At 73.0% G+C, this 57,047-nt stretch carries 45 protein-coding genes (2 of these 45 cut by a window edge); 20 read left to right on the top strand and 25 right to left on the bottom strand.

Translation table 11 applies throughout. The annotated features are described in order from the left end of the window. Window positions 1-188, top strand: the 3' portion of a protein-coding gene (gene catC, locus ACYVLJ_RS35445) for a muconolactone Delta-isomerase (RefSeq protein WP_451976741.1). 94 nt of this gene lie to the left of the window's left edge; the window shows 188 of its 282 coding nt (coding positions 95-282); its start codon lies off the left edge, out of view; it ends in the stop codon at window positions 186-188. Between the two features lie 8 nt (window positions 189-196). Here the strand turns inward: catC and ACYVLJ_RS35440 are convergent, their stop codons facing one another. The 6 genes from ACYVLJ_RS35440 to ACYVLJ_RS35415 form a co-directional block, all read right to left on the bottom strand. Next, window positions 197-1,267, bottom strand: a complete 1,071-nt coding sequence (locus ACYVLJ_RS35440; protein WP_460441965.1) for a hypothetical protein — start codon at window positions 1,265-1,267, stop codon at window positions 197-199. Between the two features lie 4 nt (window positions 1,268-1,271). Next, window positions 1,272-1,598 carry a hypothetical protein gene (locus tag ACYVLJ_RS35435; RefSeq protein ID WP_460441964.1) on the bottom strand — a complete coding sequence of 109 codons (327 nt, stop codon included), beginning with the start codon at window positions 1,596-1,598 and terminating at the stop codon, window positions 1,272-1,274. Between the two features lie 146 nt (window positions 1,599-1,744). Next, window positions 1,745-3,247 carry a long-chain-fatty-acid--CoA ligase gene (locus ACYVLJ_RS35430; protein WP_460441963.1) on the bottom strand — a complete coding sequence of 501 codons (1,503 nt, stop codon included), beginning with the start codon at window positions 3,245-3,247 and terminating at the stop codon, window positions 1,745-1,747. A gap of 14 nt (window positions 3,248-3,261) precedes the next feature. After that, on the bottom strand, window positions 3,262-4,056 hold the full coding sequence (locus ACYVLJ_RS35425) for an alpha/beta fold hydrolase (RefSeq protein ID WP_460441962.1): 795 nt from the start codon (window positions 4,054-4,056) through the stop codon (window positions 3,262-3,264). Further along, on the bottom strand, window positions 4,053-5,714 hold the full coding sequence (locus tag ACYVLJ_RS35420) for an alpha/beta fold hydrolase (RefSeq protein ID WP_460441961.1): 1,662 nt from the start codon (window positions 5,712-5,714) through the stop codon (window positions 4,053-4,055). The genes ACYVLJ_RS35425 and ACYVLJ_RS35420 overlap by 4 nt, the downstream gene beginning before the upstream one ends. Before the next feature lie 9 nt (window positions 5,715-5,723). Next, entirely contained in the window at window positions 5,724-6,890 is a 1,167-nt protein-coding gene (locus ACYVLJ_RS35415; RefSeq protein ID WP_460441960.1) for an acyl-CoA dehydrogenase family protein, read from the bottom strand. 61 nt (window positions 6,891-6,951) lie between these two features. Between ACYVLJ_RS35415 and ACYVLJ_RS35410 the strand changes: the two genes are divergently transcribed. Continuing rightward, window positions 6,952-9,510, top strand: a complete 2,559-nt coding sequence (locus ACYVLJ_RS35410) for a MalT transcriptional regulator family protein (RefSeq protein ID WP_460441959.1) — start codon at window positions 6,952-6,954, stop codon at window positions 9,508-9,510. 88 nt (window positions 9,511-9,598) lie between these two features. Here ACYVLJ_RS35410 and ACYVLJ_RS35405 read toward each other — a convergent pair whose 3' ends face one another. Then, entirely contained in the window at window positions 9,599-10,045 is a 447-nt protein-coding gene (locus ACYVLJ_RS35405; RefSeq protein ID WP_451976764.1) for a hypothetical protein, read from the bottom strand. Between the two features lie 416 nt (window positions 10,046-10,461). On the opposite strand from ACYVLJ_RS35405, the gene ACYVLJ_RS35400 reads away from it, so the two are divergent. Both ACYVLJ_RS35400 and ACYVLJ_RS35395 read left to right on the top strand, forming a co-directional pair. Beyond that, window positions 10,462-11,118, top strand: a complete 657-nt coding sequence (locus ACYVLJ_RS35400) for a VCBS repeat-containing protein (RefSeq protein WP_460441958.1) — start codon at window positions 10,462-10,464, stop codon at window positions 11,116-11,118. 148 nt (window positions 11,119-11,266) lie between these two features. After that, entirely contained in the window at window positions 11,267-11,437 is a 171-nt protein-coding gene (locus tag ACYVLJ_RS35395; RefSeq protein WP_460441957.1) for a hypothetical protein, read from the top strand. 163 nt (window positions 11,438-11,600) lie between these two features. On the opposite strand, the gene ACYVLJ_RS35390 is transcribed toward ACYVLJ_RS35395, so the two are convergent. The 3 genes from ACYVLJ_RS35390 to ACYVLJ_RS35380 form a co-directional block, all read right to left on the bottom strand. Further along, window positions 11,601-12,254 (bottom strand): response regulator, encoded by a 654-nt coding sequence (locus ACYVLJ_RS35390; protein ID WP_451977138.1) that lies wholly within the window; start codon window positions 12,252-12,254, stop codon window positions 11,601-11,603. Beyond that, window positions 12,251-13,435, bottom strand: a complete 1,185-nt coding sequence (locus ACYVLJ_RS35385; protein ID WP_460441956.1) for a sensor histidine kinase — start codon at window positions 13,433-13,435, stop codon at window positions 12,251-12,253. Before ACYVLJ_RS35385 ends, ACYVLJ_RS35390 begins: the two co-directional genes overlap by 4 nt. 802 nt (window positions 13,436-14,237) lie before the next feature. After that, complete coding sequence (locus ACYVLJ_RS35380; RefSeq protein WP_460441955.1) at window positions 14,238-15,686, bottom strand: alpha/beta hydrolase; 1,449 nt, start codon at window positions 15,684-15,686, stop codon at window positions 14,238-14,240. Between the two features lie 161 nt (window positions 15,687-15,847). Between ACYVLJ_RS35380 and ACYVLJ_RS35375 the strand changes: the two genes are divergently transcribed. From ACYVLJ_RS35375 to ACYVLJ_RS35350, 6 genes are read left to right on the top strand one after another with little or no spacing between them, the layout of a single operon-like run. Next, a complete protein-coding gene (locus ACYVLJ_RS35375; protein WP_460441954.1) occupies window positions 15,848-16,696 on the top strand; it encodes an NTP transferase domain-containing protein in 849 nt (282 codons plus the stop codon). Between the two features lie 37 nt (window positions 16,697-16,733). Next, on the top strand, window positions 16,734-18,554 hold the full coding sequence (locus ACYVLJ_RS35370) for an aldehyde ferredoxin oxidoreductase family protein (RefSeq protein ID WP_460441953.1): 1,821 nt from the start codon (window positions 16,734-16,736) through the stop codon (window positions 18,552-18,554). Next, entirely contained in the window at window positions 18,551-21,484 is a 2,934-nt protein-coding gene (gene fdhF, locus ACYVLJ_RS35365) for a formate dehydrogenase subunit alpha (RefSeq protein WP_460441952.1), read from the top strand. Before ACYVLJ_RS35370 ends, fdhF begins: the two co-directional genes overlap by 4 nt. Continuing rightward, complete coding sequence (locus ACYVLJ_RS35360; RefSeq protein WP_460441951.1) at window positions 21,481-23,199, top strand: NAD(P)H-dependent oxidoreductase subunit E; 1,719 nt, start codon at window positions 21,481-21,483, stop codon at window positions 23,197-23,199. Before fdhF ends, ACYVLJ_RS35360 begins: the two co-directional genes overlap by 4 nt. Next, entirely contained in the window at window positions 23,196-24,410 is a 1,215-nt protein-coding gene (locus ACYVLJ_RS35355; RefSeq protein ID WP_460441950.1) for a molybdenum cofactor synthesis domain-containing protein, read from the top strand. The genes ACYVLJ_RS35360 and ACYVLJ_RS35355 overlap by 4 nt, the downstream gene beginning before the upstream one ends. Next, window positions 24,407-26,305 carry a molybdopterin biosynthesis protein gene (locus ACYVLJ_RS35350; RefSeq protein WP_460441949.1) on the top strand — a complete coding sequence of 633 codons (1,899 nt, stop codon included), beginning with the start codon at window positions 24,407-24,409 and terminating at the stop codon, window positions 26,303-26,305. The genes ACYVLJ_RS35355 and ACYVLJ_RS35350 overlap by 4 nt, the downstream gene beginning before the upstream one ends. Before the next feature lie 42 nt (window positions 26,306-26,347). On the opposite strand, the gene ACYVLJ_RS35345 is transcribed toward ACYVLJ_RS35350, so the two are convergent. From ACYVLJ_RS35345 to ACYVLJ_RS35325, 5 genes are all read right to left on the bottom strand, one after another. Further along, window positions 26,348-28,171 (bottom strand): arabinofuranosidase catalytic domain-containing protein, encoded by a 1,824-nt coding sequence (locus tag ACYVLJ_RS35345; RefSeq protein ID WP_451976794.1) that lies wholly within the window; start codon window positions 28,169-28,171, stop codon window positions 26,348-26,350. Between the two features lie 218 nt (window positions 28,172-28,389). Next, the gene (locus ACYVLJ_RS35340) at window positions 28,390-29,115 is read right to left on the bottom strand and encodes an FAD:protein FMN transferase (RefSeq protein ID WP_460441948.1); all 726 of its coding nucleotides are present in this window, start codon (window positions 29,113-29,115) and stop codon (window positions 28,390-28,392) included. Then, window positions 29,112-29,537, bottom strand: coding sequence for an FMN-binding protein (locus tag ACYVLJ_RS35335; protein ID WP_460441947.1), 426 nt, complete (start codon window positions 29,535-29,537; stop codon window positions 29,112-29,114). Before ACYVLJ_RS35335 ends, ACYVLJ_RS35340 begins: the two co-directional genes overlap by 4 nt. A gap of 14 nt (window positions 29,538-29,551) precedes the next feature. Further along, a complete protein-coding gene (locus ACYVLJ_RS35330) occupies window positions 29,552-30,925 on the bottom strand; it encodes a ferredoxin reductase family protein (RefSeq protein ID WP_460441946.1) in 1,374 nt (457 codons plus the stop codon). 97 nt (window positions 30,926-31,022) lie between these two features. Further along, entirely contained in the window at window positions 31,023-31,592 is a 570-nt protein-coding gene (locus ACYVLJ_RS35325; RefSeq protein ID WP_451976807.1) for a TetR/AcrR family transcriptional regulator, read from the bottom strand. 76 nt (window positions 31,593-31,668) lie between these two features. Here ACYVLJ_RS35325 and ACYVLJ_RS35320 point away from each other — a divergent pair, with 76 nt between their 5' ends. Then, on the top strand, window positions 31,669-32,589 hold the full coding sequence (locus ACYVLJ_RS35320) for an NADP-dependent oxidoreductase (protein WP_460441945.1): 921 nt from the start codon (window positions 31,669-31,671) through the stop codon (window positions 32,587-32,589). 45 nt (window positions 32,590-32,634) lie between these two features. On the opposite strand, the gene ACYVLJ_RS35315 is transcribed toward ACYVLJ_RS35320, so the two are convergent. Then, the gene (locus ACYVLJ_RS35315; protein ID WP_451976813.1) at window positions 32,635-32,973 is read right to left on the bottom strand and encodes a hypothetical protein; all 339 of its coding nucleotides are present in this window, start codon (window positions 32,971-32,973) and stop codon (window positions 32,635-32,637) included. 137 nt (window positions 32,974-33,110) lie between these two features. After that, entirely contained in the window at window positions 33,111-33,755 is a 645-nt protein-coding gene (locus ACYVLJ_RS35310) for a TetR/AcrR family transcriptional regulator (RefSeq protein ID WP_460441944.1), read from the bottom strand. Between the two features lie 102 nt (window positions 33,756-33,857). Here ACYVLJ_RS35310 and ACYVLJ_RS35305 point away from each other — a divergent pair, with 102 nt between their 5' ends. The 3 genes from ACYVLJ_RS35305 to ACYVLJ_RS35295 are packed head-to-tail and all read left to right on the top strand — an operon-like array spanning window position 33,858 to window position 37,554. Continuing rightward, window positions 33,858-34,346, top strand: coding sequence for a CoxS/CutS family dehydrogenase iron-sulfur subunit (locus ACYVLJ_RS35305; protein ID WP_460441943.1), 489 nt, complete (start codon window positions 33,858-33,860; stop codon window positions 34,344-34,346). Beyond that, window positions 34,343-35,338, top strand: a complete 996-nt coding sequence (locus ACYVLJ_RS35300; protein ID WP_460441942.1) for an FAD binding domain-containing protein — start codon at window positions 34,343-34,345, stop codon at window positions 35,336-35,338. Before ACYVLJ_RS35305 ends, ACYVLJ_RS35300 begins: the two co-directional genes overlap by 4 nt. Continuing rightward, window positions 35,335-37,554, top strand: coding sequence for a xanthine dehydrogenase family protein molybdopterin-binding subunit (locus tag ACYVLJ_RS35295; protein WP_460441941.1), 2,220 nt, complete (start codon window positions 35,335-35,337; stop codon window positions 37,552-37,554). The genes ACYVLJ_RS35300 and ACYVLJ_RS35295 overlap by 4 nt, the downstream gene beginning before the upstream one ends. A gap of 83 nt (window positions 37,555-37,637) precedes the next feature. Here the strand turns inward: ACYVLJ_RS35295 and ACYVLJ_RS35290 are convergent, their stop codons facing one another. Further along, on the bottom strand, window positions 37,638-38,834 hold the full coding sequence (locus tag ACYVLJ_RS35290; RefSeq protein WP_460441940.1) for a beta-propeller fold lactonase family protein: 1,197 nt from the start codon (window positions 38,832-38,834) through the stop codon (window positions 37,638-37,640). A 4-nt stretch (window positions 38,835-38,838) separates the two neighbouring features. Then, on the bottom strand, window positions 38,839-39,609 hold the full coding sequence (locus tag ACYVLJ_RS35285; RefSeq protein WP_451976831.1) for a polysaccharide deacetylase family protein: 771 nt from the start codon (window positions 39,607-39,609) through the stop codon (window positions 38,839-38,841). Window positions 39,610-39,714: 105 nt separating this feature from the next. Here ACYVLJ_RS35285 and ACYVLJ_RS35280 point away from each other — a divergent pair, with 105 nt between their 5' ends. Next, complete coding sequence (locus tag ACYVLJ_RS35280) at window positions 39,715-40,776, top strand: hypothetical protein (RefSeq protein WP_460441939.1); 1,062 nt, start codon at window positions 39,715-39,717, stop codon at window positions 40,774-40,776. A 119-nt stretch (window positions 40,777-40,895) separates the two neighbouring features. Here ACYVLJ_RS35280 and ACYVLJ_RS35275 read toward each other — a convergent pair whose 3' ends face one another. Continuing rightward, window positions 40,896-42,407 (bottom strand): FAD-dependent monooxygenase, encoded by a 1,512-nt coding sequence (locus ACYVLJ_RS35275; RefSeq protein WP_460441938.1) that lies wholly within the window; start codon window positions 42,405-42,407, stop codon window positions 40,896-40,898. A 312-nt stretch (window positions 42,408-42,719) separates the two neighbouring features. Here ACYVLJ_RS35275 and ACYVLJ_RS35270 point away from each other — a divergent pair, with 312 nt between their 5' ends. The 4 genes from ACYVLJ_RS35270 to ACYVLJ_RS35255 are packed head-to-tail and all read left to right on the top strand — an operon-like array spanning window position 42,720 to window position 47,057. After that, window positions 42,720-42,914 (top strand): mersacidin/lichenicidin family type 2 lantibiotic, encoded by a 195-nt coding sequence (locus ACYVLJ_RS35270; RefSeq protein ID WP_451976840.1) that lies wholly within the window; start codon window positions 42,720-42,722, stop codon window positions 42,912-42,914. A gap of 59 nt (window positions 42,915-42,973) precedes the next feature. Then, window positions 42,974-43,513, top strand: a complete 540-nt coding sequence (locus ACYVLJ_RS35265) for a hypothetical protein (protein ID WP_460441937.1) — start codon at window positions 42,974-42,976, stop codon at window positions 43,511-43,513. Then, window positions 43,510-45,696 carry a peptidase domain-containing ABC transporter gene (locus tag ACYVLJ_RS35260; RefSeq protein WP_460441936.1) on the top strand — a complete coding sequence of 729 codons (2,187 nt, stop codon included), beginning with the start codon at window positions 43,510-43,512 and terminating at the stop codon, window positions 45,694-45,696. The genes ACYVLJ_RS35265 and ACYVLJ_RS35260 overlap by 4 nt, the downstream gene beginning before the upstream one ends. Then, complete coding sequence (locus tag ACYVLJ_RS35255; RefSeq protein WP_460441935.1) at window positions 45,693-47,057, top strand: FAD-binding oxidoreductase; 1,365 nt, start codon at window positions 45,693-45,695, stop codon at window positions 47,055-47,057. Before ACYVLJ_RS35260 ends, ACYVLJ_RS35255 begins: the two co-directional genes overlap by 4 nt. Window positions 47,058-47,069: 12 nt before the next feature. Here the strand turns inward: ACYVLJ_RS35255 and ACYVLJ_RS35250 are convergent, their stop codons facing one another. The 5 genes from ACYVLJ_RS35250 to ACYVLJ_RS35230 form a co-directional block, all read right to left on the bottom strand. After that, the gene (locus ACYVLJ_RS35250) at window positions 47,070-48,086 is read right to left on the bottom strand and encodes an LLM class flavin-dependent oxidoreductase (RefSeq protein ID WP_460441934.1); all 1,017 of its coding nucleotides are present in this window, start codon (window positions 48,084-48,086) and stop codon (window positions 47,070-47,072) included. An 86-nt stretch (window positions 48,087-48,172) separates the two neighbouring features. Further along, window positions 48,173-51,274, bottom strand: a complete 3,102-nt coding sequence (locus ACYVLJ_RS35245) for a type 2 lanthipeptide synthetase LanM family protein (RefSeq protein WP_460441933.1) — start codon at window positions 51,272-51,274, stop codon at window positions 48,173-48,175. Between the two features lie 2 nt (window positions 51,275-51,276). Continuing rightward, complete coding sequence (locus tag ACYVLJ_RS35240; RefSeq protein WP_451976854.1) at window positions 51,277-52,407, bottom strand: hypothetical protein; 1,131 nt, start codon at window positions 52,405-52,407, stop codon at window positions 51,277-51,279. Continuing rightward, window positions 52,376-54,265, bottom strand: coding sequence for an AfsR/SARP family transcriptional regulator (locus ACYVLJ_RS35235; protein ID WP_460441932.1), 1,890 nt, complete (start codon window positions 54,263-54,265; stop codon window positions 52,376-52,378). Before ACYVLJ_RS35235 ends, ACYVLJ_RS35240 begins: the two co-directional genes overlap by 32 nt. A gap of 107 nt (window positions 54,266-54,372) precedes the next feature. Beyond that, complete coding sequence (locus tag ACYVLJ_RS35230) at window positions 54,373-55,884, bottom strand: M28 family peptidase (RefSeq protein ID WP_460441931.1); 1,512 nt, start codon at window positions 55,882-55,884, stop codon at window positions 54,373-54,375. Between the two features lie 571 nt (window positions 55,885-56,455). Here ACYVLJ_RS35230 and ACYVLJ_RS35225 point away from each other — a divergent pair. Continuing rightward, window positions 56,456-57,047, top strand: the 5' portion of a protein-coding gene (locus tag ACYVLJ_RS35225; protein WP_460441930.1) for an Rv1733c family protein. The gene runs 8 nt beyond the window's last position; 592 of the gene's 600 nt are visible here — the first part of the coding sequence; its start codon is at window positions 56,456-56,458; its stop codon lies off the right edge, out of view.

Raw genomic sequence — 57,047 nt, 5'->3', positions numbered from 1 at the left:
AGAGGCTGCAGCGCGAAGGCAGGTGGCCGCACCTGTGGCGGATAGCCGGGGAGTACGCGAACTTCTCGGTACTGGACGTCGCCGACCACGACGAGCTGCACGCACTGTTGTCGGGGTTGCCGTTGTTCCCGTACATGGACATCGACGTCACCCCGCTGGCCGCGCACCCGTCGAAGATCGCGGACTGACCGGCGGGTCAGGACGACGGCAGGATTCCCGCGACGGCGGTGCCGAGGGCGGTCGCCTCGTCGCAGGGACGGTCCGTCGCTCTCTTCGCCGCGACGTCCACGTCGACGAACTCCGTGATCGTCTTTCCCGGGCCCGCTGGGAATTCCCGGTAGGACACCTGGATCGCGCAGTGCCGCGTCGATTTCTCCGTCATGAACAAGGGATGGCCGGAAGGCGAACTCAACGGCGTCGTCGCGGGGGGCCGTTCGCTCCGGTCGAACCGGACGGTCACTGTGGTCCCGGTGGCGGCCGTCCACTGGCAGGACCAGTTGCCGAAGCCGGGTTTCGGGGGGCCCAAGGCCGGTTGAGCCCGGTCGAGCGTCTTGCACGCGTTCGCGCCGATCAAGGACTGGCGTGGCAAGCTGCTCGCCCGCGTCGGCAGCCCGTGCTGGCGGAAGACCGTCGCCGCTTCGGCCATCAGGGTGTCGGCGAGTGCGCACGGGTCGCCGTCCCGGTCGACGGCGTCGATGATCGCCACGATGTCCTCGCGCAGCGGGGTGGTCCGCTCGCAGCTGTCGACGACCACCAGGTCGGCGCTCGACCGGGGCTGGTGCGCGGTGGCGAGCGTGAGGGCGACCTCGGCCACTCGACGTCCGTCGCGCGTGACCGATGCCGTGCAGTGGTCGAACGTGCCGGTCGTGTCGTCGAGTTCCGTCCGGCCGAGCGCGTCCAGGGTTCCGGTGTCGAGCAGCCCGCAGGGGTCGGCCACCGCGAAGGGCGGCCCGGAACCGCCGTCGGAGGCGGCGACCCCGATGACCGCCGACGGCAGTGTGTTCAGCATGAAGAACCCCGCGCCCAGGACGAGAACCGTGGCCGCGGACAGCGCCCCGACGAGGCCCTTGCCCCACCGCCGGGCCGTGACGCGGGCCCGGGGTGACCGCACGACGTAGCTGTCCGGCGTCTCTTCGGGGGTGAACGCGGGCGACGCGTCCGTCATCGCGGCGACCAGCCGCGGCAGCCGGTGGGCCGGGAGCCGGTGCGCGGGCGCCGGGGAGTCGGCGAGCGCGTGGAGCACGCGCCGGGGTACTGAAGGGGGCACGGTGTCAATCGCCTCCGCCGATTTCGCGGGTGGGCTCTTCCGGGGGCAGCAACCGAATGGCGTACCGGCAGGCTTTTTTCACCACGACCGGTGCGCCGGCCCCGAACCCGAAGGCGACGAAGCCGTTGGAAATGATCGTGGTCGTCGCGAGTGCGGCTGTCGCGGCGGTGGCGATGCCCAGGTGCAGCCCGACCGAGGTGGCGTAGAGGCCGCCGCCCGGCCCATCGGGCGGGGTCCACGGCCACTTCTTGGCCCGCTCACTCGCTTCGAGCAGCAGGAGGGCCCGGTTCGCCGCCGCGCCGATCAGGCCCCAGAGGGCGTACTGCCACATGGCGACGAACCCTAGTTCAGGACGGCTCGCGTCCTGTCGCCGAATCGGTGAACGGGCCGTTTCCGGCGTCCGGCGGAAGCCATTTCGAAAGACCGGAAAAGTGCGCGCCGGTAATGGTTTGTCGAACTTCGGGTGGTGAATCTCCGTCAGCGCAGTTCGCGCTTGAGGACCTTGCCGGTCGACGTCATCGGGAACGCGTCGCGGAACTCCACCAGCCGCGGGTACTTGTAGCCCGCCATGCGCTCCTTGCCCCACGCCACCAGTTCGCCCTCGGTCACCGTCGCGCCCGGGCGGCGGATGACGAACGCCTTGACCTCCTCGCCGTGACTCGGGTGCGGAACGCCGACCACCGCGACCAGGCTCACCGCCGGGTGCGTCATCAGCACCTCTTCCAGCTCGCGCGGGTACACGTTGAAGCCGCCGCGGACGATCATGTCCTTGGCCCGGTCGACGATGAAGTAGTAGCCGTCCTCGTCGCGGGTGGCGATGTCGCCGGTGCGGAACCAGCCGTCGTGGATCGCCGCGGCGGTCGCCTCGGGCCGGCCGAGGTAGCCCTTCATGACGTTGTGCCCGCGGATCGCGATCTCGCCCGCCTCACCCTCGGGGACCTCGGTCCCGTCCTTGCCGACCAGTTTGACGTCGATGCCCCAGACCGGCTGGCCGATCGAACCGGGCTTCGCGACGCGGCCGGGGTGGTTGAACGTCGCGACCGGGCTCGTCTCGGACAAGCCGTACCCCTCGCGGATCCGGACGCCGTAGATCTTGTGGACCTGCTCCAGGATCTCCACCGGCAGCGCGGCGCCGCCGGACACCGCCATCCGCAGCGTGCCCGAGATGGCGTCCAGGTCGAACGCGGCCGGGTCGGCGCCGGCCAGGCCCCAGTACATCGTCGGGACGCCCGCGAAGAACGTCACTTTCTCCTGCTGCATCAGCGAAAGCGCCGCGCGGGCGTCGAAACGGGGGAGCAGCACCAGCGTCGCCCCCTCGCCGAACCCGGCGTTGAGCTGGACGCTCTGACCGAAGGAGTGGAACAGCGGCAGCGTCACGAGGTGGACGTCGTGCTCGACCGTGCCGAAGAGCTTGTGGCAGGTCAGGGCGTTCAGGACCATGTTGGCGTGCGTCAGCTCGGCGCCCTTCGGCGTGCCGGTGGTGCCGCTCGTGTAGAGGACGACGGCGGTGTCGGCGGGTTCGGTGGCGGCCGTTTCGAACGACGTCGGGCCGGTCAAGGTGTCCACAAAGGACTCGTCGACGAGGAAGAAGTGCTCGCACGACGGCGTCGCGCCGAACCCGGCCCGGCCTTCTTCGCCGAGCGGCAGCCCGGGTCCGCCGGCGAAGCAGAAGAACGCCTTCGCACCGGAATCGGCCAGGTGGTAGGCGATCTCGCGGCCCTTGAGCAGGACGTTGAACGGCACGACGGCCGCGCCGGCCTTGAGGATCCCGTAGTAGACGACCGGGAACGCGGGGATGTTGACCGATGCGAGCGCGACCTTGTCGCCGCGGCCGATCCCGCGAGACCGGAGCAGGTGGGCGACCTGGTTGGCGGCGGCGTTCACCTCCCGGTAGGTCAGCCGGGTCTCCCCGGCGACGAGCGCGTCGCGGCCCGGCAGGGCGGCGGCGCTCTCTTCGAGCATCATGGCGAGGTTCAGCATCGGAGCGGCTCCGTTCAGGACAGGAAGCGGTGGATGAGGGGGACGAGCTCGGCGGCGTGCGTGAGCAGGGCGAGGTGACCGCCGCCGGAAACGATGTGGACGGTGCCGTGGCGCAGCAGCCGCGCCATCAGCTTGGCGTTGACGGCCGGGATGATCGGGTCGTCGTCCCCGGCCACGAGCAGCACGCGCTGCCGCAGTTTCGGCAGGTACCAGGCGCTGGTCCAGCCGGCCCCGGCGACGATCTGCCAGTAGTAGCCGAGCGGGTCCGGCGCCCGGGTGGCTTCGGCGAAGTGCGCGGCGACGCCGGGGTCCGTGCCGAACCCGCCGCCGTAGATCCGGCGGCCGGTATCGCGCATGTGCGCCGGGCCGAAGTACCGCAGCGGGCTGGCCAAGGTGAGCAGCACCGACGGTTTCGCCGGCACCATCACCATGCCCATACTGGTCGCGCACAGCACGACCCGCCGGACCAGCCACGGGCGGCGGTGCGCGAACTCCTGGGCCAGCGCGCCGCCCCACGAGATGCCGAGGACGTCCACCTGGTCGTAGCCCAGCTCGGTGACGAGGTCGGCGAGCATCCGCGCCAGCTGCGGCATCCGGCGCGGCAGCCGGGTGGTCGGCGAGCCGCCGGTGCCCGGCATGTCGAACCGGATCACCGGGACCCGCCGCCCCGGCTGGGCGGCGAGACCGTCGACCAGCGGCTCCAGCAGCTCGAGGTTCGCCCCGATGCCGTTGCACAGCAGCAGGGGCGTGCCCTCGCCGGGCCGGTGGTCGACGTGCAGGACGACCCCGCGCACGCGGACCGTGGTCATGCGCGGACGTACCGGCCGGGCGCCGCCTCGATCGGCGGGTGCTTCGCATTGCCGACGACCGCCGGGGCGTCGACCTGCTTGCCCGCGCGCTCGCCGAGCCACTCCATCCAGCGCGGCCACCAGCTGCCGCTCACTTTGGTGGCGCCGGCCTTCCACGCTTCGGCCGACTCCGGGTTGTCGGCGTTGTGGAAGTAGGCGGCCTTCGGGTTGCCGGGCGGGTTGAGGATGCTCTGGATGTGCCCGGAGCTGCTCAGCGCGAATTCGACGTCGCCGCCGAGCCGGCGGGCCGAGCGGTAGCAGGCGGCCCACGGCGTGATGTGGTCGGTGGTGCCGGCCATCACGAACGCGTCCGCGGTGATCTTGCCGAGGTCCAGCGGGGTGCCGTCGACGACGACCGCGCCCGGGCGGGCCAGGGAGTTGTCGCGGTAGATGTCGATCAGCTGGCCGTGGAACGCGGCCGGCAGCCGGGTGGTGTCGTTGTTCCAGTAGAGGATGTCGAACGCGGGCGGGCGCTTGCCGAGCAGGTAGTTGTTCACCCAGTAGGACCAGATGAGGTCGTTGGGGCGCAGCAGGTTGAACACCCGGGCCAGCTCGCGGCCGTCGAGCACGCCGTTGACGTGGGAGTGGCGCTTCGCCGCGGCCAGGGTCTCCTCGCTGGCGAACACGCCGAGCAGGGTCTTGTCCTCGGCCATGTCGAACACGCTCACGAACAGCGTCAGCGCGTGGATCACCGGCTTGCCGCGCGCGGCGAGGTGGGCGGCCAGCGACACCGACGTGATCCCGCCGGAGCAGGCACCGGTGAGGGTGACGTCGGGGCTGCCGGTGATCTCGCAGACGGCGTCGATCGCCGCTTCGAGCGCGCCCAGGTAGGTCACCAGCTCCCAGTCGCGCTGCTCGGCGGTCGGGTTGCGCCAGCTGACCACGAACACCTGGTGCCCCTGCTCCAGCGCGTACTTGACCAGGCTCTTCTCCGGCGAGAGGTCGAAGACGTAGAACTTGTTGATCTGCGGCGGCGCGATGACCAGCGGCCGCGACCAGACCTGCTCGGTGCGCGGGACGTACTGGATCAGCTCCAGGACCTCGGTGCGGAAGACGACCGAGCCTTCGGTGGTGGCGAGGTTCCCGCCGACGGTGAACCGTTCGGTGTCGACCTGGCTCGGGAAGCCGCCGTTGCGGCGGACGTCACCGGCGAAGTGCCGCGCGCCTTCCACGGCGCTCTCGCCGCCGGTGTCGATGAACCGCTTGACCGCGGCCGGGTTCAGCGGCAGGTTGCTCGGCGACAGCGCGTCGAGCGCGAGCGACAGCACGAACCTCGCCCGTTCACGGTCCACTTCGGACAGTTCGCTGCCGCCCAGCCAGGCGTCCAGTTCGGCGTCGGCGGCCAGATAGACGCCGAGCAGCCGGCGGTAGAGGAAGTTCTGCGTCCAGGCCGAGTCGCTGAAGCGCCGGTCCTTCGGGCCGGGCACCAGCTCGCCGCGACCGCGGGCGGCGGCGACCGCGGTCCTGGCCAGGTGGCGCAGGCTCGCCGTCGTGTGCTTCGGGTGCTTGACGGCCTCGCCGACGACCGTGCGCAGCGAGTCCAGGAGGTCCTTGCGGCGGAAGCCGACGATGGGGTTGGGGCCGCCGATGGCGTCGGCGGCCACGCTCGGGGATGACATGGGTTCTCCTTAAACGAAAGCGGACCGGCCGGTGAGCGCCCGGCCGACGATGAGGGTGTTCATTTCGCGCGTGCCCTCGTAGGAGTGGATGGCCTCGGCGTCGGCGACGAACCGGCCGACCTCGTGCTCCAGGAGGATCCCGTTGCCGCCCATGAGCTCGCGGGCCATGCCGACGGTCTCGCGCATCTTGGTGGTGCAGAAGGCTTTCGCGAGCGAAGCCTGTTCCTCGGTCAGCTTCCCGGCGTCCTGCAGCCGGGACAGCTGCGCGACCAGGCAGAGCGACGCGGTGATGTTGCCGAGCATCTTCACCAGCAGGTCCTGCACGAGCTGGAACCCGCCGATCGGGCGGCCGAACTGCTCGCGTTCCTTGGCATAAGCGAGCGCGCGCTGGTACGCGCCGAGGGAGCAGCCGACGGCCTGCCACGCCACCGACGTCCGGGTCATCCGGAGCACGGCCGCGGTGTCGGCGAAGGTGTTCGCGTGCTGCAGGCGGTTGCTCTCCGCGACACGGACGTCCTCGAGGAGGATGTGCGCGTTCTGCACGGTCCGCAGCGCGATCTTGCCTTCGATCTTGGTCGGGGTGAACCCGGGCGTGTCCTTCTCGACGAGGAAGCCCTTGACCTGGCCGTCCTCGACGTCCTTGGCCCAGATGACGACGACGTCGGCGAAGGTGGCGTTGCCGATCCACTTCTTCTCGCCGTTCAAGACCCATTCGCCGCCTTCGCGGCGGGCGGTGGTCTTGAGACCGCGGGAAGCGGCGGAACCGACGTCCGGCTCGGTGAGGCCGAACGCGCCGATCTTCTCGAACCGGTGCATCGGCGGCAGCCACCGCGCCTTCTGCTCTTCGGAGCCGCAGAGGTAGATCGACCCCATGGCGAGGCCGGTGTGCACGCCGAAGAACGTCGCGAACGACGGGTCGGTGCGGGCCAGGTCGAGGGTGACGAAGCCGTCGAGCAGGCTCGTGCGGCCGGGCAGGCCGTAGCCGGTGTAGGAGAGGCCGCCGACGTCGAGCTTGCCGAGCGGCGCGACGAGGTGGTGGGGGAAGCGTTCCCGCGCCCAGTGCCAGGAGGCGACCGGCGCCACCTCGTTGTCGAGGAACTCGCGCAGCCGGTGCAGCAGGTCGCGGTCCTCGGCCGGGAGGTCGTCGGCCAGGAGGTAGAAGTCCGTGGTGTCCATGCGGATGAAGGTAGGTTTCCGCGCTGGTCGGCACCCCTGTCCAAGGTTAGGGTTCGGGGTTATGCAGGTGGTGGCGACGAAGCTGCTGGTGCCGCCGGCCCGCCCGGGCACGGTCGCCCGGGGGCGGCTGCTGCGCCTGCTCGACGCGGTGCCCGCGCACCCGGTCACCCTCGTCACCGCGCCGGCCGGGTTCGGCAAGACGACGCTGGTCAGCGCGTGGCTGCGGGACTTCGGGGGCCGCTCGGCCTGGCTCACCCTCGACGAAGACGACGACGTCCCCGGCCGGTTCCTCGACTACCTCGTCACCGCGCTCGGCGCCGGCCGCACGCTGCTGGACTCCGGCACCGCGTCGACGCCCGCGGTGATGACCGGGCTCGTCAACGACCTGGTCGGCGAGGAGCGCGTCCTCGTGCTCGACGAGGTCCACCTGCTCGCCGAACCGGAGATCCTCGACGCGCTGACTTTCCTCGTCGAGCACTGCCCGCCCGGGCTGCACCTGGTGCTGCTCGGCCGCACCGAACCCGACCTGCCCCTCGCACGGTGGCGCGGCAGGGGCCTGCTGGCCGAGCTCGGCGCGGCCCAGCTGCGGTTTTCGCCGGAGGAGGCCGCCGGGCTGCTCGCCGCCGTCACCGGCCGGGCGGTCGACGCGGCCGTGGTCGGCGAGCTGAACCGCCGCGCCGAGGGCTGGGCGGCGGCGCTGCAGATGCTGGGCATCGGCCTGCGCGACGGCACCACGGCGGCGCCGTCGGTGCGGCTGCAGCCGGGCAACCGGTACGTGCTGGACTACCTCGCCGAGGAGGTGCTGGCCGGCCAGCCCGCCGACGTCCGCGACTTCCTGCTCCGCACGAGCGTGCTCGAGACGCTGTCGTCGCCGCTGTGCGACGCCGTCACCGGCCGGACCGGCAGCGACCGGGTGATCCGGGACCTCGAGCGGGCCAACCTGTTCCTCACGCCGATCGACGACGCGGGGGAGTGGCACCGCTACCACGGGCTGTTCGCCGGCTACCTGCGCGGCGAGCTGGCCCCGGACGTCGCCGTCGAGTCCCACGCGCGGGCGGCGCGCTGGTTCTCGGCGCGGGGGATGCCGGCCGAGACGATCCGGCACGCGGTGCCCGGCCGCGAGATCGGGCTGGCCGTCGCGACCGTGCGCGAGCAGGCCGAGGACCAGGTCCGGCGGGGCGAGCTGGCGACGTTGCTGTCGTGGCTCAACCGGCTGCCGGAGGACGAGCTGCGCGCGCAGCCCGACCTCGCCGGGTTCAAGGGCTGGCTGCTCTACCTCGGCGGGCGCGCCGACGACGCCGAGGCGTACGCCGCGATCGCCGACGCGGGCATGGGGCCCGGCGCACCCGTGCTCGACCTGGCGATGCTCCGGACGTTCCAGGCCTACCTGGCGCTGACGCACGGCCGTCCCGCCGACGCGGCCGGGCTCGCGACCGCGGCGCTGGACCTGCTCGGCGACAGCACGTCGTTCTTCCGCGCGGCCGCGATGGGCGTGCTGGGCCAGGCCCGGCGGCTGACCGGCGACCGGCGCGGCGCGATCGAGGTGCTGCGCGAGGCCGTCCGGCTGGGGGAGCGCAGCGGCAACCCGCTGAGCGCGCTGGAGGCCACCGGCTACCTCGCGCCGCTGCTGTACGTGCAGGGCCGGCTGCGCGAAGCCGTCCTGCTGTGCCGCGACGCGCTGCGCGGGCACCCTTCCGCGCCGATGGCCGGCCTGGCCGAGGTGCCGCTCGGGACGTTGCTCTACGAACGCGACGAACTCGCCGAAGCCCGCCGGTGCCTGGTCGAGGGGATCGCCCGGTGCGAACAGCTCGGCACGACGTCGTACACGCTGCTGGGCCTGCGGACCCTGGCGCGGCTGCACCACGCGGCCGGCCGGGTCGACGAGGGGTTCGAGGCGCTGCTGGCCGCCCGCCGCCAGGCGGACGCGGCCGAGGACTACCGCCGCGCGCGGCTGGTGGTGGCGACGATCGCGGAGCTGCAGCTGCGCTCCGGCAACGTCACGGCGGCTTCGCAGGCGTTCGACGAGATCACCGGCGACCCACCGTCCTCTTCGGACTACGAGCAGCTGACCCGCGCCCGGCTCCTGCTGGCGCGCGGCTCGCCGTCGGAGGCCCTGGACGTGCTGGGCGTGATCGAAGAACGCGCCCGCGAGGAAGGCCGGGACGGCAGCCTGGTGGCGATCCTCGTCGCGAGCGCGCTGGCCCGGCGCGACGCGCGCGACCTGCTCGCCGAGGCGGTCGGGATCGCCGCCCCGGACGGCTACCGCCGCACGTTCCTCGACGAAGGCGCGGCGCTCGTCCCGCTGCTGAAGGACGTCCGCGCGACGGCCCCGGAGTTCGTGTCCGACCTCCTGTCCCGGTTCCGGGGCACGCCCGCGGTGGCAGCACGGGGTTCGGAGCTGCGGACGGTCGAGGGCGTCGGCGTGGTCGAGACGCTGACCGAAACGCAGCGGCGGATCCTCGGGCTGATCGCCACGGGGATGTCGAACCAGCAGGTGGCCGACAAGCTGTTCATCACGGTCGGCACCACGAAGTGGCACCTGAACCAGATCTTCGGCCGGCTCCAGGCCCGCAACCGCACGGAAGCCGTCGCCCGGGCCCGCGAGCTCAACCTCCTGTAGACGCCCCGCGAAAGGCGAGCCGCGGCAGACCGCTTGGCCGCTCGCCGAAGCGGGCTGACGACTGTCCGATCAGGACGCCTCGGAGGCGTCAGCACGCGTAGTGGATCCTCGTGTAGCCGACGTACAACGAACCGTAGTCCTGCAGGCTGCCGCTGCTGATGTCCACGGTCGTGCCGCGGTCGCCGACCGTGTTGCTCGCCCAGAGCGGTTCGCCGCCTCCGGTGTACACGACGAGGTTGCCGTCGCGCTGGTAGGTGGCGTAGCTGCCGGGCCAGCCATTGGTGTTGGACGCCCAGCACGCGTGCTTGCCGTTGATGAGCCAGTACTCGACCAGGTTGCCGTCCGCCTGCATCTCGAGCGTGAAGTTGTGGTCCCCGGAGGTGATGTAGTCGCCGGCAGCCAGCACGTCCCCTCTGAGGAGGTAGGTGCCGTGGTTGGCCGCCGGCGCGGCGTTCGCGGTCGCCGTCAACGGATTCATGAGGAGCGCGCAGAGAGCGGCGACGCCTGCCAGTCGAGTGATCAGCTTTGTTCGCATGGGTTCCAGCGTTGCGGGGGGCGGCGAGCCGCGGCAAGCCTTTCCAAGGTCGTCGAAACGCTGCCCGCGCCTGGCCTGTTCGTGGGTATTCTCGGCGGTGGCTGCAATCCCAGTGCTGCAAAGACGGGCGATCGGGTGGCGGACACCGGGAGTTTCCGTCACTCGCGCCCGTACCAAGCGAGCAGGCCCCGCAGCCGTTCGCAGATCTCGGACAGCTCCGCGACGACCTCGTCGGTTGCCCGCTTCGCGGTTAAGCCACCCCTGCGCGAGCGCGGCCAGGGCGTTTCCGGCGTGACGGCCGGGGTTGCGCGCGTGTGGCACATCACACTTCCAGTGCACGTGACGAGACCGTGGCCGTCTTTCCCAGTGAGAGGACTTTCGGTGAAAAGATCACCGATCGAGGGAGGGAGCACACCATGAACCGCATCGGACTCGTCCGGACCGCCACCGTTTCCGGCCTGGCCGCCGCGCTCGGGCTGGCCGTCGCCGTGCCCGCGCTGGCCGCGCCGGGGCCGGACCCGGTCACCGTCGCCGCCGACCTGAACGGCGACGGGCAGCTCGAGACCGTCACCGACCGGATCGTCGGGGACGGCGACCAGCTGGTCTCGGCCACCGTGAACGGCACCTCCACGTCGATCCACCTGCCGGCCGACAGCCAGTTCGGCATCGAAGCGCCCCGGGTGACCGACCTCAACGGGGACGGCCGGGCCGAGCTGGTCATCACCCAGTCGGTGGGGGCGAACACCACGTTCTTCTCCGTGCTGCACTTCGACGGCCGCGCCCTGAGCCAGGTCGTGGGGGCCGACGACAAGCCGTTCTCGGTCGCCGAAGGCGGCGGGGTCGCCGCGCACCTGGGCTACACCTGCACGCCGTTCGAGGGTGGCCGGGCCTTCACGACCGTCGCTTCCGAGAACGACGACGTCAGCCGTCCGACCGACCGGTTCACCTACTCGGGCACCCGCACGACGTACACCCTGCGTGACGGCGCCTTGAGCGTCCAGGACACGACGCCGTTCAGCGGCGTCCCGACGACGGACCCGCTGCTCGCCGCCGACCCCGGCAGCTGCGCCTGACCGAGCACGATGGCCGTGGGCACCGCGCCCACGGCCATCGTCGTGTCCGGAGACGGCGGGATCGGCCAGGCTCTGCCGATCGCAGCCGCGCCGGCGCCAGCTGGTCCCGGTCCCGACGCGGGGTACGCCGAGGTCGGTCTGCTGGCACGTGACGACCCTGCCGGCCGACCGCCGTTCGGGCGCGGCCGATTCGTTGCGGCACTTCCTCGGCACCCCGGCGGCGATGCAGGTGATGCGCGCCCTGGGCAGCGGCGTTCCGCTTCCGGCCCCCGGTGTGCGTGACGATCTGGAGTTGTGCGGTGCCGGACCTGCCCCCTGAGCGGGCCCGGCACCGCATCCCCTTGCCGCCCTCGGGCCCCCCGGCCGTCGGACGACTGTCCCCGCACGCTCTCCCGTGCACCGGTGAAACCCCGACGGCCCGCGCGCGTGATGTGCGTTGGCGCGGTGACCACCCGGCCGGGTTAGCCCAGGCCGCGGACCGTTCAGCGCACCAGGCCGGATTCCCAGGCCCACACCGCGATCTCCGTGCGGTTGCGGGCTTCGATCTTGCGCTGGATCGAGGCGAGGTGCGTCTTCACCGTCGACAGGGAGATCGTCAGCTCCTCGGTGATCTCGGCGTTCGTGCGGCCGCGGGCGACGGCCTTGGTGACGTCGAGTTCGCGCTGGGTCAGCGCGGGTTCGGCCTGGCGCGCGCGGCGGCCCGCCGGGGTGGCCGTGAAGTGGGCCAGCAGGCGCGTCGTGATCGAAGGGGAGACGAGAGTTTCGCCGTTCGCGGCCGCGTGGACCGCTTCCACCAGGAGGCGGGGGCCCGCGTCCTTCAGCAGGAAGCCGCAGGCGCCGGAGCAGAGGGCCTCGTGGACCAGCTCGTCGAGGTCGAACGTCGTGACGACCAGGACACGCAGCGGGTCCTCGACGTCGGGGCCGGCCAGTTGCCGGGTGGCGGCGAGGCCGTCGACCAAGGGCATCCGGATGTCCATCAGCGTGACGTCCGGGCGCAGCTCCTGGGCCAGCTCGACCGCCTGCTTGCCGTTCTCCGCCTCGCCCACCACTTCGAGGCCGGGTTCCCGCTCCAGGATCAGCCGGAAGCCGGTGCGCACCATGGCCTGGTCGTCGGCCAGCAGGATTCGCAAGGTCAGCCCCCTTCCAGCGGCCGGGCCGCGGCGACGCCGCCCGGCAGCGGCAGCTCGGCGAGCACCCGCCAGCCGCGCTCGCCGTGTTCCCCGGCGACCAGCCGGCCGTCCAGGGCCGCGATCCGCTCGCCCATCCCGATCAGGCCGTACCCGCCCGCCGAACGGCGCGTCCGCCCCGGCCGGAGCCCGTCGTTGCCGACCTCGACCCGCAGGTACTGGCCATTGTCCCCGGGCTCGACCACCACGGTGACGCGCCGGGCGTCGGGCGCGTGCTTCCGCACGTTGGTCAGCGATTCGAGCACCACCCGGTGGACGGTCGACACGGTCTCCGGAGCCACGGCGAGGTCCGCCAGCCCGGGCGCCAGCCGCACTGTGACACCGTCGTCGTCACCGACCGCGGCTTCGACCGTCTCGGCCAAGCCGGTCGTGCCGACCGGTAGTACGTGCCCGGGGCTGCGCAGCATCATGACCAGCCGCCGGACCGCGCCGAGCGCCTCCGCGCCGGCGTGCTCGATCTCCTTGATCAGGTCGTGCTCGGGTCCTTCGGCGAGGATCACGCCGGCGGCCTGGGTGCGGACGACGACCCCGGTGATGTGGTGCGCCACCAGATCGTGCAGCTCCCGAGCCAGCTCGAGCCGCTCCCGATCACGGGCGGCCGCCAGGGCGGCCTCGCGGCGGGCGTCGCCGTCGCGCAGGATCAGGCCGATCATGACGCTGCCGCCCCACAGCAGGGCCCAGAGGACCGCGAGGGTGAGCGTCGTGGAGGAGTCGCCGTACCGCAGCACCGGCGCGAACGCCATCGCCAGCCCACCGAGCACCGCAAGCGCGGCGGCGTGCCCCCGGGGCAGCCGGTGGCAGGCCGCTCCGACCAGCAGCATCAACGCCACGACCTCGGGATCGCCACCGAACTTCGCGGCCGGTGCGGCGAAGAAGCCCACGGCGCTGGTGGCCAGCGAGAGCCCGATTCCGGCGCCGGCCAGTGCTGCGGTCCGTTCCGGAAATCGCCGTCGTAGCAGGGCGAGCGCCCCGAGGACCGCGCCGACGCCGAAGTAGAGGAGCTCGCCTGCGGGGGCCGGGGCGTCGACGATGAGCCGGCGCACGATCAGCTCGAGGTTCAGCCCGCCGAGGACCACGATCTCGACGATCACCAGGCCGCGGACCGGCTTCGGAACGGTGGTCGGGAGCACGTGGGTGGCCGTCCTTCCTACGGGTGCCGAGGGCCGGGGTGATCATCATGCCGGATTGGCCGGGTGGGTGCCTGGCGCGTGGCCCGGGTTCACGACGCTGGCGCCGTGCGGCGAACTCAAGCCTGCGTGCCCGGCTTGATGATCGCCGGGGTGCCGGGCACGCGGCCGCTGTGGCTGAGGCCGAGCGGCGCGGTGGTGGTTCGCCTGATGACCGGTCACCGGGTGCTGTCGGGCGGGCCGGGTTCACGGCGCTAGTGCCGTGCGAACTCAAGCCTGCCTTGCTCGGCTCGCTTGGAGAACGGTCGCTGGGTGCCAGGTGCCAGGTGCCGGGTGCCGGGTGCCGGGTGCCGGGTGCCGGGTGCCGGGTGCCGGGTGCCGGGTGCTGGGTGTCGGGTGTCGGGTGCCGGGTGCCGGGTGCCGGGTGCGCGGCCGGTGACGCCGAACGACATGCGGGAGGTAGCGTTCGCTGCCCGCGCTGCCCGCGCTGCCCGCGCTGCCCGCGCTGCCCGCGCTGCCCGCGCTGCCCGCGCTGCCCGCGCTGCCCGCGCTGCCCGCGCTGCCCGCGCTGCCGCGCCTGCCTGGTCTGCTGCACCCGCCTGGCTCACGGCGCCCGCCTGGCCTGCCCCGGTCCGCCGCGCCCGGCCTGGCCCGGCGCCGCCCGCCCGGCCTGGTCCGTCCGGTCCGGCGCTGCCCGCCCGGGCTGGTCCGACCGGCCCGGCGCTGCCTGCCTGGCCCGGTGCTGCCTGCCTGGCTCGGGCCGCCCGGCTGCCCGGGATCGCAGCGGGCCCGGGCAGCGCCGGGCTTAGCGGGGTTCGGCCGTGCACGTCACGTCGTGGTCTGGGCGTTGGCCCGTGGTCAGGTATGCAGTCGCCACTGTGTCGGCGCACTGGTTGCCCACGTACGGGTAGACGCCGTGGCCGCCTGCGTTGACCGTTGCCATTCGGGCTCGGGTGCCGAATGCTTGGCGCAGCTGGATGGCGCCGGCCAAGGGGGTTGCCGGGTCGCGCTCGTTCTGCAGCATCAGGACGTTCGATGGGCCTTGGTCGCCGATGCGGACTGGGGGTTCGGTTGGCGCCGGCCAGAATGCGCACGGCTGGATGTTGGCTCCGGCCGCGCCGAACATCGGGTGGCGCAACCGGTCGATTGCCACCGCTGCCTGGTAGGTGGCCACCGATCGTGGCCAGCGGGAGTCGGCGCAGATCGTGTAGTAGCGGCCTGAGATCAGGTTGTCCACATTGGACGGCTCGCCGCCCGGGAGCGGGGGGAGCGGCTGGTCGGTGTCGAGTGCCTGCCAGAGCTTGGCCACCAGGGGCATCGCCGCGTCGTTGAAGAGGAAGCCCCAGGTGAGCATCCGGAACGTCGGGCCGTCGATGTCCCGGACCGCGGCCTTGTCCAGCCGTGCGGCCAGGTCGAAGTACTTCGCCGTGACCTGTTCCGGGGTGCTGCCCAGGTGGTAGGTGGCGTCCTGGACGGCGGCGAACTTCGCGAAGTCCGGGAAGCGGTCGTCGAAGCCCTGGGCGTAGAGCCGGTCGTTCGCGAAGTCCCAGCCGGTCGGGTGGACGTTGCTGTCGAGCAGGATCCGGTCGCCGCGGTCGGGGAACAGGGTCGCGTACACCGCGCCGAGGTAGGTGCCCCACGAGTAGCCGGCGAAGGACGTCTTCTCCTCGCCGAGCGCGGCCCGGATCCGGTCCATGTCGCGTGCGGTGTCGGCCGTGCTGACGTGCGGCAGCATCCACGCCGACTGCGAAGTGGCGCACTGGCGGGCGATCGCCTTCGACTGCTCGGCCCGCTTCGCCACGTCCGCGGCGTTGCGTGCGTAGGGCGGCACGTTGCCCGGAGCCTGTTGCTCCGGGGTCAGGGCGCACGTCACCGGCGTGCTGTGCCCGAACCCGCGCGGGTCGAAGCCGATCAGGTCGTAGCTGTCCAGCACGCTCTGCGGCAGCTTCGCCGCCACCAGCTCGGCCGGGAACTTCAACCCCGGCGACGGACCACCGGGGTTGGTCAGCAGGATCCCCCGGCGCTGCCCCGGGTTCTTGCTCGCGAGCCGGGAGATCGCGACGTCGATCTGCCGGCCGCCGGGATCTTCGTAGTCCAGCGGGACCTTGATCGTCGAGCACTCCAGGCCGGGCGCGGCGGCGTCCGCCGGGCACGGTCCCCACCGCACGCCGCCCGGCGCCGCCGCCGCGGGCACCGCGGCGAGCGTTGTCCCCAGGACGCCGATCGCGAGCGCGATCGACCACGTCTTCCCCATCCGAAACCCCTCCTCCGAACGACGCCCGAGCGCCGTGACCTGTGAGCGAATTTCATTCTGCTCAGCGAACGCTCACCGCACATCGAGCCCGCGAACGGTTTCCGCGGTCCCGGACATCGGTCAAAAGGACTAGGAAGCCCGGCCCGGCTATCGTCGACGACGTGCAGACTGAGGCAGGCGTGGTCCTCGCGGGCGGCCGGTCGTCGCGCATGGGCCGCGCGAAAGCCGGCCTGGCCTGGCACGGTTCGACGTTCCTCCACCGCACGAGCGCGCTGCTGAACCGGGTCGTCGACGGCCCGGTGGTCGTCGTCGCCGCGCCCGGGCAGACCCTGCCCGACCTGCCCGCCGGCGTCGAAGTCGTCGAAGATCCCGTCGAAGGCCTCGGGCCGATGCAAGGCGTCGCCGCCGGGCTGGGCGCGGTGGCCGGCCGCGCCGACGCCGCGTTCGTCTGCTCGACGGACATGCCGTTCCTGCACCCCGCGTTCGTGCGGCGGGTTTTGCGGGCCATGGCCGACACGAAGGCCGACATGGTGCTCCCCGTCGCGCGCGGGTTCCGGCAGCCGCTCGCGGCCGCCTACCGGACGTCGCTCGCGGACCTGATCACCCGGCTCGTCGGCGAAGGGCAGCTGCGGCCCGGCATGCTGTTCAAGCACTGCGAAGTCGCGCAGCTCGACGACGCGCAGCTCCTCGGAGACCGCCGGCTGGCCGCCTTCGACCCCGGTCTGGACTCCGTGCTCAACGTCAACACGCCGGACGACTACGCCGCCGCGCTGGACCGGCCGGAACCCGGGATCACGATCGAACGGTTCGGGGCGCTGGCGGGCAAGGACGGCCACCGGCCGCACACCGTCCGGGCGGCGACGCTGGGCCGGGCGGCGAAGCTGGCGGGCCTGGAGCTGGACCGGCACGTCGTCGCCGCGGTGAACGGCGACCAGGTCACCCGGGATCCCTTGCTGCCGCTCGCGGCCGGGGACACGGTCGCCTTCCTGTCGGCGGACGCCGGCGGATGACGCGCCGATCCGGCGCCGGCGGGCTTACAGTCGGAGGATGGCGCCGGGCGGCTTCTTCGGGCGGGCCCTGATCGTCGATGTCGGAGACGGCACCGCGACGGGTTCGCCGTTCGAGCTGACCGAGCAGGTGCTGCGGGCCTACCTCGGCGGGGTCGGGCTCGGCACGTGGCTGCTGCACCGCCTGGCCCCGCCGGGCATCGACCCGCTCGCCCCGGAAGCGCCGCTGGCGTTCGTCTTCTCGTCGCTGGTCGGAACCCCGCTGACGACCAGCGCGAAGTTCGCCGTCGTGGCCAAGTCGCCGCTGACCGGGCTGCTGACGGACGCGCTCGCGTCGAGCCGGTTCGCGATCGCGGGCAAGCTGACCGGGCACGACGCCCTCGTCGTCCGCGGTCGCGCCGCGCGGCTGTCGGTCCTCCTCGTCCACGGCGACGACGTCCGGCTCGAACCGGCGCCCGAGCTGGCCGGACTGCCTGCCGCGGAGGCGGAGAAGCGCGTCCGGGAGCGGTTCGGGAGCGGCTGGCGCACGGCGGCGATCGGGCCGGCGGGGGAGCGGCGGGTCCGCTACGCGACCATCAGCCACGACGGGCGGCACGCGGGACGCGGCGGCCTGGGCGCGGTGCTCGGCGCCAAGAACATCAAGGCGGTCCTCGTCCGGCCGGCGACGAAGGTGGCGGTCGCGGACCAGCCGGGAGTCCTTGCCGCGGCGAAGGATCTGCGCCGCCGCAGCTTCGGCCCGGCCACCGCCAAGTACCGCGAGCTGGGCACGCTGGCGAACCTGCTCGCGTTCAACGCCGTCAGCACGCTGCCGACGCGCAACTTCACCGCCGCGACCTTCGAGGACGCGCCGAAACTGGCCGCCGAGGAACTGCACGAACTGCGTGGCGTCGCCCGCACCAGCTGCGCGTCGTGCTCGATCGGCTGCGAGCACATCTACTCGCGCAAAGGCGGCGGCAGCCAGCGGATGGAGTACGAGAACGTCTTCGCCCTCGGCCCGCTGTGCGGGGTTTCCGATCCCGACGACGTCTTCGCCGCCAGCGCGAAGTGCGACGAACTGGGCCTCGACACGATCTCCGCGGGCGGAACCATCGCGTGGGCCATGGAATGCGTCGAACGCGGCCTGCTCGACGAGCCCTGGCTCAAGTTCGGCGACGGCGCCGCGCTCCTGCGGGCTCTCGACGCCATCGGCCGCCGCGAACCCGGTCTGGGTGAGCTCCTGGCCCAGGGATCGCGACGCGCGGCGGGGGTTGTCGGCGGCGGCTCGATCGCCTTCGCGCCGCAGGTCAAGGGGCTGGAACTGCCCGGGTACGAGCCGCGCAGCCTGCAGTCGATGGCGCTGGGGCTGGCCGTGAACGCCCGCGGCGCCGACCACAACCGGTCCGGTGCCTACGAAGCGGACCTCTCCGGCGACGTCGACCGCTTCGACGGCGGTGCCGCGCACGTGAAAGCGGCCATCGGCACCGAGGACCGGGCCGCGGTGATGGACTCGATGATCCTGTGCAAGTTCCTGCGCGGGGTGTTCGAAGACCCGTTCGGCGAATGGGCGAACCTGCTCTCGCTGGTCACCGGCTGGGCGGTCGACGCGGCCGAGCTGAACCGCACCGCCGAGCGGATCGTGCGGGCCAAACGGGCGTTCAACCAGCGCGAAGGCGCCACGGCGGCGGACGACACCCTGCCCGCGCGGATGCTCGAGACACCGCTGGAACTCGCGTCCGGCCGCAGCGCCGTCTTGACGGCCGGACGCTTGCAAGCGATGGTCGACGGTTATTACGTTGCTCGTGGGCTCGATGTAGCAGGACGGGTCGCCGCCGGCGACCTGCCCGGGCTGCTGCTCGGCCCGGACGGCGGAGGTCAGCGATGACAGCAGTCGAAGAGCCCGGCACGGTCGTCCGGACCGTGACGACGACCATCGACGGCCACCCCGTGACCGTCCCCGAGGGCACGACCATCTACGCGGCGGCCAAACAGGCCGGCGTCGACATCCCCGTGCTGTGCCACAACGAGCGGTACGACCCGGTGGGCGTCTGCCGGATGTGCGTGGTCGACACCGGCGGCCGCGTGTTCGCCGCCGCGTGCGTGCGCCCGTGCGAGGACGGCATGGAGGTCAAGACCGGCACGCCCGAACTGGAACGCAACCGCGCGACCCTGACCGAGCTGCTGCTGTCGGACCAGCCGGACCGCGCCGAAGACCCGAAGCAGACCACCACCGGCGACAACCTGCTGCTGGACCTGGCCGACCGGTTCGGCGTCGCCAAGGAGACCACGGACCTGCCGTGCGGGTCCGGGCGCGGCCAGGACGGCTCCAACCCGGTCATCAGCGTCGACCACGACGCCTGCATCCTCTGCGACCGGTGCGTGCGGGCCTGCGACGACATCCAGGGCAACGACGTGATCGGGCGGTCCGGCAAGGGCTACTCGACGAAGATCGCGTTCGACCTCGACGACCCGATGGGTGCCAGTTCGTGCGTCACGTGCGGGGAATGCGTCCAGGCCTGCCCGACGGGAGCGTTGACCAACAAGCCGATCAACCTCATCCCGATCCGGCCCCGCGACCAGCTCGACGCCGTCGACAGCGTCTGCCCCTACTGCGGTGTCGGCTGCGCGTTGACCTACTACGTCGACCGGGAGCGTGACGCGATCGCGTTCGCCGAAGGGCGCGACCAGCCCGGCTCCCAGAGCCGGTTGTGCGTGAAAGGCCGCTACGGCTGGGACTACGCCGCGTCTCCGCAACGGCTCACGGTCCCGCTGATCCGCATCGACTCCTCCTACCCGAAGGGGCCGTTGTCGGCCGACGTCCGCGGCGACGCCTACAACGACCGCGGCCGCACCGGCGGGGGCGGTGGCCGCAGCGGCGGCAAGAAGGGTCGCGACGGCCGGCGCAAGCCCGGCGGCCTGGTCGACTACGCGGAGGTCATGCCGCACTTCCGGGAAGCCACCTGGGAAGAGGCGCTCGACCTCGTCGCGCGGCGGCTGCAGGAGATCCACGCCGAAGGCGGCCCGGGGGCGATCGCCGGGTTCGGCTCGGCGAAGTGCTCCAACGAGGAGGCCTACCTCTTCCAGAAGCTGATCCGCGCCGGCTTCGGGACGAACAACGTCGACCACTGCACCCGGCTCTGCCACGCCTCCTCGGTCGCCGCGCTGTTCGAGGGGGTCGGCTCCGGCGCGGTGTCCACGACCTACAGCGACGTCGCCAACGCCGACATCGTGATCATCACCGGCTCCAACCCGACGGCGAACCACCCGGTCGCCAGCTCGTTCTTCAAGCAGGCCCGCCGCCGCGGGACGAAGATCGTCTACGTCGACCCGCGCGCGAACACGGTCGCCGAGCACGCCGACTTCTACTGCCAGGTCAAGCCCGGCACGGACGTCGCGTTCTACAACGCGCTCATGCACGAGGTGATCCGGCTCGGCCTGATCGACCGCGACTTCATCGCCGAGCGCGTGTCCAACTACGACGAGCTCGCCCGCACGGTCGCCGACTACCCGCCCGAACGCGCGGCGCAGATCACCGGCGTCGACGCGGACCTGATCCGCGCGGTCGCCCGCGCGTGGGGCGAGGCCGGCGCCGGCGTCATCTACTGGGGGATGGGCATCTCCCAGCACACGACCGGGACCGACAACGCCCGGTGCCTGATCGCGTTGTGCTCGATCACCGGCAACGTCGGGCGGCCCGGCACCGGGCTGCACCCGTTGCGCGGCCAGAACAACGTCCAGGGCGCCTCGGACGCGGGCCTGATCCCGATGTTCTACCCGGACTACCAGGGCGTCGACCGGGAAGGCACCCGCGAACGGTTCGAACGGGCCTGGGGCCGCAAGCTCGACCCGAAGCGCGGCCTGACCGTCACGGAGATCATCGGGTCGGTGCTCGAGCCCGGCGGCGTGCGCGGCATGTACATGCTGGGGGAGAACCCGTTCCTGTCGGACCCGAACATCAACAAGGTCCGCAAGGCGCTGGCCAAGCTCGACTTCCTGGTCGTGCAGGACATCTTCCTCACCGAGACCGCCGAGTTCGCCGACGTGGTCCTGCCGGCCTCGTCGTACCTGGAGAAGGAAGGCAGCTACACCAACACCGACCGGCGCGTGCAGCTGGGGCGGAAAGTGCTGGACCCGCCCGGGCAGTCCCGCGTCGACTGGGAGATCGTGCAGGACATCGCCCGGCGGATCGGCCTGGACTGGGCGTACTCCTCGCCCGCGGAGGTCTTCGACGAGATGGTCGCGCTCATGCCGTCGTACCGGAACCTCCGGCACGAGAACCTCGGCCTGACCGGCAAGCTCTACCCGAACCCCGACCCCGAGCACGGCGACGGCACCGTGGTGCTGTTCGACGAGCGGTTCAACACCGACGACGGCCTGGCGCACATCGTGCCCGCGCAGTGGCTGCCGGCCAAGGAGCTCCCGGACGCGGAGTACCCGCTGGTCCTCAACACCGGGCGGCTGCTGGAGCACTGGCACACCGGCTCGATGACCCGGCGCTCGTTCGCCCTCGACGCGATCTCGCCGGTGCCCGAGGTGTACCTGCACCCGAAGGACGCCGCCGAACGCGGACTCGTGCACGGCGAAACGGTGCGTGTCCGGTCCCGGCGCGGGGTCATCGAGCTGCAGGTCCGGATCTCGCACCGCGAGCAGCTCGGCAACTGCTTCATCCCGTTCCACTTCCGGGAAGCGGCGGCGAACCTGCTGACCATCGACGAGATCGACCCGTACGGCAAGATCCCCGAGTTCAAGTTCTGCGCGGTGCAGGTCGAGGCCCTCGGCGCGGAATCCGTCCTGGCGCGGGGAGCCGCGGAATGACCTTGAGTCCCGAGCGGGTGCCCGGTGTCGAAGCCCGGGCGGGCAAGTTCCCGGGCCCGTCGTTGCTCCCGGCCCTCACCGCGATCCAGGCGCGGCTCGGCTGGCTGCCGCGCGAGGAGCTGGAGGAGCTGGCCCGCGACGTGCGCCGGCCGCGCTACGAGATCGAGGGCCTGGTCTCGTTCTACCCCCACTTCCGCACCACGCCGCCGAAGAAGGTCCGGCTGAGCGTCTGCCACGACCTTTCGTGCTGGCTGCGCTCGGGCGACGACCGGATCGCCGAGCTGAAGCGGAAGTACGGCGAGGACGCCGACGTCGAGCTGACCGAGGTGTCCTGCCTGGGCCGGTGTGACGTCGCCCCGGCGGCGGCGGTCAACGAGCATCCCACGCCGGTGTCCGAGGTGGACTCACTGGTCACGTCCGCGCGCGAAGGCGGAGGCGGGCACGCGACGGCGTCGAGGCGCACCGAGCCGTGGCCGAACGACCCGTACCCGGCCGGTTCCGCGGTGGGGGACCGGTACCGGTCGCTGCGGGCGTTGCTGGCCGGGGAGCTGAGCGCCGAGACCGTTGTCGCGACGCTGAAGGACTCCGGGCTGCGCGGCATGGGCGGCGCCGGGTTCCCGACCGGGCAGAAGTGGGACCTCGTGGCGGGCGCCCGGCCGGGGACGGTGAAGTACGCCGTCTGCAACGCCGACGAGTCCGAGCCCGGCACGTTCAAGGACCGCCGGATCCTCGCCGACCAGCCGCACCTGGTCCTCGAAGGTCTGCTGCTCGGCATGGCCGTCGTCGGGGCCGAGGAAGGCTGGGTCTTCATCCGGCACGAGTACGGCCCCGAGGAAGACGTGCTGCGCGAGGAGATCTCTGCCCTCCGGGAGGCCGGTGTCATCGGGCCGGACGCGTGCGGCAGCGGGCGCCGCCTGGAAGTCGACGTCTTCGTCTCCCCGGGCGGGTACATCCTCGGCGAGGAGACCGCGCTCCTGGAATGCATGGAGGGCCACCGCGGCGAGCCGCGCAACAAGCCGCCGTTCCCGGGCAACCACGGCCTGCACGGCCGGCCGACGCTGATCAACTCGGTTGAGACCTTCGCCGACGTCCCGGTGATCCTCCAGCGCGGCGCCGGGTGGTGGCAGAGCCAGGGGATCGGCGACTCCGGCGGCTGGAAGTTCTTCGCCGTGTCCGGGCACGTGCAGGCCCCCGGCGTCTACTGCGTGCCGATGGGGACGACCGTGCGGGAGCTGATCGACGCGGCCGGCGGCGTCCTCGGCGGCGCCGAGGTCGAAGCCGTCCAGCCGGGCGGTGCGTCGTCCCCTTTCATCGGGCCCGACCGGCTCGACCTCCGGCTGGACTTCGCCACCCTGGCCAAGGCCGGGACGATGCTCGGCTCCGGCGCGCTGGTCGTGCTGGCCGAGGGCACGGACGTGCTGGCCGCGTCGACGAACGTGCTGCGGTTCTTCCGCAACGAGTCGTGCGGCAAGTGCGTGCCCTGCCGGGTCGGTTCCACCAAGGCGCACGCCCTGTTGACGTCCGGCGCGCCGCTGGACGAAGCCGGGCGCGCGAAGATCCTGCAGCTGGAGGAAGCCCTGCGCAAGACCTCCATCTGCGGACTCGGCCAGGTCGCGCTCGGCCCGGTCGTGTCGGTGCTGGGCCTGGCCGAGGGCGCGGCGGCGGCGCGGCCCCAGCCGAAGCCCGGCGGCGCGGAGGGCCGGCCGGACCGGTGAACGAGTTCTTCACCACCCGCACGGTCGCCGAGGCGCTCGACGGGTTCCGGCCGGCGCGCCGGACCGGCGTCGAGGACGTGCCGCTGTCGGCGGCGTTGCGTCGCGTTCCCGCCGCCGACGTCCCGGCGCCGCACGCCCTGCCGGGGTTCGCCCGGTCCACAGTGGATGGTTTCGCGGTCCGGGCCGCCGACACCTACGGCGCGTCCGAAGGCCTGCCGTCCTACCTCGACCTGCTCGGCGCGGTGCGGATGGGGGCCGCGCCGGCGGTCGTCGTCCGGCCCGGCGGCTGCGTCGCGATGCCGACCGGCGGTGTGCTGCCCGACGGCGCCGACGCCGTCGTGATGGTCGAGTACACCGCCGAGACCATGCCGGGCACGATCGAGGTGACCCGGCCGGTGGCGCCGGGCGGCGGCGTCGTGCGCGCCGACGACGACGTGGCCGCCGGGCAGCCCCTGGTCCCGGGCGGACGGCCGGTGCGCGCCCCGGACCTCGGGCTGCTGGCCGCCGCCGGGGTCGTGGTGGTGCCCGTGCACGCCCGGCCCCGCGTCACGATCATCTCGACCGGCGACGAAGTCGTCCCGCCCGAGACGGCCTCGCTGAATCCGGGGCAGGTGCGCGACGCCACCGCGTCCGCGCTGGCCGGCCAGGTGCGCGAGGCGGGTGGTGAGCCCGTCCTCGCCGGCGTCGTCTCCGACGAACCCGGTGCGCTGAAAGGGAAACTGACCGAAGTGCTGCCCGAGTCGGATCTCGTGGTCGTTTCGGCCGGGTCTTCGGTCGGCACGCGCGACGAGACCGCCGGAGCCGTCGCCGCGGTCGGCGAGGTCTGGTGCCACGGCCTCGCGATCAAACCCGGCAAGCCGACGCTGCTGGCCGACTGCGGGGGCGTCCCGCTTCTCGGCCTGCCCGGCAACCCGCTGTCCGCCCTGGTCGTCTTCGGCCAGATCGGTGTCCCGCTGCTGTGGCGGCTCGGCGGGTGCGAGACGCCCCCGGCGCGGCCCAACGTCCGCGCCCGGCTGTCCCGTGCGCTGGCTTCGGCGGCCGGACGGCTCGACATCGTCCAGGTCAAGGTGCGGGACGGCGTCGCCGAGCCGCTCTTCGGGCCGTCGGCGCTGCTGTCCGTGCTCACCCGCGCGGACGGCTACGTGACCGTGCCCGAGCCGGCGACCGGGCTCGACAGCGGCACGGCCGTCGAGGTGACCCTGTACGCATGAACAGCCCCTTCGTCTCCGACGTCCCCGCCGCCGAGGCCCACACGGCGTGGCGGGAAGCGCGGGCCGCGGCCGGCTGCCCGGCCCGGGTGGGGGCGGTGACGGTCCCGGTCGGCGACGCCGTCGGGTGCGTCACCGCGGAACCGGTGTGGGCCCGGCGGTCCTCGCCCGCGTTCGACGCGGCCGGGATGGACGGCATCGCCGTGCGCGCGGCCGACACCGTCGGCGCGTCCGAGACGACCCCCGTGGTGGTGACGGATTTCGAGGTCGTCGACACCGGCGACCCGCTGCCGCCCGGGTACGACGCGGTGGTCATGCGCGAGCACGTGCACCGGACGCCGGAGGGCGCCGAGCTCCACGCCGCCGTCCCGCCGTACCAGCACGTGCGCTCGATCGGCGAGGACATCAGCGCGGCGGAACTGCTGCTGCCCGAAGGACACCGGCTGCGCCCGGTCGACGTCGCCGCGTGCGCCGCCGCGGGTGCCGTCGAGCTGTCCGTGCGGCGCGCGCCGGTCGTCGTCGTCATCCCGACCGGGGACGAGATCCGGCCGATCGGGACGGCCCTGAAACCCGGCGAAATCCTGGACACGAACTCGCTGATGCTGGCGGCCCAGGCCCGCGAAGCCGGGTGCGACGCCCGCGTGACCGACATCGTGGCGGACGAACCCGCCGCGATCACCGAGGTGCTGCGCGCGGCCGCCGCCGAGGCCGACCTCGTCCTGCTCGTCGCGGGCTCCAGCGCGGGCCGCGACGACCACACCGCGCGCGTGGTCGCCGAAGCCGGATCCGTTGCCGTGCACGGGGTCGCCGTCCGCCCCGGCCACCCGGTGGTCCTCGGGACGGTCGCGGAAACCCCGGTGCTCGGCGTCCCCGGCTATCCCGTGTCGGCCGCGCTCACCTTCGACATCTTCGCCGCGCCGGTGCTGGCCGAGCTCGAAGGCGCCTCCGCGCGCGAGCGGCCGTCGACGACCGTCCGGCTGGCCCGGAAACTGCCGTCCGTCGTCGGGATGGACGACTGGGTGCGGGTCCGGCTCGGCCGGGTGCGCGACCAGGTCGTCGCGACGCCGTTGCCGCGCGGGGCCGGCGTCCTCACCTCGCTCGTGCGCGCCGACGGGCTGCTCGTCGTCCCGGCCGGCGTCGAAGGCCACCACGCCGGCGCCGAGGTCCGGGTCGAACTGCTGCGCGGGCTCGAGGAGATCAACCGGACGATCGTGGCGATCGGGTCCCACGACCTCGTGCTGGACCTGGCGGCTTCGGCGTTGCGCGCCACCGATCCGCGGCTCACGCTCGCGTCGTCGAACGTCGGCTCGCTCGGCGGCCTGGTCGCGTTGCGCGACGGGCTCTGCCACCTCGCGGGCTCGCACCTGCTCGACCCGGCCACCGGCGAATACACGCTGCCGTACGTGGACAAGCTGCTCGGCACCGACGCCGCGGTGATCCGGCTCGTGCACCGGGACCAGGGGCTGATCGTCGCGCCCGGGAACCCGCTCGGCATCACCGGCGTCGGCGACCTGACCCGGCCGGGCGTGCGCTACGTGAACCGGCAGCGCGGCGCGGGCACCCGCGCGCTCCTCGACCACGAGCTGAGCCGCCGCGAAATCGATCCGGCGGCCATTCCCGGCTACGCCCGCGAGGAACACACCCACCTGGCGGTCGCGGCCGCGGTCGCCGCCGGCCGGGCGGACGCCGGCCTCGGCATCCTCGCCGCGGCCCGCGCGTTCGACCTCGGCTTCGTCCCGGTGGCGCAGGAACCGTACGACCTGGTGCTGCGCGCGGACGCCCGGTCCGACGACCTGCTCGCACCGTTGTGGGAGCTCCTCGACCGCGCCGGCTTCAGGACCGCGGTCGAGGAGCTGGGCGGCTACTCCTGCGCGGAAACGGGCAAACGCATCCGCTGAACGGCTCTCCGGGGCGGCCGGTACCGCCCCGGAGAACCCGGCTCAGAGCAGGGCGAACTTCTGGGCGGCCGATCCGTTGCAGTCCCAGATCTGCAGCCGGGTGCCGTTGCCCGTCGCGCCGTTGGGGGAGTCGAGGCAGCGGCCGGACTGCGGGTTGCGCAGCGAGCCGTCCGCCTGCTGCGTCCACACCTGGCCGCCGACGCCGTTGCAGTCCCACAACTCCACCTGGGTGCCGCCCGCGGTGCCGTTGCCGTTGATGTCCAGGCAGCGGCCCAGCGTGCGCAGCGCGCCGCCGGACAGGTGGAACCAGTGCTGGTCCACCGCGAAGGACTGGCAGTCCCACAGCTGCACGGCCGTCCCGTTCACGCCGTGGTCGTCGCCGGCCACGTCGACGCACTTGCCGCCGGGGCCGGTGATCGGGCCGCCGCCGGTGACCGAGAACTTCTGCGCGCCGGAGCCGTTGCAGTCCCACAGCTGCATGCGGGTGCCGTTGGCGGTGGCGCCGTTGGGGGAGTCGAGGCAGCGGCCGGACTGCGGGTTGCGCAGCGAGCCGTCCGCCTGCTGCAGCCACTTCTGGCCGCCGACGCCGTTGCAGTCCCACAGTTCCAGCAGCGCGCCCGCCGCCGTGCCGTTGCCGACGACGTCGAGACAGCGGCCCAAAGTGGACAGTGACGAGTCCGCGTTGTGCGCCCAGTGCTGGTCGGCCGCGTTGGTCTGGCAGTCCCACAGCTGGACGGCGGTGCCGTTGCCGCCGGTGTCGTCGCCGGAGACGTCGAGGCACTTGCCGCCGGGGCCGGAAACCGGGGCCGCGTAGGGCGGTGTGCCGGTGCTGCCCGCGTAACCGACGGAGACCACGTTGGCCTGGACGGCGTCGTCCGCGGCGTCGGTCGGGTAGCCCGCGGTCATCACGCCTTCGAAGAACGAGCCGATCGACGCGTTGCTGTTGTCGCCGCCGGTGCCGAGCACGATCGAGCCCTCCTGGTGCATCGGCGTGTACCCGCCCGAGGGCAGCGCGCCGTTGTACCAGGTCGTGAGGCCGCCGCTCTGGGAGTTGCCGCCCTTGAGCGCGAACGTCGTCTGGCCGTTGTTCTTCAGCAGCGCGGTGACGAACGGCGTCGCGTTTCCGCGGTTGTCCGTGTTCGAGCGGTTCCCTTGGAACAGGCCGTTTTCGAGGTCGCCTGCCACCCACGGGCCGATCCCGGTGCACGGCGGGAAGAAGCACGTGGTACCGAGGTTGACGGCGTCCATGTGGCCGTTGCCGGTGTCGGCGATCTGCGCCTCGACGTTGCCGTAGTCGAAGCAGCAGCCGCCGTTGACGTGCGTGCCACTGGCGACCATGTACATGCCTTCGGGCTGGCCGTTCTGCGCGACGCCGGCGCCGACGTAGTGCCGGTACCCGGTGCCGGGCGAGACGTAGACGCCGTAGACCTTGTGCCCGCCCGCGGTGACCGGCAGCGCGGTCGCGATGGCGGCGACGTCCTGCCCGCCCGCGGTGCCCGGGCCTTCGACGGTGAGGTCGTTGTGGCGCGGGGACTGGTCGTAGATCACGGTGATGGTGCACGTCGCCCCGGCGCAGAACGAGTCCTGCGCGGCGGCGTTGGCGTACCCGCCGGTGGCGAGCAGGCCGATGTCCGTCTGCGCGCCGTCGGAGGAGCGCTGGACGCGGTAGAGCGGGCCGGCGTAGGCCGAGTACAGGGCGCGCGTGGTGCTGTGCGCCGCGACGCACTGGGTGCCGGCGGCGCCGTAGATGTCGCACGGCAGGGAACCGGCGGCCTGCGAGGGGGTGCTCAGGCCGAGCAGCGTGCCGAGGACGAGCAGGGTCGTGGTGAGGGTGGCGAGGAGACTTCGACCGACAGGGCGGGGCACGGGGACCTCACTCTCAAGTCGCAGGTCAGCGACCTGCGCGGATTTTTACAACGTTGTATTTCCAGGAGAGAGGGGGAACGTCGGAAGTGCGGTGGGGAATGGGGGGAGGGTAGGGCCGGGTTCTCCGCCGTGTCAACGGTTCACGGCGCGCGGATGGTCCAGTCCACTGCGAACACCCCGGACGGCCTAACCGGCGGGATCCGGTTCGTGGCACGGGATCAGCGGCCGATCCACCGCGCGCCGCCCGGGTCCACGACGAAGACCTTGTGGTCCCGCAGCCCGCCTGCCCAGTCGTGGACGCGGTGTCCCATGGCGAAAGCCGCCGTGGCGTAGGCGTCCGCGCGCGTCAGGGACGGGCCGGTGACCGTCACGGCCGCGAGGTCCTGGGCGGGACTGGACGTGACGGGGTCGATGATGTGCGCGCCGCGCTCGGCGGTGCCCGAGGTCGCCACCGCGAGGTCGCGGCCCGTCACGACCGTGAGGATCCGCTTCGCGTCGGCCGGGTCGGTGACGCCGATCCGCCACGGGCGGCCGGGGCCGGCCTCACCGGCGAGCTGGACGTCGCCGCCGCCGTTGACCGCGTGGTGGTGGCTGCCGTGCTTGCGCAGCACCGCACTCGCGCGCTCGATCGCCCAGCCCTTCACCAGCCCGGTCGGGTCGGGTGTGCCGCGCCAGCGAGCGGTGAAGTACCCACCGGTCTCGGCTTCGAACTGCTCGCAGAGCCCGAAAACCGCCGCGACGTCCGGGTCGGCGTCGGCGATCGCGAGCTCGCCGCGGCCGATGCGGCTGACCTCGCTGTCCGGGCGGAACGTGCTGAACAGCGCGTCGACGCGGTGCAGCCCCGCGACGACGTCGGCGATCGGCGCGGTCCAGTCGCCGGGGTCCCGGACGTCGATGCTGAAGACCGTGCCCATGCAGTGCTCGACGTGCACCGTCCGCGTCACGACAGCCCCGCCTTGTCAAGGGCGCTCTGCAGCGAACGGACATAGCCCTCGGAGGTGTAGGTGGCACCGGAGACCGAGTCGATGTCGGCCGTGCCCGCCTGCGCGGCTTCCTGGTTGAGCTGCGGGATGGCGTACTGGTTGATCTCCTGGTCGCGCGGGTTCTCGGTCGGGTACTCGACGGCGGTGACCGAAGCCAGCTTGCCGTTCGCGACGGTGATGCGGACCTGGACCGGACCGAACCGGGTGTCGGCGGCGTCCCCGGTCACGGTTCCGGACGACTTGCCCGGAGTCGCGGTGGGCGTCGCGCCGCTCACCGCCGCCGGCGGGGTGGCCGCCGCGGTCGTCGTCGGCTGGGTCTTGAACGACAGCAGCAGCACCAGCCCGGTGACCGTGCCGGCGAAGGCGAAGATGACCCGTTTCATGGAAAACGCCTTTCTCAGAACTCGAAGCTCTCGTGGTGGATCTGCCGGCGCGGGACGCGCGCGGCACGCAGCTCGGCGTGCACCGCGTCGGTCATCCCGGGTGGCCCGCAGACGTAGACGTCGTGCCGGGCGACGTCCGGGACGTGCTGCCGCAGCAGGGTCAGCGGGTCGCCGCCGTGCTCGGCGCGGGTGCCGGTGAGGATCCACAGGCGGGCGCCGCGGTCGGCGGCGAGCCGCTCGAGCTCTTCCCGGAACACGACATCGGCTTCGCGGCTGGCGCGGTAGACGAGCGTGAGGTCGCCGGGCCCCGCCGGCAGGGCCTGGAACAGCGCCCGGATCGGCGTGATCCCGACGCCGCCGGCGACGAGCAGGACCTTGCGGTGGCGCCGCGCCGACGGCGTCATCGCGCCGTACGGCCCTTCGGTGACCACGCGCGTGCCGGGCTTCACCGCGGCGAGGGCGGCGCTGTGGTCGCCCAGTGCCTTGACGGTCAGGCGCATCCGGTCGGGGCGCGTGGGCGCGGAGAGCGAGTAGGGCCCGGAAACCCACCACAGCTCGCGGGTCAGGAAGCGCCAGCGGAAGAACTGCCCGGCTTCGGCGCGCAGCTCGTCGAGGTGCCGGCCGGCGACGACGATGCTCACCACGCCCTCCGCTTCCGGCTGCACGGATTCGACGCGCAGCCGGTGCCGGAACGCCTGCCGCACCGGGGTGACGAACCGGTACCAGAGGATCGCGGCGCCGGTCACGGCGTACAACGTCGACCAGGCGACGCGCGCGCTCAGGTTGGCCATGAACTCGGCGCCGGTGGCGAACTGGTGGCTGAACGCCAGCGCCATCGCGAGATAGGTGTAGAAGTGCAGGAAGTACCAGGTTTCGTAGCGCAGCCGGCGGCGAGCCGCGCGGGCGGAGCTGATCCCGACGCCGACGAGCAGCAGCGCGGCGACGGTCGCGGCGAGCACGTCCGGGTAGCTCAGCAACAGCGTGGCGGTCTGGCCGAGGAGGCCGGTGTGCGCGGAAACCGAGTAGCCCCAGGTGATCAGCAGCCCGTGCGCGACGACGAGCGAGACGACGTACCGCCCGCCCATCGCGTGCCAGCGGGCCAGCCGGTCGGCGCCGACACCGCGCTCCAGCGGCGGGATCCGCGCCATCAGCGCCACGAGCACGACGAAGCCGTACCCGGCGAGCAGGCCGGTGATGCGGCCGGCGTTGGTCAGCCAGTCGCCGAGGCCGTGCACGGACGGGGTGTCGGCCCACCACAGGCCGATCGCGGCGAGCGCGCCCGCCCCGATCACCGCCAGGACGGCGCCGGGGTGCGCCCGCGCGGGCGCCGGAGCCGTGGCCGGCGGCGCCGCGAGCGGGCGGACGGGGGCGGGGTGGAGAGAGGTCATGCCTCCTTTTGTCCGGGATCAACCTGTATCGCGCTTGAGTGGTTCCTGTGAGAAGTCTTTGACGCGCTCGCGGGGTTTTCAGGCGGCCGGCGGGAGGTTAGCCGTCGGCAAACCGGGCCGCGGTCCGCACTTCGCCGAGGGCCCCTCGGACGAGCTCACCGAACTCGCCGCCGGTTTCGGTCCACCGTTCGTAGGCGATCGCCATGACGAGTGCGCCCAGCTGAGCGGCCACGCGGGAAGCCGGATCGGGAACGCCCCGGCGTTCGAGGGCGCTCGCCATCGCGGCGGTGAGGCTGAGTCCCTTCAGGGCCTCGCGTTCCCGCAGTTCCGGGTTGGCGGCGATGACCGCCTGCCGCCGGGCGCTGAACTCGCGGCGATCGGGGGTGAAGGTCCTGCGGCCGAGCTCGTCGAGGGCGTGCGCGATGGCGTCGAGCGGCGCCGCGCCGGCCGGTGCCGCCACGATCCCGTCGGCGAGCAGCCCGGCCAGGGTGTCACCGCCGAACAGCACCTCGCGCTTGTCCGGGAAGTGGCGGAAGAAGGTGCTCTTCGTCAGCCCGGCGCGTTCGGCGATCTCGATCACGGTCGTGCTCTCGTAGCCGCGCTCGGCGAACAGGTCGAGTGCGGCGACGACGAGCCGTTCCGGGGCGTTGGGTTGCCAGCGGGCCATGGACCGAGTGTACGGGACTTGGTCCCGTCACTGCGTGTACAGTGATGGGACCAAGTCTCATCACCGGGAGGTACCCATGAGCCGCGCAGTCGTCTACGAGAAGTTCGGTGGTCCCGAGATCCTGGAGCTGCGGGAGGTCCCGGAGCCGCACGCCGGGCCGGGCGAGATCCGGATCCGGGTGACGGCCGCCGGCCTGAACCCGATGGACTGGGGCCTGGCCTCGCACCCCGCGCTCGCCGCGCAGTTCGGCGTCACCGTGCCGGCCGGCTTCGGCTACGACCTCGCCGGAGTCGTCGACGAGGTCGGCGAGAACGCGTCGGGTTTCGTTGTGGGGCAACGCGTTTACGGCGGCGTGATGGCGAAGGCCGCGGCCGACTACGTCGTGGTCGCCACGCCCGCCGAGACGCTCTGGCCGACTCCGGACGGCATCAGCGACGAGGTGGCGGCGACGCTGCCGGTGGCCGGCCTGACCGCGGCCGCCGCCCTGGCCGCGATCGACCTGCGGGCCGGCGACACGGTGCTGGTCGGCGGCGCCGCGGGCGGGGTGGGCGTGTTCGCCGTCCAGCTGGCGAAGCTCGCGGGCGCCCGGGTGATCGGCACCGCCGGGGAAAGCACGTTCGACTTCCTGCGGCAGCTCGGCGCCGAGCCGGTGACCTACGGCCCGGGTCTGGCGGACCGCGTCCGGGCGCTGGCCCCGGACGGCATCACCGCGGCGACCGACCTGTTCGGCACCGAAACGGCCGGGACCGCACTCGAACTCGGCGTCGCCCCCGAGCGGATTTCGACGATCGCCGCGGGCCCCAACCCGCCGGGCGGCGTCCGCGCGACCGGCGGCGTCGACGCCGCCCCGGACGCGCCGAAGCGGATCACCGACGCGATCCTCGAGGGCGAGCTCACCGTGCCGATCGCCGCGACGTTCCCGCTGGAGCAGGTCCGCGAGGCGGTGGAGCTGCAGGCCGGGCGCCACGTCCACGGCAAGGTCGTGCTCACCGTGTGACGTCCCCGCCGGTGCGGCAGGCCGATGCCCGAACCGTGCGGGCGGTTATCCCGTCTCTTCCTCGGCGGGCTCGACGGTCAAGGTGAAAGCCTGGCCCGTCTCGACGCGGTCGTGGTGACGACCTGCCGCACCGGCACGGCAAACGCCCGCCGTGGCTCCGCGCAGCGTGCGCAACGCCCAGAGGGCCGCGCCCTCGTCGCGGTCGGCCCAGACCCGCCAGCGGCCCTGCAGCCAGTCGTGCTCCGTGAGGCGCATTTCCTCGACATAGGCGTTGCCTTCGTCGCCGTCGGAAAGGCGCTGCCGCACGGCGCGCAGCACGATCTTCGCCGCCTCCCGGTCACTGCCGACCAGCGGTACCGCCGCCCACACCCGAAACCAGGTCATCGGGCTCCTCTCTGCGCCGAGGAAAGTCCCTCGACCAGGGATTTCCCGCTGACGAAGATCCTTATGCAAGCCGTCCCGCTCAGCACCTCACGCCCGGGTCGGCGGGGACGTGGTGGCAGGCGACCGCGGTGTTCTCGTCAGCGCAGGGTCGGCAGCCCAGCGGCCAGGGCGGCGAGGGCGCGCTTCAGCGTCGGGACGAAGGGGACGCAGGCCGCCGCGAGGTCGGGGTTCTTGGCGTAGACCTCGAGGAGCGTCGGAGGCGGGTTGGCGGCCGGGTAGAGCATGCCCGCGAGGCCGCTCGCCGCCGCGACCAGCTCGAACCCCTCACCCTCGGTCAGGCCGGGGTGTGCCTCGGCGACCGCCGCGCCGAGTTCGCCGACGACGCCCAGCACCGCGCGCTTGAAGTCGCGGGCCGCCGGGACCGAGACGTTGTGCTCGAGTGACGTCGCGGCGTGGCCGAGCAGGTCGCAGAACAGGCGGCGCTCGGCGAGCGTCTCGGCCAGCACGTCGACGACGTCGTCCCCGGCGGTGAGCCGGCGGGCGACCTCGTCCGCCCAGTCGCGCCAGCAGCCGGCGGCCAGCTCGAGGTAGATCTCCTCGCGGGTGCCGAAGTAGCGGACGACGTTGGACTTGGCCAGCCCGACGGCGGTCGCCACGCTGCCCAGGCTGACGTTGCGCACGCCGGACTCGAGCGCGAGCTCGCGGGCCGCGGTGAGGATGGCCGTGCGCCGCTGTTCCTTCTGCTCCGGCCGCCTGGCCCGCAAGAACGCTGACTGAGACATATCTCAGCCATCATACGGCCACTTAAAAGAACGCCGTACTCTTGTTTAGAGGACGTCGTTCTGTTAATTTCGCGGCACAAGGCACGGAGGAAGGGGTTCCGCGTGGTCGAGGTGCGGTTGCGGGTCAACGGGGTCGACGAGGTGCTCGACCTCCCACCACAGGTCAGCCTGCTCGACGCGCTGCGCGAGCGGCTGGGCCTGACCGGCACGAAGAAGGGCTGCGACCAGGGCGCCTGCGGGGCGTGCACGGTGCTCGCCGACGGCAAGCGGATCAACTCCTGTCTCGCGCTGGCGGTGCAGTACACCGGTCGCGAGATCACCACCATCGAGGGCTTGGAGGACCCGCTGCAGGACGCGTTCGTCCGCGCCGACGGCTTCCAGTGCGGCTACTGCACTTCGGGCCAGATCTGCTCGGCGATCGGGATGCTCGCCGAACACAAGGACGGCGTGCCGAGCGCGGTCACCGAGCACCTGGCCACCTCCGGCGGCGCCCTGTCCGCCGCGGAGATCCGGGAGCGGATGAGCGGCAACCTGTGCCGCTGCGGTGCCTACAACGGCATCGTCGAGGCCATCCAGGAGGTCGCGCGATGAGATCGTTCGCCTACCTGAGCGCACCCGACGTCGAAACGGCGGTGCGGACCGTCGCCACCGAGCCGAACGCGAAGTTCCTCGGTGGCGGGACGAACCTCGTCGACCTGATGCGGGAGGACATCGAACGCCCCGACGTGGTCGTCGACATCACCCGGCTGCCGCTGACCGGGATCGCGGAACTGCCCGGCGGCGGCCTCCGGATCGGCGCGCTGGTCACCAACAGCGCGCTGGCCGCGCACCCGCTGGTCCGAACCCGGTACCCGGTGCTGGCCCAGGCCATCCTCAACGGCGCCTCGGCGCAGCTGCGGAACATGGCGACCGCCGGCGGCAACCTGCTGCAGCGCACCCGCTGCCTGTACTTCTACGACGGCGCCGCCGCCTGCAACAAGCGTGAGCCCGGCAGCGGCTGCGCCGCGATCGGCGGGTTCGCCCGCAACGCCGGCATCCTCGGCGTCAGCGACCACTGCATCGCCACCCACCCTTCGGACATGGGCGTCGCCCTGGCCGCGCTCGACGCGATTGTGGAAGTGGAAAGCACTCGCGGCACCCGCCGCGTCCCGCTGGCCGAGTTCCACCGGCTGCCGGGCGACACCCCGCAGGTCGAAACCGCACTGGCCCGCGACGAGCTGATCACCGCGGTCGAGCTGCCGGCCCTGCCGGTGGCGGCGCGGTCCCGCTACCGCAAGGTGCGCGACCGCGCGTCCTACGCCTTCGCCCTGGTCTCGGTCGCGGCCGCGCTGGAGACCGAAGACGGCGTCGTGACCGACGTCCGCCTGGCGCTCGGCGGTGTCGCCGCGAAGCCGTGGCGGGCCCGCGAAGCCGAGCGGATCCTGCTCGGCGCTCCGGCGACCGAAGAGTCCTTCCGCCGGGCGGCCGCGGCCGAACTCGCACCGGCGGTCGGGCAACCCGACAACGCCTTCAAGATCGACCTCGCGCAGCGCACGATCGTGGCGACGCTGCGCCAGCTGCTCACCGACGGGAGCGCCGCATGACCCGGACCCTGCCCGGCACCGAGACCGCCGGCACGCTCGTCGGCAAGCCGATCGACCGGGTCGACGGCAAGGTCAAGACCACCGGTGCCGCCCGCTTCTCGGCCGAGTACGCCCACCCCGACCTCGCGCACGCCGCGCTGGTGCACTCAACGGTCAGCCGGGGCCGGATCACCGCGATCGGGACCGAGGCCGCGGCGGCCGTCCCGGGCGTCGTCGCGGTGCTGACCCACCTGAACGCCCCGGCGCTGAAACCGGCCCCGAAGGTGAGTCCGCTCAACCTGGCCACCCTGGTCTCCGGCACTTCCGTCAACTACCTCGGCACCGACGAGGTGCACTGGGACGGCCAGCCGGTGGCGGTCGTCGTCGCCGACACCCTGGACGCCGCCCGGGAAGCCGCGGGACTGGTCACGGTGGCCTACGAGACCCTGCCGTCCACTGTGGACTTCGCGGCCGAGGAGAAGCACGCGCAACCGCAGAAGAGCAACCTGCTCATGTCGGGCGCCGCGAAGAAGGGCGACGCGGAGGCCGCGCTCGCCGCGGCGCCGGTGACGCTGGACCGGCGGTTCACCACGCCGACCCACCACCACAACGCGATCGAGCCGCACGCGACCACCGCGGTCTGGGCGGGCGACCGGCTGACCGTCCACGACGGCACGCAGAACATCGACTGGGCCCGCACGCACCTCGCGCTGCGGTTCGGCGTCCCGGTCGCGAACGTGCGGGTGCTCGCCCCGTTCGTCGGCGGCGGCTTCGGCGGCAAGGGCATGATCTGGCCCGGCACCATCCTCGCCGCGCTGGCGGCCCGCGCGACCGGCCGTCCGGTCCGGCTGATGCTGACCCGGGAAGGCGTCTACCGCACGGTCGGCGGGCGCACGCCGTCCACCCAGCGAGTCGCCCTCGGCGCCGATGCCGACGGCAAGCTGACCGCCCTCATCCACACCAGCGTGACGCGCACCGGCCGGGTCGGCGGCGGGCCCGAGCAGGTGACGTCGCAGTCGAAACACCTCTACGACGCCGAGAACACCCTGGTGCGGCAGAACCTCGTCGAACTGGACCTGATTCCCAACACTTCGATGCGCGCGCCCGGCGAATCGATCGGGACCTACGCGCTGGAAGCGTCGATCGACGAGCTCGCCTACGAGCTCGGCGTCGACCCGATCGACCTGCGGATGCGCAACGAACCGGCGGCGAACCCCCTCGACGGCAAGAAGTTCGCGCACCGGATGCTGCGCGAGGCCTATGCCCGCGGCGCCGAACGGTTCGGCTGGGCCGACCGGACGCCGGAGCCGGGTTCGATGCGCGACGGGCGGTGGCTGGTCGGGATGGGCGTCGCGTCGGCGTACCACCCGTCCTGGCAGTTCGCCGCGAACGTGACGGTCCGGCTCGCGGTCGACGGCACCGTCCTGGTGCGGTGCGGCTTCCAGGAGATGGGCATGGGTGGCGCGACCGCGCAGGCGCAGATCGCCGCGGACGCGCTCGGCGTGCCGTTCGAGGCGGTGCGCGTCGAGTACGGCGACTCCGCGCTGCCGATGAGCCCCGGGGCCGGCGGGTCCATGCAGACGGCCAGCATCGCCGCCAGCCTCCTGGCCGCCTGCGAGAAACTGCAGGGGCAGCTGGCTTCGCTGGCGAAACGGCCGGGCGCGGCGGGGGCGAGCCCGGCCGAGATCCTGGCCAAGGCCGGGGTGCCGTCGATCGAAGCCGCCGTCGGCTCCGACACCCGGTTCGGCAGGCTGGGCGGGCAGCTGAAGTTCATGGCGAAGTTCGTGCGCGACCAGCGGCGCTGGATGAAGGCCGCGTGCGGGGCCCAGTTCTGCGAGGTCCGCGTCGACCAGGACACCGGCGAGGTGCGGGTTTCGCGCTGGGTGGGCGTGTTCGACGTCGGCCGGGTGATCAACGCGAAGACCGCGTCGAGCCAGCTGCGCGGCGGGATCGTGATGGGCATCGGCATGGCGCTGTCCGAAGCGACACTGGTCGACCCCCGCACCGGGCGGATCATGAACCCGAGCCTGGCCGAGTACCACGTCCCGGTGCACGCCGACATCCCGCCGATCGACGTCGGCTACCTCGACGACCCCGACCCGACCATGCCGCTCGGCCTGGTCGGCGTCGGCGAGGTGGGCATCACGGGCGTCGCCGCGGCGATCGCGAACGCGGTCCACCACGCCACCGGCAAGCGCGTCTACGACCTGCCCATCACCCTCGACAAGGTGTGGTGAGACACCACCGGCTTGACGGTTGCCCCGGCGAATTCCCGGAAAGTGGTGGGCGCTTCGTACCGCTGCCGTGGCCCTGGGGCCGGTCAGCGGGTGATGCCGGTGTGCCCGAGCGAATAGCGGCCGGGTTGCGGCCAGACGCACAACCCGTGGGGTTCATTGCCGACGGGGATCTTCCGGAGCAGTGAACCGTCCTTGGTGGATATCACGTAGACGACCCGGTCGTAGCGGCCGGAGAGCCACAGCTGGGTGCCGTCGGCGGTGACGTTGCCCATGTCCGGACTGCCGCCGCCGGGCAGGTGCCAGACGGTGACGGGCGCGCCGCTGTAGGCGTCGAGGACGGTGATGCTGCCTTCGTGCCGGTTGGTGACGTAGAGCTGCTTGGCGTCCCGGGACAGGTACAGGCCGTGTGCGCCGCGGCCGGTCGGGATGAAGCGGAGCACGTGCGTCGCCGCGCCGTCGAGGACCCAGAGGCCGTTCGCGTCGGAGTCGGCGATGTAGTACACGGAGCCGTCCGGGGCCAGCTTGATGTCCTGGGGGCCCATGCGCGTGTTGCGGTGCGGCATGTCGATCATCCGCAGCAGCCGGTGGGCGGCCACGTCGACGACCGCGACCCGGCCGGCGAACTCGCACGTGAAGACGGCGGTCCGGCCGTCGGGGGAGAAGTCGGCGTGGTCGATCCCGCCGCAGTCGGGGGCCGGGGTCTCGTCGTGGACCTGCCACGTGTGCGGGTCGTACCAGACCAGCTTGCGCAGCCGCTCCGCCACCGAGATGGCGTACCGGCCGTCCGGGGTGAAGTACATGTTGTACGGATCCACGACGGGAATCGCTTTGCCCGGTAGCCCGGTGCGCGGATCGAACGGCAGCAGGTGGTCGCCCCGGTCGTCGGTGGCGTAGAGGGTGCGCAGGTCGTACGACGGCACGACGTGCTGCAGTTCCTTGCCCGCCGGGTACTTGGCGATCACCTGGTAGGTCGCCGGATCGATCACCCACACGTCGCCGGACCCGCTGTGCGGCACGTACACCAGCGGCTTGTCGCCGGCGACGGCGGGAGAGAGCAGACCGGGGCCGGCCGCGGCGTCGACGTCGTGCGGGTCGGTGACCGCGGGCATGCCGGGCAGCGGGTTGAGCGCCGGGGGCGGCGGGGTCGGCAGGTGGGGCAGCGCGGTCCCGGGAGCGTCCATTCCGGTCATGCCCGGCATCGTGTCGCCGGGGCCCGGGGTGCTCGCGCCCGAGCAGGCGGCGGTGAGGAGCGCGCAGAGCGCGACGATGAGCGGTCGCACGGGGCTACGCGAGCAGCTCGGTCGCGGTGACGGGGGTGAGCCCGCGGGCGGCGAGGTCGCCGAGGACGGCGGGGAGCGCGGCGACCGTCCCGGGGTGCCCCAGGTGCATGCTGACGACGCTGCCCGCGGTGGCCTTCGCCACCGCGGAGCGGATCGCGGCGGGCCCGGGATCCTTCCAGTCCAGGGAGTCGACGTCGTAGGACAGCACGTTCGCGTACCCGGCCCGGCCGGCTTCGACGAGTTCTTCCCGGGTGGCGTGCTGGCCCTGGGACTGCCGGAAGAACCGCCCCGGTGACCCGGTCAGTTCGGCGAGCTTGTCCCGGCACCGCTGGATTTCCGCGTACATCGGCTCAGCCGCATACCCCGACAGGGCGGGGTGGCTCCAGGTGTGGTTGCCCAGCTCGTGACCGCCGTCGCGCACCATGCGCGCGGCGTCCGGGTGCGCGGCGAGCCAGGTCCCGACGGCCAGCACCGTGATCCGGGCGCCGTGCTGGTGCACGACGTCCAGGACCTGGCGGGTGACCTGGAGGTCACCGGCACCGTGGAAGGTCAGCGCGACCTGAGGACGTCCGGCGGCCGACCGGGCCAGCTCGACGGCGGGGCCCACGGGAGGTGGCGAGGGCGTCGACGACGTCGCGGGCGAAGGCGCGGGCCCGGCGCTGCGGCTGGTCGCCGGGGCGGGGCTCTGCCCGGGGGCCGAGCACGCCGTCAAGGCGGCGGCGCCCAGGGTCATGCCGAGCAGTCGGCGTCGGGTCAGGGGATCGTGCTCAGGCACCGTTGAACCATCTACGAGTGCTGCTGTGAGGACGCTGAGAGCGGTCTTGCCGCTGCGCGTACGCTTCCCCGGCCGAGCGCACGAACTGACTGGGGACGAAGAACCATGGACATCGCTTCCGGCGCGGACAGAGTCCGTGTCCACGAACCGGCGCCGCACCTGCCGTCGGGGGCCGAGCCGCTGTTCGCCGGGTACATCCGGCAGCTGACGAAGGCGACCGTCCTGCGTACCGCGCTCAGCGGCGCGCTCGTCGCCTTCGGCGTGCTTCTCGCGCTCACCGAAAAGCGCGGGAGCGGGCTGCCGTACTTCTACTTGACGGTCTTCGGCGCCAGTCTGGCGATGTGGTGCTACGTCCTGAGCCTGTACCAGCGGCTCCGGCGGCTCTTCGGCGAGCCCTACCACCGGCTGGACGTCGCTCCCGACGGGTTGCTCGTGAAGGGGTCGCGGGTGTCCGTTCGCTTGCCGGACGGGCGGTGGCTGCGGACCCGGCTCCACGACGGGCCGCGGGTGCAGCTGGCCGGCGAGCGCCGGGTGTGGGTGCTCGGCACCGGCCGGCGGGTGTTCGTCCGCCTGCCGGGCGCGATGTGGTTGCGGGCCGGGCGGATCGAGGACGCCCCCGTGGCGGGGGCGACGCTCGCGGAACCGGTCTCGCGCCGGCCGACGCCGCCGCGTCGTGACCCGGTGCTCGCCGCGCACCGGGCGTTCCAGATCCGGCGGACGCTCGGGTCCGCGGTGACGTTCCTGGTGCTGGGAGCGGCCGGTCTCGTCTTCGTGTCGACCGTGTCGTTCGACGCCGACAGCATCGCCGGTCCCGCCGCGGTGGGCGGCGCCGGCGGTGGCAGCGGGGTGTTCCTGCTGCTGGGACTGCTGATGCTCGTCGGCGTGCTGCGGATCCGGCGGCCGATCACCGAGGACACCTGGGTGGAACTGCGCGTCGCGCTCGACACGCAGTTCGTTCCGCGCACCCGGGGCGTGACCCGGCTGACCGGCTGGGCGCTGCACCCGGACGGCCGCCAGACGCGGTTCCGGCTGGTGGCCGACGTGTCGCTGGCGACGAACGTGGCGACGACCGGGCAGCTGTGGCTGGTGGGCTACCCGCGGCCGGGGAAACCGGCGAAGGCCGGGATTCCGGGCTATCCCTTCGTGGGCAGCTTCCGCCTGGCCTGAGGTCGTTGGTCCTGGCGGGTGTCACGGTGGTCGGCAACTCGTTCGGTGGCTGGGTCGCCGTGGGCGGCTGACCGCGGCGGGGCCCGGTGATCGGGCCCCGCCGGACACACCGGTCCACATCAGACGCGCGCGTCGCCGAACCAGCGCCGGGCGGCTCGTTCGAACGAGCCGCGGTCGGGCACGTGCTCTCCGGCCCAGGCGACGACCCCGTCGGGGCGGACCAGGACCGCGCCGAGGCCGAGGTCGTTCTCCGCGGTGCCCGCGGCGTACCGCAGCTCGCTTTCCCAAGCCGCAGCGGAATCGCGAAGGTGCCGGCCGGCGCTGAAGTCGAGGACGGCGCCCCGGCCGTCGCGCATCAGGTCGGCGAGGCTCGTGCCGTCGTCCAGCCGGAAGTCCGGCGCGACGCGGCCGACCAGCGGCCGGTCGTCGCCGAGGTCGTGGCGGGCCGCCATGCCGGAAAGCTTCTCGAACACGTAGGTCGTCCCGTTCCGGGTGCGGAGCAGGTCGCGCAGCACGCTCTGGACGGCCTGGGCGTGCGGATCCGGCCGCATCGACGCCACCTGGGCCCGCGTCCAGTCGAGCGCCCAGGCGCCGACCGGGTGGCGCTCGCGGGTGTAGGTGTCGAGCAGCCCGTCCGGGGCCCGCCCGCGCAGGGTCGCCGCGAGCTTCCAGCCCAGGTTGGCGGCGTCGCCGATGCCCGTGTTCAGTCCCTGCCCGCCGAGGGGCGAAACGATGTGCGCGGCGTCGCCCGCGAGCAGGACGCGGCCCCGCCGGTAGGTCGTCGCCTGCATCGCGCGGTCGGTGTAGCTCGAGGCGAGGTGGACCTCCGTCAGCGTCACGTCGGTACCGGAGACGCGCCGCAGCACTTCCTGGAGGTGCTCGCGGGTGACTTCCCGCGAGCGGTCGAACGCGCCGCCGTCGAAGTCCATCACGCCGATGTGCCCGTCCGCGGCCATCCGCAGGTACATGCCGCGCGGCGTCGGGGTGAACCCCGGGTTCAGCTTTTCGATGTCGGGAATGGTGGCGAGCGCGACGTACCCGGTGAACTGCGGCTCGGTGCCGGTGAACTCGAAGCCCGCGAGCCGGCGCACCGCACTCCGCCCGCCGTCGCAGCCGACGGCCCAGCGTGCCGGGTACGCCCGCGCGCCGGCGTGCACGACGACGCGCTCGTCGTCCTGGGTGAGGCCGTCCACGGCGACCCCGCGGCGGATCTCGACCCCGAGCTTGGCCGCCCGTTCGGACAGCGCCGCCTCGACCGTGTCGAGGCTGGTCATGACGGCGTCCGGCACCGAGCCGGGCAGCCGGTACGGCAGGGCGGCGAGGTCGACGTCGGCCGCGTCGAGCACGATCCCGGCGAAGTGCCCCGCGAAGCGCGGCTGTGCCGGGTCGTCGTCTTCGGCGGCGCCGAACGCGGGGCCGGCCTCGGCCAGCAGCGGCTCCAGCAGCCCGCGCCGGTGGAACGCCGCGACGGAAGCGGCGAACAGGCCGCGCCGCCCGAGCGGCGCCGTCCGCCACGGGGCGCCGGGCTCCGGCTCCCGCTCGAGAACCAGGACCGAGCAGCCCGCGAGGCCCAGTTCGCAGGCCAGGAACAGCCCGACGGGCCCGGCGCCCACGATCACCACGTCATGCATGAGAAATCCCCTTCCGCGGCCGGATTTCGGCGACCGGTCCAGGCTGCGGTGAGCCGCGCTCAGGACGCGCACACGGCGCTGGCACGGAGGTGTCGAGCGCGCACAGCGGCGCACACGCCGGGATCAGGGTCGCTACCTCCGCCGCGTTGCCGGCCGGGAGCCGGCACGGCTTCGGCCCGCCGATCAACCGGCCAAGCCCGGGGCACGCTGCCCACCGCTCACCCACCGGCTGCCGACCTCGGGCGGGCATCGTGCTGGTGGCAGGCGTGGCCGGCCACTCCGGCCGGCCCACCGTCACCGAGGAGAAAACACATGTCCGACAACGAAATCATCCGGTCCTGGAAGGACGAGGAGTTCCGCAACGGCCTCGGGCCCGCCCAGCGGTCCCTGCTGCCGGCGAACCCCGCCGGTCTGATGGAGCTCACCGACGAGGCGCTCGACGACCTCATCGCCGGCGCCGCGGCGCTCGACTCCTGCTGCTGGAGCAGCTGCAACGAAACGCAGTAACGACGGCTGCGGGCCCCGGCGGCGGAAGTGGCCGGGGCCCTGCTGAGGAGGGGAGGCCCATGGCCGAGAACCGGTCGATCTTCCGGGAACAGGCGCTCGAGTACCACCGCAACGGCCGGTGGACGGCGGTGCTGCCGCCGGCGGCCCGGCCCCGGGTCTTCCGGCGGCTGTGGCTCGCGCTGGGGGTGCTCGGGCTGCTGAGCGCCGTCGTCGCCGCGATCCCCGTTCCGACCTACGACACGGGGAGTGCGTTCGCCGTCGCAGGTCAGGACGTCGGACGGCCGGGCGAGCCGGTGGTGCTCGTCGTCGCGCTGCCGGGGGCCGATCTCCCCGGGCTGGCCGACGGGGCACCCGTGGTCCTCGAGCAGGGCGACGTCCGCGGCACCGTGGTGGAGCACGAGCCCGCCCCGCTCGCGCCCGCCGGGCTGTCGGCCCGGTTCGGGGTGCCCGCCGCCGGCCTGCCGGATCCGGCGGCGGTCGCCGTGGCGCGGGTCGACGCCGGCCCGGTGCGGGACGGCGACCGCCTGCCGGCGCGGGTCCGCGTCGGGTCCCGGAGCGTGCTGGCCGGGCTGCCGGTGGTCGGCGGGGTGTTCGGATGAGCGCCGGGTGGTGGCACGCGGTCGCCCGGTGGCTGGTCCGCGGGCGCAGGCTGCCGGTGCTCCTGCAGCTGAGCGCCACGGAGTGCGGCGCGGCGTGCCTCGCGATGATGCTCGGCTACCACGGCCGCGCCACGCAGGTCTCGGAGTGCCGGGAGTTCTTCGGCGCGGCGCGGGACGGGATCACCGCACGCGCGCTCGTCCAGGCGGCGCGGTCGTTCGGCCTGCGCACCAAGGTCTTCTCGCTCGACCTCCCCGCCCTGCCCCGGCTCGAGCTGCCGGTGATCGCGCACTGGTCGTTCAACCATTTCGTGATCATCGAGGCGAAGCTGCGGAAGGGCTACCGGATCGTCGACCCGGCCTTCGGCCGCCGGGTCGTCGGCGACGACGAGTTCGCCCGCGAGTTCACCGGCGTCGTGATCACGGTGGCGCCCGGGCCGGCCCTCGCCGGGCGGCGGCCGGGGCAGTCGGCGTGGTCGGTGTACCTGCGCCAGGTGCTGCGGATGCGCGGCTGGCGGCGGATGCTCGCCCAGGTCGTCGGCGCGTCCCTCGTCCTGCAGGCGACGGCGCTCGCGGTCCCCGCGCTCACCAAGGTGCTCGTCGACTACGTCATCCCGCTGCGCCTGACCGACGTGCTGGGCATCATCGCCGTCGGCGCGGTGCTCATCGTCCTGACCAACCTCGTGGCCGCCTACCTGCGCTCGGCGATGCTCATCTACCTGCAGGGGCGGTTCGACACGCAGATCATGCTCGGCCTGTTCGGCCACCTGCTGAGCCTGCCGTACACGTTCTTCGCGCAACGCACCAGCGGCGATCTCCTCCTGCGGCTGGGCAGTTCCGCGGCGATCCGGGAGATGCTCACCGGCCAGGCACTGTCGGCGGTGCTCGACGGCGGGTTCGTGCTGGTGTTCCTCGTGGTGCTGGCCACGCAGAGCTGGGTGTTCGGGCTGCTCGCGTTCGGGATCGGCGCCGTCCAGGTGGTGGTGCTGCTGGTCACGGCGCGGCCGCTGCGCGACCTGACCCAGCGCTACCTCGTGGCGCAGGCCGAGTCGCAGAGCTTCGGGGTGCAGCTGCTCAAGGGCATCGGCACGCTGAAGGCCAGCGGCGTCGAGGACCGGGTGCTGGACTTCTGGTCGAACCTGTTCCACCGGGAGCTGGGGTTTTCCCTGCGCCGCAACCAGTACGCGGCGGTCGTCGACACGATCCTGACGGCGTTGCGCACGCTGGCGCCGCTGCTGCTGCTCACCGTCGGCATGGTGAGCGTGGTCGACGGGACGATGCCGCTCGGCACGATGCTGGCACTGATCGCGATCGCCACGGCGTTCCTCACGCCGCTCGCGTCCCTGGTCACCACCGGGCAGCAGCTGCAGCTGGCCGGGGCGCACCTGCGCCGGATCGTCGACGTCATCGAGGCCGAGCCCGAACCGGTGGCCCCGGTCCCGGACGTGCGGCTGTCCGGCCGGCTGGAGCTGTCCGGCGTCACGTTCTCCTACGACCCGCACGGCCCGCGCGTCCTGCACGACGTGTCGTTCACCGCCGAACCGGGGGAGAAGATCGCCCTCGTCGGCCGAACCGGCGCCAGCAAGAGCACGCTGGCGCTGCTGCTGCTCGGCCTGTACCACCCGACCGGCGGCACCATCCGCTACGACGGGAAACCCCTGGCGGAACTGGGGATCGACGGGGTGCGCCGCCAGTTCGGCGTCGTGCTGCAGGAACCGTTCCTGTTCAACGGGTCCATCCGCGCGAACATCTCGATCGGCGACCCGGCCATGCCGCTGGAGAAGGTCGTCGAAGCCGCGACGCTCGCGGGCATCCACGACGAGATCGAGCGGATGCCGATGCGGTACGAGACGCTGCTCGGCGAGGGCGGCAGCGGCCTGTCCGGTGGGCAGCGGCAACGGCTGGCGCTGGCCAGGGCGCTGGCGACGACCCCGACGTTCCTGCTGCTCGACGAGGCGACCAGTCACCTCGACCTGGCGACGGAAGCCTTGGTGGACCACAACCTCAGCGCGCTGGCGTGCACCCGGATCGTCATCGCCCACCGGCTCAGCACCGTCCAGAACGCCGACCGGATCCTCGTGCTCGACCAGGGCCGGGTCGTCGAAGCCGGGCGCCACGAAGAACTCCTCGAGCTCGGCGGGCACTACGCCGGCCTCGTGCGGACCCAGCTGGAGCGCACCCCATGACCGATCAGGCCCTCACCGCGGACCTGCGCCGGCTGCTCACGGGCCGGGTGTCCGACGAGCCGGCGACGCTGGCGGCGTACGAGACCGACTACGGCCAGGTGGTCTACCGCCGGCCGGCGGTGGTGGTCCGCCCGGACGGCCCCGGCGACGTCGCGGCCACCCTGCGCTACGCGACGAAGCACGGCGTTCCCGTGTCGCCCCGGGGAACCGGCCATTCGCTGCGGGGACAGTCCACCAACGACGGTGGCATCGTCCTGGACGTCACCGGCCTGGACCACCTGACGATCGACCCCGGCGCCCGGCGGTTCCGCGCCGGCCCGGGTGCCCGGTGGCGCGCGGTCGTCGCCGAAGCGAGCCGGCACGGGCTCACGCCGCCGGTGCTGACCAGCTACCCGCACGTCACCGTCGGCGGCACCCATTCGGCCGGGAGCTGGGGCGAGTCGTCGTTCCGCTTCGGTGCCCAAGTGGACAACTGCACGGCACTCGACGTCGTGACCGGGGCCGGCGAGCGGGTGCGGTGTGATCCGGAAACCCACCCGGACCTGTTCGGGCACGTGCTCGCCGGGATGGGGCAGTTCGCGGTGATCACCGGGGTGGAGCACCGGCTCCGGGAGTACCGCCCGGTCGCCAGGACGTACCCGCTGCACTACGAGACGGCCGAGGAGATGCTCGGCGACCTGCGGCGCCTGGTGGCCCCCGGCACGCCGGTGACCAGCCTCGAGTCCACCATCGAGGCCGCGCCCGACGGCACCTGGCGCCACCGGGTGCTGGCCACGCTCGAGGTCGACGACGCCGCGACCGCGCCGTCGCGGTGCCCGGTGACCGGTCTGGTGGGCCGCCGGGAACCACCGGCCGACCAGCCGGCGGCGACGTTCCTGGCCCGCCCCCGGGCCGGTGAGGTGCCGCCCGTTCCGGGCGTCGCCCAGCCCTGGCTGGTGGCGTACCTGCCGTGGTCCCGGGCGCAGGCGTTCCTGACGGTGTGCCGGCGCCGCCTGCACGGCCTGCTCGCCGGAGCCGACGCCGTGGTGCTGTGGCCCGCCCGGCGAGCCGTGACGGCCACGCCGATGCTCCGCGTGCCGGACGGCGAAGCCGGGCTGATCATGGTCGGGCTCTTCCCCCGGGTGGCCGTCGCGAAGCTGCCGCCCGCGCTCGCGCTGCTGAGCCGGATCAGCGATCTGGCGCTGGAGCTGGGCGGAACCCGGCACCTGGCCACGTGGGTGCACCTCGACCTGCCCCGCTGGCGCCTGCACTTCGGCACCGAGTGGCCGAAGGTGAACGAGCTGAAGCACCGCTACGACCCGGCGGGGATCCTCAACCCCGGCTTCATCGAGTACGAACCGGACGGCGCCACCGCGGTGTGACGCCCGATTCCCCTACCCGGCAAGGACTTCGGCCGCCGGCGACCAGGCCCGCGCCAGCAGTTCGAAGCTCCGCAGCCGGGTGGCGACGTCGGCCGACTCGGTGAGCACCATCAGCTCGTCCGCCGCGGTCTGCTCCGCCAGCGCCGCCAGCCTGGCCGTCACCGTGTCCGGCGCGCCGGTGATCAGGTTGATCGGCAGCCGCCGGGCCTTGTCCAGGTGCGGGTGCGCCGCCGCGGCTTCCGGGGTGAGCAGCAGCAGCTCGGACCGGCCGGTCAGCATCTCCAGCACCCGGACCCGGTGCGGGGCCGCCAGCCAGGCGGCTTCGTCGTCGCTGTCCGCGGTGAGGACGTTGATCGTCACGATCGCGTACGGCTCGGCGAGGACGGCCGACGGCGTGAACGTCTCGCGGTAGAGCCGCAGCGCGGGCAGGGTGGCGCCGGTGCTGAAGTGGTGGGCGTAGGCGTAGGGCAGGCCGAGCCGGCCCGCGAGCCGGGCGCTGAAGTCGCTCGACCCGAGCAGCACGACGCCGGGCGAGGTGCGTGCTGCCGGGGTGGCGGCGAAGCGGTCCCAGATGCCTTCGCTCGTCCGCGGGTCGCCGAGCAGGCCCAGCAAGTCCTGCAGGTACCGGGGGAACTCCGCGTCGGTCAGGGCGGCCGGGGCGCGGCGCAGGGCCGACGCCGTCGCCGGGTCGGTACCGGGCGCCCGGCCGATGCCGAGGTCGATGCGCCCGGGGTGCAACGCCTCCAGCATCGCGAACTGCTCGGCGACCACGAGCGCGGGGTGGTTGGGCAGCATCACCCCGCCGGACCCGACGCGAATCCGCGACGTCGCGGCGGCCAGATGCGCGATCAGCACCGCGGGCGAAGTGCTGGCGACACTGCGCGAGTTGTGGTGCTCGGCCACCCAGAAGCGGTGGTAGCCGAGCTCGTCGGCGCGGCGGGCGACCTCGGTGGTGCCCCGCAGCGCGTCGGCGCTGCTGGCCCGGGTGCCGAGGAGGGCGAGGTCGAGCACGGACAGCGGGATGGCCATCGCGGGGCTCCTAGAGGCGGTGGGGTTCGAGGTCGGGCACGGATGGGGTGTGTGCCGGGGCGGCGGTGCCGGCCATCGCGGGACTCCTAAGGGCGAGGAGGGTCGAGGCTGAGCACGGACGGGACGTGCCCCGGGTCGGCGGCGCGCAGCAGGCCGTAACCGATACCCGCGAGCCCCGTCATCAGCCCGGGTGTCTCCGCGCCGGTCGGGACGCCGCAGCGCCAGCCGTGCCGGTCGATGTCCGCGAGGACGGCGGCGCCGCGGTCGGCCGCGTCGGGGTGCCCGGCCGCCAGCAGGAGGTCGAGACTGCCGAAGTCGCCGTGGCACAGGCTGTGGCTGGCGCCGAAGCCGGTGGCGAGCGCCGTCGTCGTCGCGGCGGCGATCTCCGCGGTCACCTCCGGGCCGGTGGTGCCGGGCAGCGCCAGCCGGCCGAGGCCGATCCCGACGGCGCCGTGGCACCACGCGGTCATGCACGCCGACGGGGCGGCCTCGGCCCGCAGGTCCGGCCAGTTTCCCCGCTCCGGCTGGAAAAGCGTGCGCTCGTAGGCCAGCGCGCGGTCCGCCGCGTCGGCGAACCGGCGCTGCCCGGTCAGCTCGGCGGCGATCGCGAGGGCCCAGCCGATGCCGGCCGCGCCGTGGGCGAACCCGGTCAGCGGCCGGTCCGCCAGCGGCGTCCGCCACCCCAGCGCGCCGGCCGCCTGGGGGAGGGCGGTGGCCAGCAGGTGGTCACCGCAGCGCCCGACGGCGGCGAGGAGTGCCGGGTCCGGGCGGTGCCGGTGCAACGCGGCCAGCGCGCCGACGCAGCCGGCCGCCCCGCCCAGCACGTCCAGCTGGACGTCGTCACCGACCAGCCCGGTCACCCCGGCCGCCAGGTCCACGGCTTCGTCGAGCAGCTCCGGCCGGTCCCACAGGACGCCGAGGTGCGTGAGCAGGTGGATGGGGCTGCCCAGCCCGGAGAACGCGCCGAGCTGAGTGGTGTGCGCGCTGCCCCGGGCGGTCAGCCGCCGCACGGTCGACAGCCCGCCCTCGGCCAGCGCGGTGTACCGGTTTTCGCCGGTGGCCCGGCCGAGGTAGGCGAGGAACAAGGCGATGCCCGAGACGCCGCCGTACAGGTCTACGTCGAGTGCGGTCAGGTCCCAGTACTGCTCCTGGAACGCGGTGAGGCCGAGCCAGTACAGGTCGTCGCCGCGCCGCACGGCGAGCTTCTCCAGCCGGTTGCCGACGGCTTTCGCCGCGGCCAGGTAGTCGGCCGCGCCGGCGATGCCGGGCACGAGCTGACCGCCGTAGGTCGCGGGAGCGGCGGTCCCGTCGCCCATGGCGAGCGAGGTGAGCGAGCCGCGGACGATCCAGGTCTGCCAGTCGAGATCGGCGTCGGAGAGCCGCTCGATGCGCTCGCGGGCCACCTCCATGCTCGGGCGCTCCAGGAAGCCGGGCACCCGCTCGCCCGTGCTGGTCCAGACGTCGACCGAGTCCGGCCGGGTCGAGAACACCGGCACGTCGCCGCGCCAGAGGTCGGCGCGCTCGGCGGCGATCACCCTGGTGAGGTAGGGGAAATCGCCGACCGACACCCACAGCTTGTCGAAGAACCGGTCCCGGTCGAGGCCGTCGCGCAGGACGTCGGGGTGGAAGCTCTCGCGCAGCAGCAGGCTGTAGATGTGGGTGGGGCGCACGATGACCCGGATTTCGTCGGCCGCGAACCGCGCCAGCGGGCCGTCGCCGGCGAGCAGCTCCGCGCGGTGCTCCTGGAGGCCCCGGTAGGTGTCCCGGAACCCGTCGATCAGGTCGTCGGCGTAGTCGAGCACGTCGATTTCGCCGTCGAGCAACGCGGGCCGGTTGTGCCCGTCGGAGGTCGTCATGCGCTTGCGGTCACTGCGCATCCGGTCGGTCCCGGTGTCGGCCCAGTACTGCGAAGCGCGCGGCGAAAGCTGGTTCTCCTGGTAGCCGAGCCCGGACATGTCCACGCCGGGGGCGCCGGTGTGGCCCCAGGACCGCTGCGGCAGCAGGCCGACCCGCAGCACCGAGTCCAGCGACGCCGTCGGCCCGCCGAGCGGGACCGCCGACTGGACCGCCATGTTGGGCTGGAACAACGACTCGAGGTCGACGACCACCGGGTGCTCGCCCGCGGCGACGAGGTTCTCGTAGTGCATGTCCGTGCCGCCGAGCCCGTACATCAGCGCCAGGTGCGCGCCCAGCCTGCGGTAGAACCGCGCCACCTCGTCCTTCGTCCGGCACTCGGTCCGCGCGCAGAACTCGGTCCAGCCGTACTCGCCCCGGTCCAGCACCGCGAGCGTCCGCAGGTCCAGCCCGGGCACCTTGGTACCGAGCCACCGGAGCAGCTGCTGGAAGTGCACGTCCACCGCGAGCGACTTCGGCTTGTACGCCAGCCGGAGCCCGCCGGTGAACCCCGCGACCAGCACCGCGCGGCCGCCGCGGTGCCGATCGCCCAGGTTGGCGTCCATAGTGGACAGAAAGCCGGGATCGTCGTCCGGGGCGAAGGTCCGCCGGATGTCCGCCCAGTCCTCGGTGAGCCGGCGCAGGAACTCGACGTGCACCGCGGTCTGCTGCCGCACGTGCTCGGCCAGGAGCCGCCCGAGCAGCGGGTACTCGGCGAACAACGCCCCGACGGTGGCCGGCTCGCGCAGGCGCCGCACGAAGCTGAGGTACCGCTCTCGTGGCGTTTCCCCGCCGGTCTCCCCGCGCAGGCGCGCCACGTTCAGCTCCAGCGCCAGCGTCCGCTCGACCATCCCCGGCAGGGTCGGCACCACCTGCGCGCGCACCAGGTCCGCGGCACGGGCGGGATCGACCGGACCGCCCGAGGCGGCCAGCTCGCCCGCGACCGCCGTCACTTCGGCACAAGCGCGCCGCACCAGGGGTTCGGCCAGGACGAGGAACCCGTCCGCCCCGTCGCCGGGGGGCACCGGCTCGGCGAACGCGGCGACGTCGGCCAGCCAGGCGGGCCGGGCCAGCCGGGCCCGCAGCGCGGCGTCGTCCTCGCCGAGCACGGCGGCGAGGTCCGCCTCGGTGATCCCGTCCGCCGCGAGCCGGGTGGCGAGCCGGCCGTCCTCGTCGAACGGCCGCTGCCGCCGCCACCGCGCCAGCCGCCGGTCTCCGCGCGCCGGGTCCGCCGGCGCCCCGGCGGGCAGCCGTTCGGCCAGCGACAACCCGCGGTACCACGTGTCGGTCTGCACGGTCAGGCTCCTGGTTCGTCGGGGGAGGGGGTGAGCCGGGCCCGGCCGGTGGCCGGGTCGAAGGTCAGCCAGTCGTGGGTCAGCTCGAGGTACGCCTTGGCTTCCACCGGGCGCCCGGGCTCGAAGACCACCTTGATGTGCACGAGCTTGCGCACCAGCACGCTGAGCACGTTCGGGCCGTGCCGGTCGGACGCGGCGCGCAGGCCGGCCGGCCAGCTCTCCTCGTCGACGCGCTCGTGGTCGAACCCGATGCAGGCCAGCAGCGGATCGCGCTTGTGCCGGGCGCACAGCCCGTCCTCGACGAGCCGGTCCAGGAACGGCCGCCACCGGGCCGCGCTGTCGTGCAGGCTCCGGCGGGCTTCGAGGTTGTACTCGATCCCGAGCCGTGGCCGCACCGACGTGCCGACGTCCAGCGCCAGGGTGGCGAGCGGGGTGAACCCGTCGAGGCCGCGGCGGATCGCGCGCAGCTGCGCGGCCGAGCCGGTCCAGCCGATGCGGTCCAGGTAGGCCGGTACTTCGTCGGCCCGCAGGTCGGCCACGCAGACCCGGACCGCGTCGCCCGGCCGGCCGGACATCACGCCGAGCGAGAGCCAGCGAGCCGCGGCCGGCAACTCGCCGACGCAGGTGGCGATCGTCGTGAGCACCGCGGGCGCGACGGATCCCTGGCGCAGCACCGCGAGCGCCGCACCCGCGGCCGCGGCCGGATCGACGGTGCCCGCGACGGCCGGGTCCACGTCGGCGAAGAACGACGGCGCGGGCAGCGCGCTCCCGGTGTGCGGCCGGGGCAGGTCGAACTCGAGCCACGACTGGGCGAACGCGGCGAGCGGCGAGCCCGGCGCGGCCCAGCGGCGGCCGAAATCCCGCAGCCGGGCCCAGGTTTTCGGGGCGGCGGCGGTGGTACCGCGGTCCGCGGCCGTCAACGCGCCCGCCTCGGACCGGAGGATGCGGATGAGGAAGTCGGCCCGCGGGCCTTCGGCGCCGAGGTGGCACTCCACCATGCACGCGGCGGGCGGGAACGCGGCCGCCCCCGTGGCGATGCGGTCGGCCGCCGTCGGCGACAACAGCACGGGCGCGATTCTCGGCAGCGTCACCCGCAGGTGGTCACGCAGGGACGGAACGGCTGTCGTGGTCATGGTTTCTCCGTGGCTGAGCGGCTTCGGCGGCCGCGGTCCCACGCTGCGGCACGCGGGTCGCCGGATGGTGGGCAACCGGTGGGAACGGCTCTTCGGCGTCGGCCAGCGTCGCGGCGTAGTCGCGAAGCAGGCTGTGCATGACGTACCGGCCGTGCCCGCCGGCCTCGATCAGGTGCTCACCCGCGAGCACGTCGAGGGTGCGCCGGGCCGCGCAGGCGCCGCCGCCGGTCAGTGCGGCCAGCGTCTCGGCGTCGAGTTCGGGGTGCCGCGCGGCCAGGCGGAACGCGCGGGCCGCGGCCGGCGGGAGACGGCGGTACGACCAGGAGAACGCCGCCCGCACGCCCGCCCGCGGATCGCCGCCGGCCGCCAGGTGGTCCAGGCGCAGCCGCTCGTCGTCGAGGGCGCCGGCCAGCTCGGCGAGCTTCTCGTCCGGGTGGGCGGTGGCGAGCTCGGCGGCGACCCGCAGGGCGAGCGGCAGCCGCGCGCAGTGCGCGGCGAGGGCCGCCGCGGCCGGGGGATCCTCGTCGACGCGCTCGCCGATCAGGGTGCGCAGCAACGTCCTCGCGTCTTCGGCGGGCAGCGGGGTCAGTTCGAGCCGGCGTGCGCCGTGCAGGACGACCAGGCCCGGCAGGGTGTTCCGGCTCGTCACCACAACGGCGCACGACGACGTGCCGGGCAGCAGCGGGCCGACCTGCTCGACCGAGGCCGCGTTGTCGAGGACGACCAGCAGCCGCCGGCCCGCGACCTCGGTGCGGAAGCGGGCGGCCCGGCCGTCCGCGTCGCCGGGGAGGTCCGCGCCGGAAACCCCCAGCGCGGTCAGGAATCCGCCCAGGGCGGCCGACGCCGGCAACGGCGGGCCGGGGTCGTAGCCACGCAGGTTCACGTACAGCTGGCCGTCCGGGAACCGGTCGCGCACCGAGTGCGCCCAGCGGAGGGTGAACGCGGTCTTCCCGACGCCCGCGGTGCCGAGCACGGCGACGATCGGCACGGCCGCCGACCGGGGTGTGGTGAGCAGCCGCGTGAGCTTCGCCAGTTCGGCGTCGCGCGCGGTGAAGGCCGCGACCTCCGCGGGCAGCTGAGCGGGCACCGGCCGCGCCCTCGTGCGGGCCGCGGGCCGCGGCGCCGGTTCCGGGGTGCCGGCCAGCACGACGCGGTGCGCCTGCCGGAGCGTCGCGCCCGGCTCGACCCCGAGCTGCTCCACCAGGTTGCGCCGGATCCGCTGGTACACCGCGAGTGCGTCGCTCTGGCGCCCGGCGCCGTGCAGGGCCAGCATCAGCTGGGCCCACAGGCGTTCCCGCAGCGGGTGCTGCCGGACGAGCGCCTGCAGTTCGGCGGCGAGCTCGGCGCAGCGCCCGAGCCGCAGGTCGAGGTCGACGCGCTCCTCGAGCACCGAAAGCCGGCGCTCGTCCAGCCGGGCCGCCTCCGCCCGGCAGGCGGCCGAGTCCAGCCCGTCGAGCGCGGGCCCGCGCCAGCACGCCAGGGCCTCGCGCAGCGCGGCGGCCTGTACGGACGGGTTGTCGGGCACGTTCCCCGCCGCCTCGGCCAGCTCGTCGAACCGGTCGAGGTCGCGTTCGCCGGGCCGCACCTCCAGGAGGTAGCCGGGCGGCCGGGTCAGCAGCCGGTCGGTGCGCCCGACCCGCAAGGCCTTGCGCAGCCCGGCGATGCACCCCTTCAGCAGCCGCCGCGCCGAGTCCGGCGGCCGCTCGCCCCACAGGTGGTCGATCAGCCGGTCGGCCGAGACCACGGCGTTCGCGTTCAGCAGCAGCACCGCGAACAACGCCCGCTGCTGGGGCCCGCCGAGGCTCAGCCGCTCGTCGCCGTCCCACACCTCCAGGGGCCCCAGCATGCCGAACCTCATACCGGGACCTCCCTCGAGCCGCGTCACCCCGGTTCACCGAACCGGAACCACGCTCTCAAAGGCGGTCGACAATCCGTCGACAGTTCGTCGACACCCGGAAGCCCGGGCTACCGGACCGCGGCGCCCGGTGCCGCCTGCGCCGCCAACGCGGGCTTGGGGGCTGGCTTGCCGCCCGAGGACAGCACGGTCGTGTCGAAGGCCATGTCGACCACCATGGTGGCGAAGCCGCGGGATACGAAGGTCATGACCTTGGGATCGTTGTTGGCGAGGTTGTCGCACCAGCGGAAGGGGTTGTCGACGCAGCCGCCGTCGGTGCCGGGGACGGTTCCTTCGAAGTTGCCCGTGAACCCGCCGAACAGGTCGACGTCGGACTGGAGCTTGCAGCAGTCCTGTCCGGTCAGCACTCCGCTCGCGGGGATCCCGGCCTGGTTGAAGGAGAACGCGTCGGTGCCGACGGGGGAGAACAGGATGTTCTTCTTCCCGATGGAGGTGAAGTAGCCGATGCCCTGGTCCCTGGCGACCTTCGACGGTTCGTACACCTGCGGTGGGAACTGTGTCGAGACGGTGCGGGAGAACAGGTCGACGCCGGCCGGGTCGAGGACGCCGACGACGTAGTTGGGGGTCGCGGTCACGTCGGCGTCGAGGTCGTAGCCGATCTTGGACAGCTCGGCGGGGCTGAGGTTGTTGACGTAGAAGGCCGAGCCGAGCAGGCCGAGCTCCTCGCCGCCGAACCAGATGAACCGCAGTTTGTTGCGCGGCTTGACCTTGTGCATCATCTGGGCGATGTCGAGGATCGTCGCGGAGCCGGAGCCGTTGTCCAGCATGCCGGCGCCGTAGATGGCGTCGAGGTGCGCGTCGACGACCACGACGTGGTTCGGGTCGCCGCCCTTCGATTCGGCGATGACGTTGTAGTCGTCGGCGTTGGGGTTGACGACCGCTTGGACGGCGAGGGTGAGCGTCGGTGGAGCCGTCCCGCCCTGGACGGCCGCGGTGTACTGGCCGAGCAGGTCCTGGCCGGTGGCGAACGAGGTGAACGAGACGGGGATCGTCGGGACGATCCGGTTGCCGGCGGCGTCGGTCAGACTGCCGTTGAGCACGGCCGTCCGTCCCGGGTTGCCTTCGTTGAAGATGACGACGCCGGTCGCGCCGGCGGCCTGGGCGTTCTGGACCTTGACGCCGAAGGGGCAGGTGCCGCGCTGGATCAGGGCGATGCGGCCCGGGACGAACCCGGTGAAGTCGGCCGCCGTGCAGCCGCTGGCGGAGCTGGGTGCCGGTGTCGGCGGGACGACGATGCCGCCCGCGGGCTGCAGGGCGGCGGTGGTGGACCCGGTGGCCTGGCCGGGGTTCCAGTCGGTGACGACGGTGTAGTCGTGTGCCGTCGGCGACACTTCCCTGAACACGGGTAATGCCGTGTAGGCGAAGTAGAAGAACTTGTAGGTTTGGATCGTGACGTCGTAACCGGCTTGGCGCATCGTCCGCGCGACGTAGTCCGCCGATGCCTTGTAGCCCGGTTCGCCGGAATTGCGCGACGGGTGGCCGTCCGGACCCGGGTGGGCGTTGGCGATCGCCTGGAAAACCCGCATGTGGTGCCAGAGATCGTCGGTTCTGATGCAGGGCACCAGTTTGCTCGCCGTATTGTTGACCCGGTCGACGCAGCCGACCGGACCCCCACCCCCCTCCGGCGCGGCAGCGGCCTGCGCCGTCGTGAACCCGGCGACGAGCGCGGCAACCGCGGCCACAACGCCGATCCGACCCGATGAACCCCGCAGAAAACCGGACATTCGGCAGCTCCCATCGTAAGCGATCACATTCGCCAACCCCGACCGAACCTGCCCACCGTCCCACACTTCGGACCAGGTGACCAGATGCACAATTCGTGACGAATAGTCACTTCATGGATCCGTGGTGCGAGACATCGATTTCGGATCTTTCCGTGAGATCAAATAACGGAATCGGCGGGATAATTGTTGCCGCGGGTGGACTGCGCGCGCGGCACTGTCCACTTTGGCCCGGAGAGGTCGGTGCAAGAGAACGCTTCCTCCTCGCCGGTGGGTCCGTGCGTACCGGGCCTTGGCGACGCCCACGGTGCAGGCGGTCTGGCGGCGGTTCTCGGCAAGCGTCTGCCAGCGCCGGGCAAGCGCGCGGTTAACGACGCTGCGCGGTCCGGGTGTGGCGGCGCACCCTGGGGTCATGGGTACCTCGCGAAGGTCGAACGCCGTTGGGCGGCGCGTCCGGCTGCTCAAGCCGGTGTTCGCGCGATCCGCGCGCGGGTCCGACCGGCTGGAAGGCCTGCTCATTCTCGCGGTGGGCCTGCTCGCCGTCGTCTCGGTCGCGATCGTCTGCGTGCACGTCGTGGCCGACCACGACCGGCTGGCCGCCTCCGTCGCGGCGGACGCGCGGGCCCGGCACCAGGTGGTCGCGACCTTGCGGCCGGACCTCCCGGTGCCGGCCGGTGCCGAGCCGGCGGGCGGCGAACTCACGCCGGTGACGGCCACCTGGCCCGCGCCGCACGGCCAGGTCCGGCGAGGCGTCGTCGAAGTCGGCGCGGGCCCGGCGCTGCCGCAGCACGTCCAGGTGTGGGTCGACCAGGCGGGCGCGCAGGTGGCGCCCCCGCTCACCGGCGCCGAGGCGTTCACCACGGCGATCCTCGGCGGGGTCGTCTGGGAGAGCGTCGCGCTCCTCGTGCTCGGCGGGGTCTACCTGCTGTTTCGCCGCGGGCTCGACAGGCATCGAGCCCGCCTGTGGGACCGCGAGTGCGAGCGAGGCGGGTGGCAGCCAAAAA

This window comes from Amycolatopsis stemonae, assembly GCF_054781455.1.
The sequence above is the reverse complement of the archived record's forward strand: the minus strand, read 5'-3'. Positions and strand labels throughout refer to the sequence as shown.

Bases quoted from the DNA above. Each gene is read 5' to 3' on its own strand.
- ACYVLJ_RS35280 (WP_460441939.1), top strand. From the start codon at position 39,715: ATGGACATCGCTTCCGGCGCGGACAGAGTCCGTGTCCACGAACCGGCG.
- ACYVLJ_RS35410 (WP_460441959.1), top strand. From the start codon at position 6,952: ATGCAGGTGGTGGCGACGAAGCTGCTGGTGCCGCCGGCCCGCCCGGGC.
- ACYVLJ_RS35240 (WP_451976854.1), bottom strand. From the start codon at position 52,407: ATGACCACGACAGCCGTTCCGTCCCTGCGTGACCACCTGCGGGTGACG.
- ACYVLJ_RS35415 (WP_460441960.1), bottom strand. From the start codon at position 6,890: ATGGACACCACGGACTTCTACCTCCTGGCCGACGACCTCCCGGCCGAG.
- ACYVLJ_RS35405 (WP_451976764.1), bottom strand. From the start codon at position 10,045: ATGCGAACAAAGCTGATCACTCGACTGGCAGGCGTCGCCGCTCTCTGC.
- ACYVLJ_RS35310 (WP_460441944.1), bottom strand. From the start codon at position 33,755: ATGTCTCAGTCAGCGTTCTTGCGGGCCAGGCGGCCGGAGCAGAAGGAA.
- ACYVLJ_RS35435 (WP_460441964.1), bottom strand. From the start codon at position 1,598: ATGTGGCAGTACGCCCTCTGGGGCCTGATCGGCGCGGCGGCGAACCGG.
- ACYVLJ_RS35320 (WP_460441945.1), top strand. From the start codon at position 31,669: ATGAGCCGCGCAGTCGTCTACGAGAAGTTCGGTGGTCCCGAGATCCTG.
- ACYVLJ_RS35270 (WP_451976840.1), top strand. From the start codon at position 42,720: ATGTCCGACAACGAAATCATCCGGTCCTGGAAGGACGAGGAGTTCCGC.
- ACYVLJ_RS35235 (WP_460441932.1), bottom strand. From the start codon at position 54,265: ATGAGGTTCGGCATGCTGGGGCCCCTGGAGGTGTGGGACGGCGACGAG.
- ACYVLJ_RS35370 (WP_460441953.1), top strand. From the start codon at position 16,734: ATGGCGCCGGGCGGCTTCTTCGGGCGGGCCCTGATCGTCGATGTCGGA.
- ACYVLJ_RS35325 (WP_451976807.1), bottom strand. From the start codon at position 31,592: ATGGCCCGCTGGCAACCCAACGCCCCGGAACGGCTCGTCGTCGCCGCA.
- ACYVLJ_RS35360 (WP_460441951.1), top strand. From the start codon at position 21,481: ATGACCTTGAGTCCCGAGCGGGTGCCCGGTGTCGAAGCCCGGGCGGGC.
- ACYVLJ_RS35400 (WP_460441958.1), top strand. From the start codon at position 10,462: ATGAACCGCATCGGACTCGTCCGGACCGCCACCGTTTCCGGCCTGGCC.
- ACYVLJ_RS35295 (WP_460441941.1), top strand. From the start codon at position 35,335: ATGACCCGGACCCTGCCCGGCACCGAGACCGCCGGCACGCTCGTCGGC.
- ACYVLJ_RS35330 (WP_460441946.1), bottom strand. From the start codon at position 30,925: ATGACCTCTCTCCACCCCGCCCCCGTCCGCCCGCTCGCGGCGCCGCCG.
- ACYVLJ_RS35420 (WP_460441961.1), bottom strand. From the start codon at position 5,714: ATGTCATCCCCGAGCGTGGCCGCCGACGCCATCGGCGGCCCCAACCCC.
- ACYVLJ_RS35380 (WP_460441955.1), bottom strand. From the start codon at position 15,686: ATGGGGAAGACGTGGTCGATCGCGCTCGCGATCGGCGTCCTGGGGACA.
- ACYVLJ_RS35430 (WP_460441963.1), bottom strand. From the start codon at position 3,247: ATGCTGAACCTCGCCATGATGCTCGAAGAGAGCGCCGCCGCCCTGCCG.
- ACYVLJ_RS35275 (WP_460441938.1), bottom strand. From the start codon at position 42,407: ATGCATGACGTGGTGATCGTGGGCGCCGGGCCCGTCGGGCTGTTCCTG.
- fdhF (WP_460441952.1), top strand. From the start codon at position 18,551: ATGACAGCAGTCGAAGAGCCCGGCACGGTCGTCCGGACCGTGACGACG.
- ACYVLJ_RS35350 (WP_460441949.1), top strand. From the start codon at position 24,407: ATGAACAGCCCCTTCGTCTCCGACGTCCCCGCCGCCGAGGCCCACACG.
- ACYVLJ_RS35260 (WP_460441936.1), top strand. From the start codon at position 43,510: ATGAGCGCCGGGTGGTGGCACGCGGTCGCCCGGTGGCTGGTCCGCGGG.
- ACYVLJ_RS35425 (WP_460441962.1), bottom strand. From the start codon at position 4,056: ATGACCACGGTCCGCGTGCGCGGGGTCGTCCTGCACGTCGACCACCGG.
- ACYVLJ_RS35300 (WP_460441942.1), top strand. From the start codon at position 34,343: ATGAGATCGTTCGCCTACCTGAGCGCACCCGACGTCGAAACGGCGGTG.
- ACYVLJ_RS35265 (WP_460441937.1), top strand. From the start codon at position 42,974: ATGGCCGAGAACCGGTCGATCTTCCGGGAACAGGCGCTCGAGTACCAC.
- ACYVLJ_RS35335 (WP_460441947.1), bottom strand. From the start codon at position 29,537: ATGAAACGGGTCATCTTCGCCTTCGCCGGCACGGTCACCGGGCTGGTG.
- ACYVLJ_RS35315 (WP_451976813.1), bottom strand. From the start codon at position 32,973: ATGACCTGGTTTCGGGTGTGGGCGGCGGTACCGCTGGTCGGCAGTGAC.
- ACYVLJ_RS35255 (WP_460441935.1), top strand. From the start codon at position 45,693: ATGACCGATCAGGCCCTCACCGCGGACCTGCGCCGGCTGCTCACGGGC.
- ACYVLJ_RS35250 (WP_460441934.1), bottom strand. From the start codon at position 48,086: ATGGCCATCCCGCTGTCCGTGCTCGACCTCGCCCTCCTCGGCACCCGG.